The sequence below is a fragment of the Actinomadura sp. 7K507 genome, from assembly GCF_004348425.1.
Taxonomy (GTDB): Bacteria; Actinomycetota; Actinomycetes; order Streptosporangiales; family Streptosporangiaceae; genus Spirillospora.
In genome coordinates this window covers 1-43,263 of sequence record NZ_SMKK01000058.1, presented here as the reverse complement: position 1 = coordinate 43,263, position 43,263 = coordinate 1, and the positions used below count along the sequence as shown (strand labels likewise).

The 43,263-nt window shown below is 73.1% G+C and carries 34 protein-coding genes, 2 rRNA genes and 1 pseudogene; 27 read left to right on the top strand and 10 right to left on the bottom strand.

The genetic code is table 11. From position 1 onward, the window contains the following. From E1285_RS15530 to E1285_RS15515, 4 genes are all read left to right on the top strand, one after another. Positions 1-96: ribosomal RNA gene (locus E1285_RS15530) — 23S ribosomal RNA — on the top strand; the annotation flags it as partial. 159 nt (positions 97-255) lie between these two features. Then, a 5S ribosomal RNA gene (gene rrf / locus E1285_RS15525) occupies positions 256-372 on the top strand. A gap of 892 nt (positions 373-1,264) precedes the next feature. Then, positions 1,265-2,623, top strand: a complete 1,359-nt coding sequence (locus tag E1285_RS47350; RefSeq protein WP_243722799.1) for a hypothetical protein — start codon at positions 1,265-1,267, stop codon at positions 2,621-2,623. A gap of 103 nt (positions 2,624-2,726) precedes the next feature. After that, positions 2,727-3,893 carry an alkaline phosphatase PhoX gene (locus tag E1285_RS15515; protein WP_132152544.1) on the top strand — a complete coding sequence of 389 codons (1,167 nt, stop codon included), beginning with the start codon at positions 2,727-2,729 and terminating at the stop codon, positions 3,891-3,893. A 19-nt stretch (positions 3,894-3,912) separates the two neighbouring features. On the opposite strand, the gene E1285_RS15510 is transcribed toward E1285_RS15515, so the two are convergent. After that, complete coding sequence (locus tag E1285_RS15510; RefSeq protein ID WP_132152542.1) at positions 3,913-4,851, bottom strand: MBL fold metallo-hydrolase; 939 nt, start codon at positions 4,849-4,851, stop codon at positions 3,913-3,915. Positions 4,852-4,858: 7 nt separating this feature from the next. After that, positions 4,859-6,229, bottom strand: coding sequence for a DUF1015 domain-containing protein (locus E1285_RS15505; RefSeq protein WP_132152540.1), 1,371 nt, complete (start codon positions 6,227-6,229; stop codon positions 4,859-4,861). A 62-nt stretch (positions 6,230-6,291) separates the two neighbouring features. Between E1285_RS15505 and E1285_RS15500 the strand changes: the two genes are divergently transcribed. Together E1285_RS15500 and E1285_RS15495 are read left to right on the top strand one after the other, a co-directional pair. After that, positions 6,292-6,735, top strand: a complete 444-nt coding sequence (locus E1285_RS15500) for a tetratricopeptide repeat protein (protein ID WP_132152538.1) — start codon at positions 6,292-6,294, stop codon at positions 6,733-6,735. Between the two features lie 66 nt (positions 6,736-6,801). Further along, entirely contained in the window at positions 6,802-7,803 is a 1,002-nt protein-coding gene (locus E1285_RS15495; RefSeq protein ID WP_132152552.1) for an HAD-IIA family hydrolase, read from the top strand. Positions 7,804-7,813: 10 nt separating this feature from the next. Here the strand turns inward: E1285_RS15495 and E1285_RS15490 are convergent, their stop codons facing one another. After that, on the bottom strand, positions 7,814-8,155 hold the full coding sequence (locus tag E1285_RS15490) for an SCP2 sterol-binding domain-containing protein (RefSeq protein WP_132152536.1): 342 nt from the start codon (positions 8,153-8,155) through the stop codon (positions 7,814-7,816). 114 nt (positions 8,156-8,269) lie between these two features. Between E1285_RS15490 and E1285_RS15485 the strand changes: the two genes are divergently transcribed. The 11 genes and pseudogenes from E1285_RS15485 to E1285_RS15435 all read left to right on the top strand — a co-directional run bounded on the left by E1285_RS15485 (position 8,270) and on the right by E1285_RS15435 (position 22,123). After that, positions 8,270-8,650, top strand: coding sequence for a hypothetical protein (locus E1285_RS15485; protein ID WP_132152534.1), 381 nt, complete (start codon positions 8,270-8,272; stop codon positions 8,648-8,650). 25 nt (positions 8,651-8,675) lie between these two features. Further along, positions 8,676-9,476, top strand: a complete 801-nt coding sequence (locus E1285_RS15480) for a TlyA family RNA methyltransferase (protein WP_132152532.1) — start codon at positions 8,676-8,678, stop codon at positions 9,474-9,476. A 113-nt stretch (positions 9,477-9,589) separates the two neighbouring features. After that, positions 9,590-10,471 (top strand): annotated as a pseudogene (locus E1285_RS15475) (NAD kinase); the annotation flags it as partial. Positions 10,472-10,688: 217 nt separating this feature from the next. Next, positions 10,689-12,395 (top strand): DNA repair protein RecN, encoded by a 1,707-nt coding sequence (recN, locus tag E1285_RS15470; RefSeq protein WP_132152550.1) that lies wholly within the window; start codon positions 10,689-10,691, stop codon positions 12,393-12,395. Positions 12,396-12,498: 103 nt separating this feature from the next. Beyond that, positions 12,499-13,743 (top strand): putative cytokinetic ring protein SteA, encoded by a 1,245-nt coding sequence (gene steA / locus E1285_RS15465; protein WP_132152528.1) that lies wholly within the window; start codon positions 12,499-12,501, stop codon positions 13,741-13,743. Further along, positions 13,740-14,696, top strand: a complete 957-nt coding sequence (locus E1285_RS15460) for a copper transporter (RefSeq protein ID WP_132152526.1) — start codon at positions 13,740-13,742, stop codon at positions 14,694-14,696. The genes steA and E1285_RS15460 overlap by 4 nt, the downstream gene beginning before the upstream one ends. Positions 14,697-14,700: 4 nt before the next feature. Further along, positions 14,701-15,702, top strand: a complete 1,002-nt coding sequence (locus tag E1285_RS15455) for a hypothetical protein (protein WP_132152524.1) — start codon at positions 14,701-14,703, stop codon at positions 15,700-15,702. A gap of 34 nt (positions 15,703-15,736) precedes the next feature. Beyond that, positions 15,737-17,353, top strand: coding sequence for a lipid II flippase MurJ (locus tag E1285_RS15450; protein ID WP_132152522.1), 1,617 nt, complete (start codon positions 15,737-15,739; stop codon positions 17,351-17,353). Continuing rightward, positions 17,346-18,575, top strand: coding sequence for a glycosyltransferase family 4 protein (locus E1285_RS15445; RefSeq protein WP_207946606.1), 1,230 nt, complete (start codon positions 17,346-17,348; stop codon positions 18,573-18,575). The genes E1285_RS15450 and E1285_RS15445 overlap by 8 nt, the downstream gene beginning before the upstream one ends. A gap of 250 nt (positions 18,576-18,825) precedes the next feature. After that, complete coding sequence (locus E1285_RS15440) at positions 18,826-19,851, top strand: TerC family protein (protein WP_132152520.1); 1,026 nt, start codon at positions 18,826-18,828, stop codon at positions 19,849-19,851. 76 nt (positions 19,852-19,927) lie between these two features. After that, a complete protein-coding gene (locus E1285_RS15435) occupies positions 19,928-22,123 on the top strand; it encodes an acyl-CoA dehydrogenase (RefSeq protein WP_132152518.1) in 2,196 nt (731 codons plus the stop codon). A 3-nt stretch (positions 22,124-22,126) separates the two neighbouring features. Here E1285_RS15435 and E1285_RS15430 read toward each other — a convergent pair whose 3' ends face one another. Beyond that, on the bottom strand, positions 22,127-22,468 hold the full coding sequence (locus tag E1285_RS15430) for a hypothetical protein (RefSeq protein WP_132152516.1): 342 nt from the start codon (positions 22,466-22,468) through the stop codon (positions 22,127-22,129). 146 nt (positions 22,469-22,614) lie between these two features. Between E1285_RS15430 and E1285_RS15425 the strand changes: the two genes are divergently transcribed. From E1285_RS15425 to E1285_RS15415, 3 genes are read left to right on the top strand one after another with little or no spacing between them, the layout of a single operon-like run. Continuing rightward, on the top strand, positions 22,615-23,055 hold the full coding sequence (locus E1285_RS15425; RefSeq protein ID WP_132152514.1) for a hypothetical protein: 441 nt from the start codon (positions 22,615-22,617) through the stop codon (positions 23,053-23,055). Then, a complete protein-coding gene (locus E1285_RS15420; RefSeq protein WP_132152512.1) occupies positions 23,052-23,930 on the top strand; it encodes a MoxR family ATPase in 879 nt (292 codons plus the stop codon). The genes E1285_RS15425 and E1285_RS15420 overlap by 4 nt, the downstream gene beginning before the upstream one ends. A 17-nt stretch (positions 23,931-23,947) precedes the next feature. Beyond that, positions 23,948-25,345 carry a VWA domain-containing protein gene (locus tag E1285_RS15415; RefSeq protein ID WP_132152510.1) on the top strand — a complete coding sequence of 466 codons (1,398 nt, stop codon included), beginning with the start codon at positions 23,948-23,950 and terminating at the stop codon, positions 25,343-25,345. Here E1285_RS15415 and E1285_RS15410 read toward each other — a convergent pair. Next, the gene (locus tag E1285_RS15410; protein ID WP_132152508.1) at positions 25,338-26,717 is read right to left on the bottom strand and encodes an MFS transporter; all 1,380 of its coding nucleotides are present in this window, start codon (positions 26,715-26,717) and stop codon (positions 25,338-25,340) included. The genes E1285_RS15415 and E1285_RS15410 overlap by 8 nt on opposite strands. 133 nt (positions 26,718-26,850) lie before the next feature. On the opposite strand from E1285_RS15410, the gene E1285_RS15405 reads away from it, so the two are divergent. Next, entirely contained in the window at positions 26,851-28,443 is a 1,593-nt protein-coding gene (locus tag E1285_RS15405; protein WP_132152506.1) for an adenylate/guanylate cyclase domain-containing protein, read from the top strand. A gap of 34 nt (positions 28,444-28,477) precedes the next feature. Here the strand turns inward: E1285_RS15405 and E1285_RS15400 are convergent, their stop codons facing one another. Both E1285_RS15400 and E1285_RS15395 read right to left on the bottom strand, forming a co-directional pair. Continuing rightward, positions 28,478-29,110, bottom strand: a complete 633-nt coding sequence (locus tag E1285_RS15400; protein ID WP_243722800.1) for an MBL fold metallo-hydrolase — start codon at positions 29,108-29,110, stop codon at positions 28,478-28,480. Next, positions 29,107-30,189 (bottom strand): S-(hydroxymethyl)mycothiol dehydrogenase, encoded by a 1,083-nt coding sequence (locus E1285_RS15395; protein ID WP_132152502.1) that lies wholly within the window; start codon positions 30,187-30,189, stop codon positions 29,107-29,109. Before E1285_RS15395 ends, E1285_RS15400 begins: the two co-directional genes overlap by 4 nt. A 174-nt stretch (positions 30,190-30,363) precedes the next feature. On the opposite strand from E1285_RS15395, the gene E1285_RS15390 reads away from it, so the two are divergent. Continuing rightward, on the top strand, positions 30,364-31,626 hold the full coding sequence (locus tag E1285_RS15390) for a hypothetical protein (RefSeq protein WP_207946605.1): 1,263 nt from the start codon (positions 30,364-30,366) through the stop codon (positions 31,624-31,626). Between the two features lie 30 nt (positions 31,627-31,656). Here E1285_RS15390 and E1285_RS15385 read toward each other — a convergent pair whose 3' ends face one another. Together E1285_RS15385 and E1285_RS15380 are read right to left on the bottom strand one after the other, a co-directional pair. Continuing rightward, positions 31,657-32,190 (bottom strand): GTPase domain-containing protein, encoded by a 534-nt coding sequence (locus E1285_RS15385; RefSeq protein WP_243722798.1) that lies wholly within the window; start codon positions 32,188-32,190, stop codon positions 31,657-31,659. Between the two features lie 141 nt (positions 32,191-32,331). After that, positions 32,332-32,997, bottom strand: coding sequence for an MBL fold metallo-hydrolase (locus tag E1285_RS15380; protein WP_132152498.1), 666 nt, complete (start codon positions 32,995-32,997; stop codon positions 32,332-32,334). A 230-nt stretch (positions 32,998-33,227) separates the two neighbouring features. Between E1285_RS15380 and E1285_RS15375 the strand changes: the two genes are divergently transcribed. The 3 genes from E1285_RS15375 to E1285_RS15365 all read left to right on the top strand — a co-directional run bounded on the left by E1285_RS15375 (position 33,228) and on the right by E1285_RS15365 (position 38,397). After that, complete coding sequence (locus E1285_RS15375) at positions 33,228-33,719, top strand: hypothetical protein (RefSeq protein WP_132152496.1); 492 nt, start codon at positions 33,228-33,230, stop codon at positions 33,717-33,719. Positions 33,720-33,724: 5 nt separating this feature from the next. Continuing rightward, the gene (locus E1285_RS15370; protein ID WP_132152494.1) at positions 33,725-37,570 is read left to right on the top strand and encodes a tetratricopeptide repeat protein; all 3,846 of its coding nucleotides are present in this window, start codon (positions 33,725-33,727) and stop codon (positions 37,568-37,570) included. A gap of 116 nt (positions 37,571-37,686) precedes the next feature. Beyond that, entirely contained in the window at positions 37,687-38,397 is a 711-nt protein-coding gene (locus E1285_RS15365) for a Crp/Fnr family transcriptional regulator (RefSeq protein ID WP_132152492.1), read from the top strand. A gap of 25 nt (positions 38,398-38,422) precedes the next feature. Here the strand turns inward: E1285_RS15365 and E1285_RS15360 are convergent, their stop codons facing one another. Further along, positions 38,423-39,169: a maleylpyruvate isomerase family mycothiol-dependent enzyme gene (locus tag E1285_RS15360; protein WP_132152490.1), complete on the bottom strand. Its 747-nt coding sequence runs from the start codon at positions 39,167-39,169 to the stop codon at positions 38,423-38,425. 72 nt (positions 39,170-39,241) lie between these two features. Here E1285_RS15360 and E1285_RS15355 point away from each other — a divergent pair, with 72 nt between their 5' ends. Then, positions 39,242-40,033: an MBL fold metallo-hydrolase gene (locus tag E1285_RS15355; protein ID WP_132152488.1), complete on the top strand. Its 792-nt coding sequence runs from the start codon at positions 39,242-39,244 to the stop codon at positions 40,031-40,033. A 279-nt stretch (positions 40,034-40,312) separates the two neighbouring features. Beyond that, entirely contained in the window at positions 40,313-43,150 is a 2,838-nt protein-coding gene (gene uvrA / locus E1285_RS15350; protein ID WP_132152486.1) for an excinuclease ABC subunit UvrA, read from the top strand. Positions 43,151-43,263 lie beyond the last annotated feature (113 nt).

The window sequence follows — 43,263 nt, the reverse complement described above, 5'->3', positions numbered from 1 at the left end:
AAGGCCCCCAAGAGACGATTGGGTTGATAGGCCGGGGATGGAAGCGCGGTAACGTGTGGAGTCGACCGGTACTAATAGGCCGAGTGGCTTGAACACACACAACGTTCAATCCAAATCGCTGCATGAGTGTTCGCGTCCCTGTGTGGTTCCCAGAAAACAACTGGGCACCCGCACCTATAGAATTGCCGAGCTTTGGCTGCTCGGACGAGTCTTCCCGCACCCGCCGCTGGTTGGTGGGTGTCTGGGGGTTGGTCGTTCGGTGGTTTTGGCGAGGGGGAAACACCCGGTCCCATCCCGAACCCGGAAGTTAAGCCCTTCAGCGCCGATGGTACTGCACGGGAGACTGTGTGGGAGAGTAGGACACCGCCGGACTTGAATTGGTCGAGGGTCGCCCCGATTTGCGGGGCGGCCCTCGACGCATGTCGTGGTGCTGCAAAGTAGGCTGCGAGTGTCCACGGAACCACCTTCAAGAACAGTGACGGACGTGATGAGCGCGGAAGAGGACGGCCGTAGCGACGACAACCGCGGGCGGCGGGACGGTAACGGGGGGCGGAACACGCCTGCCCGTCGTGGCGGCGGCGCTCGTGGCGGTCCGGGTGGCCCCGGGGACCGTAAGCGGAGCGGCCCGCAAGGCGGAAGCGGTCGTCCCGGAGGCGGCGGTGGCCGTCCTGGAGGCGGAAGCGGTCGTCCTGGAGGCGGCGGCTGGAAGGACAAGGATCGGGATGCGCCCGGTAAGCGCGATGACCGGAAACCCGGGCGTCCCTTCAAACGCTCGGACGATCGGCGCACCGAATCCCGCGAGGGACGCTCGGACGACCGTCGGGAAGGTCGCTTCAGCGGTCCACGTGGTGAGCGGCGGGAAGGCGGATCCGGCGGGCCCCGCGGCGGTCAGGGCGGGGAGCGCCGCGAAGGGCGCAGTCCGGGACCTCGTGGCCCTCGTCCCGCCCAGGGCGGCGGACCGCGTCGTGAAGGACGGCCAGGCGGGCGCCCGGCCGGTAGCGGTCAGGGAGAACGGCGGTCTGACGGAGGTCAGCGCGATCGCCGGCCGTCGGAGCGCGACGCCCGTGGCGGGCGGGACGAGCGCCGTCCCGGCGGCCGCCGTTTCGAGGGCAAGCGCGAAGGACGTCCGGGAGACCGCGAAAGGCCCTTCAAGGGGCGCGGCGGGCCCAAGCGCCCACAGGACGCCGGCGGACGGCCCTCCGGACCGCGTCGCGACCGCCCTGACCGGCGGGCCCGGCCGGAGGAGCGCGAGCGTCCCGCCCCGGTGCACGACGACCCGATCCTGCCCGAAGACGTCACCGGCGAGGAACTGGACGCGGATGCCCGCGCCGAGCTGCGGACGCTGCCGAAGGAACTGGCCGCGAAGGTCGCCCGCCATCTCGTGATGGCCGGGCGGCTCGGCGAGGAGGAGCCCGAGCGGGCCTACAAGCATGCGCGCACCGCGCGGCGGCTCGCGTCGCGGGTGGGTGTCGTCCGTGAGGCGGCCGGGATCGCCGCCTACCACGCGGGCGAATGGGCCGAGGCGCTCGCCGAGCTGCGGGCCGCGCGGCGGCTCAGTGCCGGCGACGTCTCGTACCTGCCGGTGATGGCCGACTGCGAGCGCGGCCTCGGCCGCCCGGAACGCGCCCTGGACCTGATCAAGTCGGCTGAGGCCGCGCAGCTCGCCCCGATGGGACGCGTCGAGCTCCGCATCGTCGAGTCGGGCGTGCGCCGCGACCTGGGGCAGCAGGACGCGGCCGTGGTGACGCTGCAGATCCCCGAGCTTCGCGACAGGCGGCTCCGGCCGTGGTCCATGCGGCTGTTCTACGCCTACGCCGACGCACTGGTGGAGGCGGGCCGGGAGGACGAGGCGTCCGATTGGTTCGCGCGCGCCGCGGCGGCGGACCGGGACGGCGAGACCGACGCCGCCGAACGGTACGCCGAACTCGAGGGCCTGCACATCGTCGATACCGAAGAGGACGAGCTCAACGAGCATGCGCCCGAGGCGGAAGACCTCGAAAGCGCCGCCCTCCCCGAGGCCCTGACGGCCCCGGATCACGAGACCGCCCCGGGAGACGTAGCCGTCCGGACAGGCGAAGCCGTTCGGAAGGGCGAGGTCCCGGGCGACGAAGCCGCTCCAGGGCAGGAAGCCGCTCCAGGGCAGGAAGCCGCCCAGAGCGACGAAGCCGCTCCAGGGCAGGAAGCCGCCCAGAGCGACGAAGCCGCCTCAGGGCAGGGAGCCGCCCAGAGTGACGAGGCCGTCCCTGCGAAGGACGCTCTCCCCGAAACGGGACCCGTCCAGAGTCAGGAGTCCGCCTCGGACACTCGTGCCGTCTCGGACGGGGAAGGCGCCGAGGGCGACGAGGGCGGCCTGGGTGACAGGGCCGTCGCCGGGGAGGAAACTCTCCCGGAGGGAGAGGCCGTCCAGCCTGAGGAGACGGCCTCCGGGGGCAGTGCCGTCACGGAGCAGGAGAGTGCCGAGCCGGGTGAGGCCGGCTCGGAGGCGGGGTCGGCGACGGACATCGTGTTCATGGATGCCGGGTCCGAGGTCGCGGAGGCGGCAGAGGACGAGGCGCCGGAGGTTCCCGCGGTGTTTCTGGAGCCGAAGCCCGTCGACGGGGAGCGGCCGCCTCAGGCCGAATGACGCGGCCTACTTGACTGGCGGGTAGGTTTCGCTCGATATTCACGGGATCGCGCCGTTCGGGGGCGCCGGACATGTCCGGCGATGATCGACTCCTAGGAGTGTCATGCCCCTGAACCGTCGTATGTTCCTGCGTGCCACCGCCGTCGCCGGCGGCACCGCGGCCTTCTCAGGCGCCCTGTGGCAGCAGGCCTTCGCCGCGGGTCCCGCGCAGCCCGGCCCGAGCCCGTACGGCCCGCTGCAGGCCGCGGACGGCAACGGCCTGCAGTTGCCGGAGGGATTCACCAGCCGGATCGTGGCGCGTTCGCTCAGGCGCGTCGAAGGGACGAGGTACACCTGGCACCCGGCGCCCGACGGCGGTGCGTGCTTCCCCGACGGGGACGGCTGGATCTACGCCAGCAACTCGGAGGTCCCGATCGTGGGCGGTGTGTCCGCCCTGCGGTTCGACGCGTCCGGCAGGGTGACGTCCGCCTACCGGACCCTGAACGGCACCACGTTGAACTGTGCCGGTGGGGCGACGCCATGGAACACGTGGCTGTCGTGCGAGGAGCACGACCTGGGCCTCGTGTGGGAGACGGACCCGCGCGGTGAGGACTCGGCCGCGGCACGTCCGGCGATGGGCAGGTTCAAGCACGAGGCCGCGGCGTCCGACCCTGAGCGGAAGGTCATCTACCTCACCGAAGACCAGTCCGACGGCTGTTTCTACCGGTTCCGGCCGCGGACTTGGGGCGACCTGTCGTCCGGGACGCTCGAAGTGCTGGTCGGCTCCGGGACGGGTCCCGTCCAGTGGGCGAAGGTGCCCAATCCGGAGTTCTGGCTTACCGCGACCCGTGAGCAGGTGGCGGAGGCGATGCACTTCGACGGCGGCGAAGGCTGCCACTACACGCGTGGCATCTGCTACTTCACCACCAAGGGCGACGGCCGTGTTTGGGCGTACGACGCGGCGGCCGAGCGTCTGGACATCGTCTACGACGACGACCTCGTCACCGAGGGAGAGGCGCCCCTGCACGGCGTCGACAATCTGACCGCCACGTCGTCCGGGGACCTCTACGTCGCGGAGGACGGCGACAACATGGAGATCAACCTCATCACCCCGGACGGGATCGTCACGCCGTTCCTGCGCCTCCTCGGCCACGACGATTCGGAGATCACCGGCCCGGCCTTCACCCCGGACGGCTCACGCCTCTACTTCTCGTCCCAGCGCGGCAAGAGCGGATTCATCGCCGGGACGGACGGCCACACGTTCGAGGTGACCGGCCCCTTCCGCCGCTGAACCGGCCCGCGGGAGGCCGTCAGGTGTTCTTGTTCAGGGCGTGCATGATGCCGGCGACGTTGCTTTCCGCGCTGTTCAGCACCTCGTACTTGGCGGCGAGATCGGGGTCGGCGTCGTCGGCGGTGATGGCGTAGCGGTCCTTGGTGCGGTCGACGACCATCGCGACGGCGTGGTCGAGGTCGAGGCCCTGGTCGTTGGCGTCGCGGACGGCGTCCACCCAGATCCGCAGCTCCTCCGCCGACCGTTCGAGCGTGTCGCCGACCTCGGTCACGGGGCCGTAGTGCGCGAACAGCAGCCGTTGCGGTCCCAGCGACCGGAACTTGCCGATCGACGCCAGGGCGGTGTCGAGGTCGAAGTCCGGCGGTGGCGTCGCGGGCTTCACGTCCGCGGTCTCGGGGATGTAGATCCCGGCGGCGTCGCCGACGTAGAGGTCGCCGGTCTGGGAGTCCATCAGCCCGACGTGGTGTTTGGCGTGGCCGGGGGAGTAGTGCGACTCCAGCCGCCGCCCGCCGCCGAGGTCGACGACGCCGGTGTCCTCGACGGACCGGATGCGCGCCGCGTCCGTCGGCTTCAGCTCGCCGAAGAGCGTGTCGAGGGCGTCCCCGTACACCATGCGGGCGCTGCGCATGAGGCGGGACGGGTCCGCCAGGTGACGGGCGCCCTTCTCGTGGACGACGACCTCGGCGCGCGGGTACATCCGCGCGATGTCGCCGACACCGCCGGCATGGTCCAGGTGGATGTGGGTCACGACCACGCTCGCCAGGTCGGCCGGGCCGACGCCCATCTGCCGCAGTGCCGCCTGCACGACGGGCGCCGAGCCGGACGTGCCCGGCTCCACCAGGCATGGCCGGTCGGACATGATCAGGTAGCCGGCGGTGATTCCGGAGTATCCGGCCATCCGCGTGTCGATCTCGTAGACGTCCCCGCCGAGCGGCGTGATCGTGTTCGTGATGTCCATACTCCGATCATCGTTCCCGGCGGGCTTCGCGGGCCACCGGGCCGGCTTCGGGGCCGAGGAGGCGCAGGACGAGGCCCGTGCGTGGTTTCGGTCCGAAGGACGTGGATTTGCGAGGGACGCGCTCGCCCTCTCCCGCGACGGCCAGGACGTCGTCGACGTCGAGGGGGTTCAGGATGACGGCGGTACCGCCGGTGCGCCGGGCCCGCGCTATGGCGGCGGACGGGTCGTCGTGCACCACCTCGATCGCGTCCTCGGTCTCGGGGACGTCCCACACGTCCCCGATGAGGAGGTGGTCGAGGACGGCGGTGTCGAGCCGTTGCCAGCGTGCCGAGTGCTCCGACGGCATGGAGCGGCTCAGCGCGTCTGGATCGGGGTTCGTGAGGAGGTGCAGGACGTCGTCTCCACCCAGGAGGAACGCGGGCCGAGGTGCGTCGGCGAGCGCTTCGAGCGCGTCAGCCTCGTCCAGGAAGTCGGTGACACGGAAGACCTTGCGTGCCTGTTCGATCGCGTCGCTTGGACGGAGGTCCGGCAGAACCCGGTGGATCGCGCCCAGGTGCGGCGGATACCGCGTGGAATCGACCAGCAGCGCCAGACCGGAGTCCCAGGGCCCGGAGCCGTCGCCGGCGGCGTGGCGACGCGCCTGAAGGGCGCGATAGGTGGCGTAGCGGTGGTGGCCGTCGGCGATGAGGGCCCGCTTGTCGTGAAGGTCGGCGGCCACGCGCGCATGCGCGGACGGGTCGGTGATGCGCCACAGCCGGTGTGTGAGCCCGTCGTCGGCGCGGAATTCCGTCAGGGGCTCTTCGGCGGCCGCGCCGTCGACGACCCGGGCCGCGTCGCCGCCGCCCCCGTACAGCAGGAAGATCGGTTCCAGGTTGGCGTCGGCGGCCGTCATCAGCGCGAGCCGGTCGCGGACCGGTCCGGGGAAGACGTTCTCGTGCGGCAGCACGACCCCCTCGGACTCCGCGCGCAGCCCCACGGCGCCGATCAGGCCGCGTTGCAGGACCGTGCCGTCCCGGGCCGCCTCGTAGACGTACAGGGCCGGGTCGGGGTCGGTCGCGAGGGCGCCCTCGTCCAGCCAGCGGCGCAGCCGCTCGCCCGCCGTGCCGTAGCTCTCCCCGGCGGCGCGCGGCAGGTTGAGCCGGACGATGTTGTGCCCGCCGCCCGCCAGCAGCCGCATGGCCGCCGCGTCGTCGATCAGGTCGTACGGGGGCATGGTCACCGACGCCAGGTCGCCCGCGACCCCGGGGACGAAGCGGACGCCGCGGAACGGCGCCAGTTCCAGGCCGCGGCCGGTCCGCGGCTCCGCCGTCCCGAAGATCCGGGCGCTGAACTCTTCCGGCGGGAGGCCGGAGGGGAGGTCGTCGTCCACTCTGGGCATGCTAATCACCATCGGGCGAGCCGCGGCGCGGCGGGTACGGTCGATTTCCGAGGGAGGTCCACATGAGTCGACAAGGACCTGGGAGGCCGGAGGATTCCCCGGGGGACGACCCGGGGGAGCATGGAGCCTCGCCGGAGGGCGGGGTCTACGAGTGGTACACGCGCGGCCTGGAGCTGCTCAGGGCGGGCAGTGCCGGCGCCGCGCTGCAGTTGCTGGCCAGGGCCGCCGAAGCCGAGCCGTGGTCGCACAGCATCCGCGAGGCGCTCGCCCGCGCCCAGTTCGGGACGCGGCAGTTCGGCGCGGCGGCCGAGAGCTTCGAGTCGATCGTCGAGGAGGAGCCCGCCGAGGACTACGCGCGGTTCGGTCTCGGGCTGTCCCTCAGCCGCCTGGGCGACTTCGAGGGGGCGGCCCGGCACCTGGCGCTGGCCGCGGCGATGCGCCCGGAGAACGAGGACTACGCGAAGGCGCTGCGCCATGCCAGGGCCACGCTCGCGTTCCGCCGGTGACGCGGGCGGAACCACCGCTTACCCGTCGGTAACAACTCCCCTACGATCACGGTCATGAGGAACACGATGAAGGGCAGCGACCGCCCCCTGAGCGAGGCCTACGACGTCGCCCTGCTCGATCTCGACGGCGTCGTCTACATCGGCCGCAGACCCGTCCCCGCGGCCGCGGAGTCGCTCGCCAAGGCCCGCGCGGCGGGGCAGCGGCTGGCGTTCGTGACCAACAACGCCTCGCGGACGCCGTCGGCCGTCGCGGCGCTGCTCACGGACGTGGGCGTCCCCGCGGACGCGGAGGACGTGGTCACCTCGGCCCAGGCCGCCGCCCGCCTGCTCGCCGAGCGGCTGCCCGCGGGTTCGGAGGTCCTCGTCGTGGGCGGGATGGGCCTGCGCCACGCCATGTACGCGCACGGGCTGCGCCCGGTGTCGACCGCGGCCGGGCGTCCCGCCGCCGTCGCGCAGGGCTACTTCCCCGAGATCGGCTACGGGCTGCTGTCCGAGGGCGCGCAGGCCGTCAGCATGGGCGCGCTGTTCGTCGGGTCGAACGGCGACCTCACGATCCCCGGCGGCGACGGCCCTCCGCACCCCGGGAACGGCTCCCTGCTCCGCGTGATCAGCTCCGCCACCGGCGTCGAGCCGATCGTCACCGGCAAGCCGGAACGGCCGCTGCACCAGGAGTCGGTCCTGCGCACCGGCGCGAGGCGCCCGCTCGTGGTCGGCGACCGCCTGGACACCGACATCGAGGGCGCCCACAACGGGGGCGCCGACAGCCTCCTCGTCTTCACCGGCGTCACCGGCCCCATGCAGGCCCTCACGGCCCCGCCGAACCGGCGCCCCACCTACCTGGCCGGCGACCTGACCGGCCTCCTCGCCGCGCACCCGGAGATCCTCCGCGAGGACGGCGGCCACCGTTGCCGCGGCTGGACGGCCCGCCGCGACGGTGACGCCTTCACGGTCACCGGCTCCGGCGACCCCTACGACGGCCTGCGGGCCCTCGCGTCCGCCGCCTGGGAGAGCGACACACCGGCGGCCGCCGAGTCCCTCACAGGCGCCCTGAAGAGCCTCGCGCTCTGACCCGGAGGAGTCAGAGGAGCTTGCGCAGGCGGAGCAGGTCGAAGATGCTCGCCTCGATCCTGAGGCGGCCCGCCGCCCACGCCTTGGCCGGGCTCAGCTCGTCGTCGGCCAGCGCGATGAGATCGTCGCTGTCCATGGTGAGCCGTACCTGCGCCGCCGCGTGATCGCCGTCGGGCTCGAACGGGTCGAGACCGCCCTGGTGGAGGCGCGTGCGGTAGGCCAGCCCGAGATCCGGGATGCGGCAGCTGATCGTCCGCTCGACCACGTGCTCGGCGAACCGGTCGGCGTCCACCTCCTTCAGGCGCGCCGCGACACGGCCGAGCGCCGCCCGGCAGTCCTCCTCGTTCGCCATGCTCAGGCCGTTCCCCGTTCCTGCGACAACGATGTCGTTCAGGGACGGTAGCGTTCTGGATGAGCAGGAAGCGACTCGTCGCGGGTGCTCAGGGCCGACTGGGAGGTAAACGTGATGTCCGACGAGCCCGCGCAGGTGCCGGAGTCCCCGGCGGAGTCCCCGGCGGAGCCGGTGGAGTTCCCGGTGGAACTCCCCGCCGCGAAGCTGGACCCGGCCCCGGACGAGCCGGAGTTCCCCGCGGTGACGCCGCCCGACCCGACCGGCGACCAGCGCGTGGACGCCGCCGTGGCCCGCCTGGGTGAGCTGGGCGCGCGGCCCGTCCCCGAGCACGTGGAGATCTACGAGGACGTCCACCAGCGGCTCCAGGAGCTGCTCGCGTCGGCCGACTCCACCGACCAGGACGAGCCGCCAGGGCAACCCGAGCAACCCGAGCAAGGTGGGCGACCCGCGCAGCCCCGGCCCGTGTTCCCCGACGCGCTCCGCCCCCGCCCGTGAGCGACCGCCGAGCGGAGACGAGGCGATGAGCAGGCGGCGGCTGGACGCGGAGCTGGTCCGGCGCGGCCTGGCACGGTCGCGCGAACACGCCGGGCAGCTCATCGGCGACGGGCGGGTACGGGTCGGCGGGCAGCCGGCGGCGAAGGCCGCGACGCAGGTCGAGACCGGCGCCGCGATCCTGGTCGCCGAGGACGGCGGCGGCCCCGAGTACGTCTCGCGCGGCGGCCACAAGCTCGCCGGCGCCCTGGACGCGTTCGGCGGCCTGGAGGTGAAGGGCCGCGTGTGCCTGGACGCGGGCGCCTCGACCGGCGGTTTCACCGACGTCCTCCTGCGCGCGGGCGCGGGGCGCGTGTACGCGGTGGACGTCGGGTACGGCCAGATCGCATGGTCGCTGCGGACGGACGAACGGGTCACCGTCATGGAACGGGTGAACATCCGCGAGCTGGAACCGGGGATGCTCGGCGGCCCGCCGCCGGACCTGGTCGTCGGCGACCTGTCGTTCATCTCGCTGAGGCTCGTCCTCGGCCCTGTGCACGCGTGCGCGGCGCCCGGCGCCGACTACGCGATGATGGTGAAGCCCCAGTTCGAGGTCGGCAAGAACCGGGTCGGCGCGGGAGGCGTGGTGCGCGACCCGGGGCTGCGCGCGGACGCGGTCCGCGGCGTGGCGGCCCATGCGGCGACGCTGGGCCTCGGCGTCCTCGGGGTGACGGCGAGCCCGCTGCCGGGCCCGTCGGGGAACGTGGAGTACTTCCTGTGGCTGCGCGCCGGTGCCCCGCCGCTCGACGAGGCGGACCTGGCCGTGGCCATCGCGGAGGGACCGCAATGATCGGCGACGCTCTGCGGGACCGTACAGAAGGCGTCCGATCCGGGAACGTCCCCGACGGGGACGTTCGTCCAGACGTCTGTACGCCGTAGCGCGTCGGGGAGTGGGGCGAGAGCATGAGCAAGAGGTCGGTGCTGGTCGTGGTGCACACCGGGCGGCCCGAGGCGGTCCGCAGCGCCCAGCTGGTCATCGAGCAGCTCAGCGAGGCCGGGATCTGCGTGCGGGTCCTGGACTCCGAGGCCGCGCAGATCGGCAGCGGGGGCGTGGACGTCATGCCCAGCTCCGCGGCGGCGGCCGACGCCGCGGAGGTCGTCATGGTCCTCGGCGGCGACGGGACGCTGCTGCGCGCCGCCGACCTGACCCGCACGTCCGGTACGCCGCTGCTCGGCGTCAACCTCGGCCATGTCGGGTTCCTCGCCGAGGCGGAGCGGGACGACCTCGCCGCCACCGCCGACCGCGTCGTGGCCCGGCAGTACGACGTCGAGGAGCGCATGACGATCGACGTCACCGCCCGCCGCAACGGCACGGTGATGGGCACGACGTGGGCGCTGAACGAGGCGAGCATCGAGAAGGGCGAGCGGGAGCGGATGCTGGAGGTCGTCGCCGAGATCGACGGCCGGCCGCTGTCGAACTGGGGCTGCGACGGCGTGGTGTGCGCCACACCGACCGGGTCGACGGCGTACGCGTTCTCGGCCGGCGGCCCGGTGGTGTGGCCGGAGGTCGAGGCGATGCTGGTCGTGCCGATCAGCGCGCACTCGCTGTTCGCGCGCCCGCTGGTGGTGTCGCCGCGCTCCTCGGTCGCGGTGGAGGTGCTGCCGGGCACCCCCCGCGCCGTCCTGTGGTGCGACGGGCGCCGCACCCTGGACCTGCCGCCCGGCGCGCGGGTGGAGGTCCGGCGCGGGGCCGAGCCGGTACGGCTCGCGCGGTTGCATTCCACCCCGTTCACCGACCGGCTGGTCACGAAGTTCGGGCTTCCCGTGACGGGCTGGCGGGGCCGCGTCCGCCAGCCCGCGCACCCGTCCCCGCCGCTGGCGGATTCGCAGGTCGGGGACGCCCCGGCGGCGGGCGGCATCGTCGGTCGTCCCGGTCCGGGCGTCCCGTCCGGCGGGGGGCCCGCGTCGCCGGACGGGGGAGCGTCCGGCGAGGAGAGGGGATAATCTCCACAGGCGCTGATCCGGGATCTTTTTGCGGAGGGTTGTGACGCTGGTGCGCCCGATGGTCGATGAGGTGCGAATACAGGGCCTCGGAGTGATCGACGAGGCCGTGCTCGATCTGTCCCAGGGCTTCAACGTCGTCACCGGCGAGACCGGGGCGGGCAAGACGATGGTGGTCACCAGCCTCGGGCTGCTGTTCGGCGGGCGCGCGGACCCGCAGCGGGTCCGGCCGGGCGCCGACCGCGCCACCGTGGAGGGACGGATCGTCGTCGATCCGGGCGGCCGCGTGGTGGAGCGCGTCGAGGAGTCCGGCGGCGAACTGGACGACGGCGCGCTGATCGTCACCAGGTCGGTGTCCGCGGAGGGCCGCTCCCGGGCGTTCCTCGGCGGGCGCTCCGTCCCCGTGAACGTGCTGATCAACCTCGCGGACGAGCTGGTCGCCGTGCACGGGCAGTCCGACCAGCAGCGGCTGCTGCAGTCGTCGCGGCAGCGCGGCGCGCTCGACCGGTACGCGGGCGGCGCGCTGACCAAGCCGATGCGCGCCTACACCAAGGCGTACCAGCGGCACCGTCAGGTCACCGCGCTGCTGGACGAGCTGACCACGCGGGCGCGCGAGCGGTCCCAGGAGGCGGACGCGCTCCGCTTCGGCCTGGAGGAGATCGAGAAGGTCGACCCCAAGGACGGCGAGGACGTCGACCTCGCCGCCGAGGAGGAGCGGCTCGGGCACGCCGACGCGCTGCGCGGCGCCGCCGACACCGCGCACGAGGCGCTGCTCGGCGACGCGGCCGCCGCGTTCGAGGCCGCGAACGTGACGAGCCTGCTCGGCCAGGCCCGCAACGCGCTGGACGCCGTCCGCGAGCACGATCCGGAGCTCGCGGCCCTCGCCGACCGGCTCGCCGAGGCCGGCTACCTGGTCTCCGACGTCGGGACCGACCTGGCGTCCTACGCCGAGTCCGTGGACGCCGACCCGGCGCGGCTCGCGGCCGTCCAGGAACGTCGGGCCGACCTGACCGGGCTGACCCGCAAGTACGGCGGCGCGGAGGGGACGGTCACCGAGGTCCTGGAGTGGGCGCGGCGGTCCGCGGCGCGGCTCACCGAGCTGGAGGGCGACGACGACCGCATCGAGGGGCTGCGGGCCGAGCACGCCGAGCTGACCGAGCGGCTCGCCGCCGAGGCGGGGGAGCTGACCGAGGTCCGCACCCGCGCCGCCGAGCGGTTCTCCGGCGCGGTCACCGAGGAGCTGACCGCGCTGGCGATGCCGCACGCCCGCGTCGTGGTGTCGGTCACCGCGACCGGCGACTACGGCCCGCACGGCCTCGACGAGGTCGAGGTGCGGCTCGCGCCGCATCCCGGCGCCAAGCCGCTGCCGCTGCACAAGGGCGCCTCGGGCGGTGAGCTGTCCCGGGTGATGCTGGCGATCGAGGTCGTGTTCGCCGGTGCCGACCCGGTGCCGACGTTCGTGTTCGACGAGGTCGACGCGGGCGTCGGCGGCAAGGCCGCGGTGGAGATCGGGCGCCGGCTGGCGCGGCTGGCCCGCAACGCCCAGGTGATCGTCGTCACACACCTGCCGCAGGTCGCCGCTTTCGCCGACCAGCACCTGGTGGTGGAGAAGTCCGACGACGGCACCGTAACCAGCAGCGGCGTCACCGCGCTGGACCAGGAGGGACGGGTGCGGGAGCTGTCGCGGATGCTCGCCGGTCTGGAGGATTCCGAGCTCGGCCGCGCCCACGCCGAGGAGCTCCTCGCCATGGCCGCGGAGGAGCGGTAGCCGAGACCCGCCCCGCAAAAACTACAGACTGTGCACGAACGGACACGCCTGGACACTCGTCGTTTCCGGCGTCCGCACCGCCGCTCTGGCAGGATGGCAGTTGATGAACGATTCGTCACCGACCACCGAGCGGCGCATCCGGCTGGCGCAGAAGCTGCCGCTGCGCGCGCTCGCGCTCGGCCGCGGCCGGGGCCGCGAGGACGGCCGGCCGGGGGTCAGCGCCACGGTCCGGCTCGACCGCCGCACCAAGGACCTGACCAAGCGCCTCCAGCCGGGCGAGGTCGCGGTGATCGACCATGTCGACCTCGACCGGGTCAGCGCGGAGGCGCTGGTGGCGTGCGAGGTCGGCGCCGTGGTCAACGTCGCCCCGAGCATCTCGGGCCGGTACCCGAACCTCGGCCCGCAGATCCTGCTGGACGCCGGCATCCCGCTGGTGGACGACATCGGTCCGGAGATCTTCGCCAAGCTGCAGGAGGGCGAGCAGGTCCGCGTCGAGGGTCCGGCCGTGCACCGCGGCGAGGACGTCGTCGCCAAGGGCACCGAGCAGACGGCCGATTCGGTGGAGACGGCGCTGACCGAGGCGAAGGCGGGCCTCGCGAGCCAGCTGGAGGCGTTCGTCGCCAACACGATGGAGTACGTCAAGCGCGAGCGCGACCTGCTCATCGACGGGGTCGGCGTCCCCGACGTCACCACGAAGCTCGCCGGGCGGCACGCGCTGATCGTGGTCCGCGGCTACCACTACCGCGAGGACATCGCGACGCTGCGGCCCTACATCCGCGAGTACCGTCCCGTGCTGATCGGGGTGGACGGCGGCGCCGACGCGCTGCTGGAGGCCGGCTACCGCCCCGACATGATCGTCGGGGACATGGACTCGGTGTCCGACGACGCGCTGACCTGCGGCGCGGAGATCGTCGTGCACGCCTACCGGGACGGCCGGGCGCCCGGCCTGAAGAGGGTGCACGAGCTCGGCCAGGAGGCGGTGACGTTCCCCGCCACCGCCACCAGCGAGGACATCGCGATGCTGCTCGCCGACGACAAGGGCGCGACCCTCATCGTCGCCGTCGGCACGCACGCCAACATGGTGGAGTTCCTCGACAAGGGCCGCGCCGGCATGGCCAGCACGTTCCTCACCCGGCTGCGGGTCGGCAGCAAGCTCGTGGACGCCAAGGGCGTCAGCAGGCTCTACCGCAGCCGGATCTCGACCTGGTCGCTGCTGTTCCTCGTCCTCGGCGCGTTCATCGCCATCGTCACCGCCGTCGCCATGTCCCCGGCGGGGGACGTCATCAGTCCCCTGCTGGCCGACCGCTGGCACGCCTTCGTCTTCTGGCTGACCGGACTCTTCACGTGATCGATTTCCGTTACCACCTCGTCTCCATCGTCGCGATCTTCCTGGCGCTGGCGCTCGGCATCGTGCTGGGCTCCACGACGCTGTCGAACTCGGTGAGCGACACCCTGCGGCAGCAGGCCAACCAGGCGGCCAAGACCGCCCAGCAGGCCCGCGACCAGCAGCGGCAGCTCCAGCACCGGGTGAACGGGCAGGAGCAGTTCGCGAACGTGCTGTCACCGCAGATCGTCCAGAACCGGCTCAAGGGCCAGTCCGTGGTGATGGTCGAGACGCCCGGCGCGGGCGAGGACAGCATCGAGCAGCTCAGCGAGCTGGCCAAGAACGCGGGCGCCGCCGTCACCGGCCGCGTCACGATCCAGAAGAAGCTCCTGGACGACGACCAGCAGACCACCGTCGACGAGCTGGCCACGCAGCTGAAGGCCGACGACGTCGAGTTCCCCGACAACGCGAGCGCCTACGCCAAGGCCGGCGCGGTGCTGGCGGGCGCGCTGGTCACCAAGGACGCCGCCAAGTCCGGCCGTGAGGACGCCGCCGGCGGCGCGGTCCTGAACGGCTTCAAGGAGGCCGGATACATCACCTCCAGCGGCAAGCCCGGTCAGCACGCGACGCTCGCCGTGCTGGTCTCGCCCGCCACCCCGTACGCGCACGAGGGCGGCGGCGGCGACAACGACGCCCTGATCTCGCTGGCCTCCGCACTCGACGCCGCCGGGCGCGGTACGGTCGTCGGTGGCCCCTCGACCTCCGCGCAGGAGGGCGGGCTGATCGCGGCGCTTCGTGACTCCGATGCCGAGGAGTCGGTCTCCACCGTCGACGTGGTGGACACACCCTCCGGGCAGGTCGTGACGATCCTGGCGCTGCAGAACGAGATGAGCGGCAAGACCGGGCAGTACGGGACGGGCGCCGGTGCGGGCGGCTACCTGCCCTCGCCCGCGCCGACGGCGGGGAAGAACGGGTGACCTGATGAAGCGACGCATCGCCTCCGGCTCGGCGGCATGGCTCAGGGCGGCGGCCGGCGCGGGGCTGGGCGCCGCGGCCGCGCGCGCCGCCTACGCCGCGCTGACGCGCAATCCCCCCGGGGTGAACGGCCTGCCGGGCGAGGAGGTGTGGGGCCGCACCAACCATCGCGGCGAGCCGGTCACGCTGCTGGAGGGGCCCGCGGTCGTCGCGGGCGCCGCCGCGGGCGGGCTGCTGGCGCCGGGCGTACAGGGCCGGATGCGCGCCGCCGCGCTGCTGGCGGGCGCCGGGTCCGGGCTGCTCGGCGGCTACGACGATCTGGCGGGCTCGGCCTCGTCCCGCGGGTTCAAGGGCCATCTGACCGCGCTGGCCCGCGGGGAGGTCACCAGCGGCGCGGTGAAGATCCTCGGCATCGGCGCGACCGGCCTGGCCGCCGCCGCCGTCGCCGGGTCGCCCGCCCCGTCCAGGACGGGACGCGCGTTCGACGCCCTCGTCAACGGCGCGATCATCGCCGGGTCCGCGAACCTGATGAACCTGTTCGACCTGCGTCCGGGGCGCGCCGTCAAGGTCGGCCTGCTCACCGGCACGCCGCTGGCGCTGGCGGGGCCGTCGTCCGCCGTCGTGGCCGCCCCGCTCGGCGCCGCCGCCGCGCTGCTGCCCGAGGACCTCGCCGAGCGCGCGATGCTCGGCGACACCGGCTCCAACGCGCTCGGCGCGCTGCTCGGCCTGGCCGCCACCCGGCTCGGCCGCGGGCCGCGGCTGGCCGTGCTGGCGGGGCTCGCCGGGCTGAACGCCGCCAGCGAGTTCGTCAGCTTCACCAAGGTCATCGCGGGCAACCCGGCGCTGAACCGGATCGACATGCTCGGCCGCCGGCCCGCCGCCGCGCGGGTATCCGCGCCCGCGTCCCCCCAAGGGGCGGACAAGCCGGACATGGAGGACGCGTTCCGCCCGTCCGTCCCACCGCCGCCCGGACCCGCGGGCAACGGCGTCAACGCCGGGCCCGCCTAGGCGCACCGGACCTCCCCCCGCAGACTCCACGAGCGTGGCACCGTCAACTCTCCGCCGCCTGACCGGCGGCCTCGCCGGCGCAGCCGTCGTCATCGCCGTCATCACGGTCCTGGCGCGGCTGGCCGGATTCGGGCGCACCTACGCGTTCTCGCAGACCGTCACCACGTCGTGCCTCAGCCAGGCGTACTTCACCTCCACGCAGTTCCCCTTCATCGTCTACGAGATCGTCGCGGGCGGCGCGCTGACGGCGATGGTCGTGCCGGTGCTGGCCGGCGCCGCCGAGCGCGGCGACCGGGAGGAGGTCCGCCGGATCGGGTCGGCGCTGCTGACCTGGATCGTCGTGCTGATGGTGCCGCTGTCGGCGCTGATGGCGCTCGGCGCCCGCCCGATCATGGAACTGCTGGTGGGCGGCGACCTGGCGGGCTGCGCGCGCGACGACATCGTGGACGTCGGCTCCTCGATGCTCATGATCATGTCGGTGCAGATGGTGATGTACGGGGTGGCGGTCGTCCTGTACGGGGTGCTGCAGTCGCACCGCAGGTTCGTGGCGCCCGCTCTGGCGCCGCTGATGTCGAGCCTCGTGCTGATCGGCGCCTACGTCGCGTACGCGCCGCTCGGCCGCGGCCATGAGAACGACCTGGCCCACCTGCCCCTGGACGCGGAGCTGACGCTGTCGGTGGGGACCGCGCTCGGCGGCGTCGCGATGGCGGCGACCGCCGGGGTCGCGGCGTGGCGGCTGCGGCTGCGGATGCGCCCGACGCTGCGCTTTCCGGACGGGGTGGCGCGGCGCGTGCGGCGGCTCGCGGCGGCCGGGCTCGCCACGGTCGTCGCGCAGCAGCTGTCGGCGCTGCTGGTCGTGCGGCTCAGCTACGAGGGCACGGGCGGCGCGCTCGCCAACTACCAGTACGCGTGGGCGATCTACCTGCTGCCGTGGGCGATCCTGGCCGTGCCGATCGCCACCAGCGCGTTCCCGGCGCTGTCGGCGCGGATGAGCGCGGGGGAGCACGAACGGTTCGACCGGGTCACCGCGTCCACCACCCGCGCGGTCGTCCTGGTGTCGTGCGCGGGCGCCGCCGTGCTGGCCGCGGTCGCCATGCCGATCGCGGCGGTGTTCAACCCCGGGCTTCCCGGCCAGCAGGAGGTGCTGTCGCGCGCGGTGCTCGCCTTCGCCCCCGGCCTGGTCGGGTACGGGCTCGTCGCGCACCTCTCACGCGTCCTGTTCGCGTGCCACAAGGGGCGGATGGGCGCCGCGGCGGTCGTGGCGGGCTGGCTGGTCGTGATGGCCGCCGACGTCGCGCTCGTGCTGACGGTCGACCGGGAGTGGGTGGTCGCGGCGCTCGGCGCCGGCAACGCGACCGGGATGACCGTGGCCGGTGTGCTGCTGCTGGTCATGCTCGTCCGCGCCAGGGGCGCCGCGTCCATGGCCGGGATACCGCGGGCCCTGGCCGCCGGGCTGGCCGGCGGCGCCGCGGGCGGCGCCGCCGGATACGCGACGGCCGCGCTGCTCGGGACGGGCGGCGAGCTGCGCAGCGCCGGCACCGGGGCGCTGGCGGCGCTGGCCGCCGGCGCGGTGTTCCTCCTCATCGCATTCGTGATCGACGGCCGGGATCTGCGGGCCGTCCTCAGCCGGAAGGTCACCTCCGATGACTGACAAGAAGGATCTGGACGGGCTGCGCGTCGCGCTGGTCCTCGGCACCAGCGCCGGCGGCGTCGGGCGGCACGTCCGCTCCGTGGCCGCCGGCCTGGCCGGCCGCGGCGCCCGCGTCGTGGTGTGCGGGCCGGCGCCGACCGAGGAGCTGTTCGGGTTCGCCGGCGACGGCGTCCGGTTCGCCGAGGTCGACCTCGCCGACCGGCCCCGCCCGGTGAACGACGCCAAGGCCGTCGCGCGGCTCCGCACGCTGCTGCGCGACGCCGGCGTCGTGCACGCCCACGGGCTGCGCGCCGGCGCCCTCGCCGTGGCCGCGTGCGCGCGGGTCGCGCCGGGGCCGCTGCGGTTCGGGCGGGGCCCGGCGCCGCTGGTCGTCACCCTGCACAACGCCGTCATCGCCGGAGGGCGGACGGCCGCGGTCTACGGGACGCTGGAACGCGTCGTGGCGCGCGGCGCGTCCAGCGTCCTCGGCGTCTCACCCGACCTGGAGGAGCGGATGCGCTCCCTGGGCGCCCGGTCGGTCGGGCACGCGATCGTCCCGGCGCCCGCGCCGCAGGCCCCGCCGGGCCCGGCGGTCCGCGCCGACCTGCGCGCCGAGCTGGGCGTGGGGGAGCGGCCGGTGGTCATCACGGTGGGCCGGCTCGCCGACCAGAAGGGCCTGCCGACGCTGTTGGACGCCGCGCGGGACTGGGCCGGGCGCACCCCGCCGCCGCTCGTCGCGATCGTCGGGGACGGCCCGCTGGAGGACGAGCTGCGCGCCCGGATCGACGCCGAGGAACTGCCGGTCCGGCTGCTCGGGCGGCGCTCCGACGTCCCCGGGCTGCTGGCCGCGTCCGACGTGGCGGTCGTGCCCAGCGTGTGGGAGGGGCAGCCGCTGAGCGTCCAGGAGATCCTGCGGGCGGGGCTGCCGCTCGTCGCCACCCGCGTCGGCGGGATCCCCGGCATGGTCGGCGCGGGCGGGCGGACGCCGGACGGCGGCTCCGCCGGCGCCGGGGACGGCGGCGGTCCGCTGCTGCACGGCCCCGAGAGCGAGGCGGCGCTGCTGGTTCCCCCGGGCGACGCCGGAGCGCTGGAACGCGCGGTGAGCCGCGTCCTGGACGACCCCGCGCTCGCCGCGCGGCTGGGGTCGGCGGCCGCGCAGCGGTCGGCCATGCTGCCGGACGAGAGCGACGCCGTCGACCAGCTCGCCGAGCTGTACCGGGAGCTGATGGGCCCCCGCCGCTGACCCGGAGGGCGGGTGACGTGACTTAGACGCCGTCCCCTCGCGGTCCGGTTCGGAAATGCGCCGAAAAAGTTCGGACGCGAGGGAACCGCCCTGGTGGGGCTCGCGTTGAAGGAGGAGTGGAGGGGAGTATCCCCGCGCACGGTTCCCGTCAATACGGTCGGTCCAATGCTGGCCCGGGGCCGCGGTCCTGGTTCGTCGTCCAGGGCGGGAGAGACCTCCAGCGCTCTTTCGTGTCCGCTGGAGGTACACGTTGTCCGTCTCCCCCTTGGTGTGGGCCCTGACCATCGCAGGGATCCTCGCCATCATCGCCACCGACCTCTTCCTGATCCACAGGAACGACACGCGGGAGTTCACCACCCGGCGGGCCGCGTTCTGGTCGACGATCTACATCGGTCTCGCCGTGGCCTTCGGCATCGGCGTCTGGGTCTTCTCCGGCGCCCGGTACGCCGGTGAGTACTTCGGCGGCTTCGTCACCGAGAAGAGCCTCAGCGTCGACAACCTCTTCGTGTTCATGGTGATCCTGACCCGGTTCGCCGTGCCGAAGGTCGCCCAGCACACGGTGCTGATGGCGGGCATCGTCATCGCGCTGGTGCTGCGCGGCATCTTCATCGCGGTCGGCGCCGCGGCGATCTCGACGTTCACGTGGGTCTTCTTCATCTTCGGCGTGTTCCTCCTCTGGACGGCGTACGGGATGGTCCGCAGCGGCGACGACGACGAGGTCAACGAGAACGCCCTCCTGCGGTGGTCCAAGCGTGTGATCCCGACGGCCGAGGAGTACGACGGCAGCAGGTTCATGACGCGGCAGAACGGCGTCCGCATGCTCACCCCGCTGGCCATCGTCATGATCGCCATCGGGTCCACCGACGTGCTGTTCGCGGTGGACTCCATCCCGGCGATCTTCGGGCTGACGACCGAGCCGTACCTGGTCTTCACCGCCAACGCGTTCGCGCTGATGGGGCTCGTCCAGCTGTACTTCCTGCTCGGCGGCCTCACCGACCGGCTCGTCTACCTCTCGCACGGGCTGGCGTTCATCCTCGGCTTCATCGGGGTCAAGCTGATCCTCCACGCGCTGCACGAGTACGGTGCGGCGTGGGCGCCCGAGGTGCCGATCTGGCTGTCCCTGTCGGTGATCGCCGGAACCCTCGTCGCGACCACGGTCGCCAGCCTGGCCGTCGGCCGCAAGCCCGATGACCAGGGATCGGGCGAGCCGCTCAAGGAAGTCGCCGAGGACGGGCCGGTCGGCGAGGCGGACGCCGCGGCGACACGCGAAGGCTGAGTGCCGGGCCACTGCACCACAGCACCGAATCCTGTTCTAGAATCGCTGTCAAAAGCGGCTGAGAGAGGGTTCACGCATGGCCATCGGGCTGACCGAGGAGCACGAGGCGCTCGCCGATTCGGTGCGCGGCTTCGCCGAGCGCAACATTCCGGTGACGGCCCTCCGGGCCGCGCTGGAGGCGGACGAGGAGACCAGGCCCGGGTTCTGGCCGGCCCTGGCCGAGCAGGGCCTGCTCGGCCTGCACCTGGACGAGGAGCACGGCGGCCAGGGCTACGGCCTCCTGGAGCTGGCGGTCGTGCTGGAGGAACTGGGCCGCGCCGCCGCGCCCGGCCCGTTCCTGCCGACCGTGTTCGCGAGCGCCGTCGTCGACGCGTCCAGCAACGCCAAGGTGCGGGCGGAGCTGCTGCCCGGCCTGGCCGACGGGTCCCGGACGGGCGCCGTCGCGCTGGACGGGGAGCTGACCGGCCGCCGCGACGGCGACTCCCTCGTCGTCTCCGGGAAGTCCGCGACGGTCCTCGGCGCCACGCTCGCCGACGTGATCGTCCTGCCGGTCGCCGACGGCTCCGGCGAGCAGTGGGTCGCGGTCGACGCCGCCGACGTCACGATCACCCCGGTCGAGAGCCTGGACAAGGTCCGCCGCGTCGCCTCCGTGGAGGTGACCGGCCTCGCCGTCGCCGCCGACCGCGTCCTGGACGGCCTCACCGCCGGGCGCGTCAAGGACCTCGCCGCGGCGCTCTTCGGCGCCGAGGCGGCCGGCCTCGCCGGCTGGCTGGTGACGACCGCCGCCGAGTACGCCAAGGTCCGCGAGCAGTTCGGCCGCCCGATCGGGCAGTTCCAGGGCGTCAAGCACAAGGCCGCGGGCAGCCTCATCGCGCTGGAGCAGGCCCGCGCCGCCGCCTGGGACGCCTCCCGCGCCCTGGACGAGGGCACGGAGGAGGCAGGGTTCGCCGCCGCGGTCTCGGCCGTCATCGCGCTGGACGCGGGCGTGCAGACCGCCCGCGACGCCATCCAGATCCTCGGCGGCATCGGCTTCACCTGGGAGCACGACGCCCACGTCTACCTGCGCCGCGCCCTGACGCTGCGGTCGCTGCTCGGCCCGGCCAAGGAGTGGGCGGCCAAGGTCGCCGCGCTCGCGCTGGACGGCCGCCGCCGCGAGGTCGTGCTGGAACTGGACGAGGCCGCCCAGCCGCTCCGCGAGCGGATCCGCGCCGAGGTCGCCGAGCTGGCCGCCGTCGAGGACAAGGACGAGCTGCTCGCGAGGCTGGGCGACGAGGGCTGGAGCGTCCCGCACTTCCCGAAGCCGTGGGGCCGCGAGGCCGGGCCGGTCGAGCAGGTCCTCATCCAGCAGGAGCTGAAGGCCGCCAAGGTCAAGACGCCGACCCTGGGCATCGGCGCCTGGCTGGTGCCGTCCCTCGTCCGGTACGCCACCGACGAGCAGAAGGAGAAGTTCCTCCGGCCGACGCTGCGCGGGCAGATCGTGTGGTGCCAGCTGTTCTCCGAGCCGGGCGCCGGCTCCGACCTGGCGTCGCTGTCGATGAAGGCCGAGCGGGTCGAGGGCGGCTGGAAGCTCACCGGCCAGAAGATCTGGACGTCGCTCGCGCACTACGCCCAGTGGGGCTTCTGCATCGCCCGCACCGACCCCGACGCGGCCAAGCACGACGGGATCACCTACTTCCTGGTGGACATGAAGTCCGAGGGCGTGGACGTGCGGCCCCTCAAGGAGCTGACCGGCGAGGCCATCTTCAACGAGGTGTTCCTGGACGGCGTGTTCGTCCCCGACGACCGTGTGGTCGGCGAGGTGGACAAGGGCTGGCAGGTCACGCGCAACACGCTGTCCAACGAGCGGGTGTCGCTGTCGACCGGCGGCGGCCTCGGCATGGGCGTCCCCGAGCTGCTGAAGTTCTTCAAGGGACGGGACCTGGACGCGATCGCGGCCGCCGAGGTCGGCGAGCTCGTCGCGCGGGGCCAGTCGATCGACCTGCTCGGCCTGCGCACCACCCTCAAGCAGCTGAACGGCGTGGAGCCGGGCGCGGAGGCCAGCGTCCGCAAGCTCCTCGGCGTCCAGTTCAACCAGAACGTCGCCGACTACTGCTGGGCGGCGCAGGGCACCGTGGCGGTCACCGAGGTGCCCATGGCCGAGAGCGGCATCGTCGCGCGCGCCATGCTGTTCAGCCGGGCGATGACGATCTACGGCGGCACCACCGAGGTGCAGCTCAACATCATCGGCGAGCGCCTGCTCGGCCTTCCCCGCGACCCCGAACCCGGTAAGTGAGGGCTAGCGAGGACGGAAGGTGTAGGTGACGTTGATGAGCACGATCCCGGCCATGACGACGACCAGCCCCGGGAGGCCGGCGTTGACGACCCCGATCGCGCTCAGCGGGATCGCGGCCAGCAGCGACAGCACCGCCATGGCCAGGCCGTGATAGCGGTCGCCGCGCCCCGGCTCCCGGGCCCGGACGGCCCGGGGCCGGGGCGCGGCGCCGGAGCGCGCTTCGAGGGTCTCCTGGATGCGGTCGACGACCGTCTCGATGAAGGCGTCGTCGTACTCGGGCCCCAGCTCGTGCCGGGCCGCCATCGCCGCCGTGAGGTCGTCGCGGGGAAGTCGTGGGGTCGTCATGGTTCGGTTATAGGCAACGGCGCCCGCCGTCCGCCTCACCCGGCGGGACGAACCGCCGCGTACCCCGCAGGTCTCGGCCGGGACGGGGACGGGGACGGAGGCGCCGGTAAACTGCCGCTCCACCCCAGATCGTCCCGGAGGTCTACGTGAGAGCCAGCGCCCTCGTAGTCAGCGCGGCCGCCGCCGCGCTCGCCCTCACCGGCTGCGGCGGTGGTGAGGGCGACCAGGCGGGCGCGGGCGCCTCGTCGGCTCCGCCCACCACGCTCGCGCCGCTCCCGGTGGTGAAGCCCTCCGACATGAAGCCGCTCGTCGGGCGGTGGGTCGGCGCCGCCGGAGACCACTTCCAGTTCGCGGCGGACGGCAGGGGCGTGTGGATGAGGCAGAAGCAGAAACTCTGGAGCGGGACGGTCGTCCCCGAGGGCGGGGGCAAGTACCGCTTCTCCTGGAAGGGCGGCGACCCGCAGACCGCGTCCTACTGGGGCGTCGCCCTCAACGAGGGCGGGAAATCGCTCGTGTTCGCGGGGACCAACCAGACCTACGAGAAGGCCGCCGCGACCAAGCGCGGCGCACAGAGGGGCAGTGGATGACCGAGACCCTGGACGGGGCCTTCACGTCGCCCGCCGACGTGGACGGCAGGCTGGCGGAGGTCCGCTACCTCGCCGACGAGTCGATCGCCACGACCGTCTACCTCGCGCAGACGCTCGGCAAGCCGCTGCTCGTCGAGGGCCCCGCCGGGGTCGGGAAGACCGAGCTGGCCAAGGCCGTCGCCGCGGCGACCGGCGCCGAGCTCATCCGGCTCCAGTGCTACGAGGGACTGGACGAGGCCCGTGCCCTGTACGAGTTCAACTACAAGAAGCAGCTCCTCGCCATCCAGGCGGCGTCCTCCGACCGGGCCTGGCAGGAGACCCACGACGACATCTTCTCCGAGGAGTTCCTCCTGGAGCGGCCGCTGCTGGCGGCCATCCGGCGCACCGGACCGACCGTCCTGCTGATCGACGAGGCGGACAAGGCCGACGTCGAGGTGGAGGGCATGCTGCTGGAGGTCCTGTCGGACTTCCAGATCACGATCCCCGAGCTGGGCACCGTCGGCGCCGTCCGCCGCCCGTTCGTGCTGATCACCTCCAACGCGGCGCGGGAGCTGTCGGAGGCGCTCAAGCGCCGCTGCCTCTACCTGCACCTCAACTACCCGGCGCCCGAACGGGAACGTGACATCGTCCTCGCGCAGGTGCCCGGGATCGAGGCGGAGCTGGCCGAGCAGCTCGTCCGCACCGTCGGCACGCTGCGCGACCTGGAGATCAAGAAGGCCCCGTCGATCGCCGAGACCGTCGACTGGGCGCGCACCCTGCTCGCCCTCGGCCTGGACGATCTGGACGAGGCCGCCGTCGCGCGCACCCTCGGCGTCGTCCTCAAGCACGTCACCGACCAGGAACGCGCCGCCAAGGAACTCGGCCTGCGGCCCTGACCCCGGGACTCATCGACATGGCCTCTCTCATCGACCGTCACACCGGGTTCGTCGCGGAGCTGCGCCGGGCCGGGCTGCCGGTGTCGGTCGCCGAGGGCCTGGACGCGGTCCGCGCCATGCAGGCCGTCGACCTCCTGGACCGCGAGTCGCTGCGCGCCGCCTACGCGGCGACGCTCGTCAAGCGTCCCCAGCACCGCACCACCTTCGACACGCTCTTCGACCTGTGGTTCCCCGCCGCGGTCGGGGACGGCGCCGGAGCCCGCCCGGACCCGGACCGCCCCGCCCGGACGACGGACGACGACGGGCGTCCCGTGGAGCCCGCGCTCGACCCGCAGGTGCAGGCCCGCCGCGGCGAGCTGGCCGAACTCCTGCTGTCCGGGGACGACGCCGGGCTGCGGCAGTTCGCCCGCATGGCCGTCGCCGAGTACGGCCAGACGCCGGGCCAGGAGTCGTGGTTCTCCTTCGGCGTCCTGCGCGCCATGTCGCCCGACACGCTCATGGCCCGGCTGCTCAACGCCGTCCTGGCCGGGCAGGAACGCGGCGGCATGGCAGAGCGGGTCGCCCGCCGCACGTTCCGCGACCGCATCGCCCGGTTCGAGGACCTGGTCGCCGGCGAGGTGCGGCGCCGCATCGCCGAGGACACCGGCGTCGAGCGCACCGCCCGCATCGCCGTCCGCCCGCCGCTGGAACGGCTCGACTTCGCCGGCGCGAACCGCGCGGAGATGGCCGCGCTGCGCCGCGAGGTGTATCCGCTGGCGCGCAAGCTCGCGGCGCGGCTCGTCCAGAAGCAGCGGCGGGGCAGGCGCGGCCGGCTGGACTTCCGCCGGACGGTCCGCGCGTCGCTCGCCAGCGGCGGGGTGCCGCTCACCACCCACCACCGGCCGCGCCGCCCGCACAAGCCCGAGCTGGTCGTCCTGTGCGACGCCAGCGACTCGGTGTCGGCGTTCGCGCACTTCACGCTGCTGCTGACGTTCGCGCTGCGGGAGCAGTTCAGCAAGGTCCGCGCGTTCGCGTTCATCGACGCCACCGACGAGATCACCCGGTTCTTCGCGCCGGGCGCGGACGTCACGGACGCGATGACCCGCCTGGCCGCCGAGGCCGACCTCGTCTGGATCACCGGCCGCTCCGACTACGGCCACGCCATCAAGGTGTTCGACGACCGGTACCGCGACGCCATCACGCCCAAGACGTCGCTGCTGATCCTCGGCGACGCGCGCTCCAACTACGGCGGGCTGTCGCTGCCGATCCTGCGCTCGATGGCCGGCCGCGCCCGGCACGCGTACTGGCTCAACCCCGAACCGCGCGGCCAGTGGGACACCGGCGACTCCGCGGCGTCCCGCTACGGCGAGCTCGTCCCCATGTACGAGTGCCGCAACCTGACCCAGCTCGCCGCCTTCATCGAGGAACTCACCTGACGCGGATCACGAGCGCGAGGACGGCTCCGGCCGAGGCGATGACGGCGGACACGAACATCGCCACGTTGGTGCCGTGGGCGAGTTCGGCCACGCCGGTGCCCGAACCGGTGGCGATGGCGCCCACGATCGCGACGCCCACCGACGCGCCGACGTAGCGGGCGGTGTTGTTGGCGCCCGTCCCCATGCTCGCGCGGTCGGCGGGGACGCTGTCCACGGCCAGCCTGGCGAGCATCGCGTTGGAGAGGCCGCCGCCCAGCCCGGCCACGATCAGCCCGGGGACGAGCCGTCCCCAGTGGTCCTGCGGGGCCATCCCGAGCATCGCGAACTGCCCGGCGGCGCAGAGCGCGAGCCCGGCGCCGAGCAGCCGCCCGGCGGGGAACCGGGCGGGCAGGCGGCGGGCCTGCAGCGCGGCGAGGAACGACAGCCCCGACCAGAACACCAGGACCAGCGCCGCCACGAGCGGGGATATGTCCATGACCAGGGTCATCATGGTCGGCAGGTAGCTCATGATCCCGATCACGCCGAGCCCGGTGACCATCGCCCCCGAGATCGACAGCAGGAACGCGGGCCGCCGCAGCAGCCCGAGGTCGAGCATGGGCTCCCGGCGCCGCGCTTCGATCACGGCGAACGCCGCGAGCAGCACGGCCGCCGCCGCGAACAGCGCCGGGACCGCCGGGCGCGTCCAGCCCAGCCGGCCCCAGGTGATCGCCGTGACCAGCGCGCCCACGCCCAGGCACATGGTGAGCAGGCCGGGCAGGTCCAGTCCGCGCGGCCGGTCGGCGCGGGACTCCTCCAGCCGGAGGGCCACCGCTCCGAGCAGCGCCGAGGCCAGCGCCGCCGCCCAGTACCAGAGCCGCCAGTCGCCGGCCTCGGCGAGACCGGCGGAGGCGATCGGGCCGAGCGCGATGCCGAGGCCGAGCATCGCCCCCCAGACCCCGGTGGCGTGCGCCCGGCCCGGCCCGGGCGCGAACGAGGCGGCGATGATGCCGAGCCCGGTCGCCAGGAGCGCCGCGCTCGCGGCTCCCTGCACGATCCGCCCGGCGACGAAGACCGCCGCGTTGGGCGCCACGGCGCAGGCGACGCTGGACGCGGCGAGCGTCGCGGCGCCGATCAGGAACACGCGCCGCCGTCCGTGGTCGTCGGCGAGGCTGCCGACGGCGAGCAGCGCCGCCGCGAGACCGAGGCTGATGGAGCTCATCAGCCAGATCTGTGCCGTCGCGTCCGCGTGCAGGCCCCGCGCCGTGTCGGTCAGCGCCGCCATAGGCGCCGTGTAGTTCATGAGCGCCAGCAGCGTCGCGGCGGCGGGGACAGCCAGCGCCGCCGCGGGACCGGGCGTGCGGCGCGGGGCGCGGGAGGCCGCCACGGACGTCATGGGCTCTCCCGGGGGTGCCGATCAGTGGGTTCAGTGAATGAACCCACCGCGCCGCCGGGAACTTCCCGCACTTGCGGCCAGATTCCGGGCGTCGGGCGGTTTAGGTGGATTTGACCGGATAATCTGCACGCTCATGGAGACCGACACGGCGGAGCCTGCGCCACGGCCCAGGCGGATCCTGTTCGGCCCCCTGTGGCGGTTCGTCGACGGCGGCCCGGACGACACCCGGGAACGGATCGCCCGCCGCGCCCGCATCCTGGTGACGATCGCGACCGGGCTCGCCAACCTCGTCGGCGCGCTGGTCGTGCTCGCCTTCGCGGTGCTCATGCCCGACCCGGTCGGCGACGTCTCCCATCGGCTGCAGTTGTTCAACCTGATCGTCTTCATCGCCTACGTCGCCGCCGCGATGCCCGTCGGCCTCGTGCTCGGCGAACGCTTCTTCCGCCGCGTCCACCGCCTGGTCGAACGGCACGAGGAGCCCGACCGGCACGAGCGCTCCCTGCTGCTGTACGGCCCGCTGCGCCTGATGGCCCTGCACCTGAGCCTGTGGGGCATCGGAACGGTCGGCTGGGTGATCATCAACGCGCCGTTCTCCGGGCTGCTCGCCGTCAAGCTCGGCCTCACCAGCCTGCTCGGCGGCCTGACCACCTGCACCGTCGTGTACCTGCTGAGCGAGCGGCTGCTCCGCCGCGCGGTGACCACGGCGCTGCGCAGCGAGATGCCGCGCCGCACCGGCCTGCCGGGCGTCGTCGCGCGCTCGGTCCTCGCCTGGGGGCTCGGCACCGCCGTCCCGATCCTCGGGCTGATCACGCTGGCGGTCGGCTCGTTCCTCATCGCCAGGATCACCGTGCGGGACTTCGCGCTCGCCGTGCTCGCCCTCGGCGGGATCGCGCTCGTCGTCGGGCTCGGCGTCACCTACGGCGCCGCCCGCGCGATCTCCGACCCGGTCGAGTCCGTGCGGCTCGGCCTGGCCAAGGTGGAACGCGGCGACCTGGACGTCGAGGTGCCCGTCTACGACGCCAGCGAGGTCGGCCTGCTGCAGGCCGGGTTCAACCACATGGCCGCCGGGCTGCGCGAGCACGAACGGCTCCAGGACCTGTTCGGCCGGCAGGTCGGCGAGGACGCGGCGCGCGTCGCCGTCGAGCGCGGCGTCGACCTCGGCGGCGAACTCCGCGAGGTCGCGGTGATCTTCGTGGACATCATCGGCTCCACCCGGCTCGCCGCCGGCCACCCCCCCGCCGAGGTCGTCCGGCTGCTCAACGACTTCTTCGCCGTGGTCGTCGAGGTGGTCGGCGCGCACGGCGGCTGGATCAACAAGTTCGAGGGCGACGCCGCGCTCGCGATCTTCGGCGCGCCCCTCGACCTGGACGGCGCCCCCGGCCGCGCCCTCGCCGCGTCCCGCGAGCTGGCCCGCCGCCTGCGCTCCGACATCCCCGGCCTGGAGGCGGCCGTCGGCGTCTCCGCGGGCGAGGCCGTCGCCGGGCACATCGGCGCCGAGGAACGCTTCGAGTACACCGTGATCGGCGACCCGGTGAACGAGGCGGCCCGCCTCACCGACCTCGCCAAGAGCATCCCGGAACGCGTCTACGCGGCGGGCTCCCTCGTCGCCCGCGCCGACCCGGGCGAGGCGGCGCACTGGTCGCTGGGCGAGGAGACCGTCCTGCGCGGCCGCACCCGCGCGACCAGGCTCGCCACGCCCCGCCCGGCCGGACGCGTCCCGTCCTGACGTCAGGGGCTCGGCGGCTCGGTGGGTCGGCGGCTCAGTGGCCGCGGGCGATCCACTCGTCCAGATGCGGCGCCTCGCCGCCGATGGTGGTGGAGTCGCCGTGGCCGGTCCGCACCGCAGTCTCCGCGGGCAGCGTCAGCAGCCGCTCCCGGATCGAGGTGATGATCGTCGGGAAGTCGGAGAACGACCGACCCGTCGCGCCCGGCCCGCCGTTGAACAGCGTGTCGCCGGAGAACACCGTGCCCAGCGCCGGCGCGTGCAGGCACACCGCGCCGGGGCTGTGCCCGGGAGTGTGCAGGACGGTGAGATCGGTCCCCGCGACCGTGATGACCTGCCCGTCGGCCAGATCGCCATCGGGGCTCGTGTCCGGATGCTTCTGCTTCCACAGCATCAGGTCGTCCGGATGCAGCAGGACGGGCGCGCCGGTGCGGGCCTTCAGCGCGGGCGCGGCGTCGATGTGGTCGTCGTGGCCGTGCGTGGACACGATGGCCACCAGCCGCCGGCCGCCGAGCGCCTCCGCGATCGCGCCGGCGTCGTGCGCGGCGTCGATGACGATCGCCTCGCTGTCGTCGCCGACGATCCAGACGTTGTTGTCGACCTCCCACGTGCCGCCGTCCAGCGAGAACGTCCCGGACGTGACGATGTGGCCGATGCTCGCCGCCATCAGAGCATCACCACCGAGCGCAGCACGTCGCCGTGGTGCATCTTCTCGAACGCGGCCTCGACGCCGTCCAGCTCGATCGTCTCGGACACGAACGCGTCCAGGTCAAGGCGCCCCTGCGAATAGAGGTCGATGAGCATCGGGAAGTCCCGTGAGGGCAGGCAGTCGCCGTACCACGACGACTTCAGCGACCCGCCCCGCCCGAACACGTCCAGCAGCGGAAGCTCCAGCTTCATCTCCGGGGTCGGCACCCCGACCAGCACCACCGTCCCGGCGAGATCCCGGGCGTAGAACGCCTGCTCGTAGGTCTCCGGGCGGCCGACCGCTTCGATGACGACGTCCGCGCCGAACCCGCCCGTCAGCTCCCGCACCGCCTCGACGACGTCCCTGTCCCCGCCGTTGACGGTGTGGGTCGCGCCCAGCGCGGACGCCGTGGTCAGCTTCCGCTCGTCCAGATCGACCGCGATGATCGTCGCCGCGCCCGCCAGCCGCGCCCCGAGCACCGACGCCGCGCCGACGCCGCCGCACCCGATCACCGCGACCGAGTCGCCCCGGCCGACCCCGCCGGTGTTGATCGCCGCGCCGATCCCCGCCATCACGCCGCATCCCAGCAGCCCCGCGACCTCGGGCCGCACCGCGTCGACCTTGGTGCACTGCCCCGCGGCCACCAGCGTCTTGTCGGCGAACGCGCCGATGCCCAGCGCGGGCGACAGCTCGGTGCCGTCCTCAAGCGTCATCTTCTGCGCGGCGTTGTGCGTGTCGAAGCAGTACCAGGGCCGTCCGCGCAGGCAGGCCCGGCACTGGCCGCACACCGCCCGCCAGTTCAGGATCACGAAGTCGCCCGGCGCGACCTCCGTCACCCCGTCGCCCACCGTCTCGACCACCCCGGCGGCCTCATGCCCGAGCAGGAACGGGAACTCGTCGTTGATCCCGCCCTCGCGGTAGTGCAGGTCGGTGTGGCAGACCCCGCACGCCTGGACCCGGACGACCGCCTCTCCGGGCCCCGGATCCGGAACGAGGATCGTCTCGATCCGCACCGGCTGCCCCTTGCCCGGTGCGATGACCCCGCGTACCTGCTGCGCCATGCTGCCGCCTCTCATCGTCGATCTTCTTCCGACCCTATTACCTCCCCACCGGCACACCGTCTCGACCGAACGGAAGGCCCCCGCAGGTACCGGGTCCAAGATCACCGATCGGCGTGATGCGCGTCCGGCGGGCCGCGCCGGAGGCTGGAGCCCACCCGAAAGAAGGAGTCCGCCATGAGGCGTCCCACGTCCCGCCTGACCGCCGGCCTCGCGGCCGCCGCCGTCTGCGCCGCGATCACCGCCGGAACCGCGCCGGCCCTCGCGGGCGACGGCACCGGGGACCGGCCCGCCCGCACGCACGACCACATGGCGAGGGGACGCCTGGTCTCCGCCACCCACCTCGGCACCATGACCGCCGGCCAGGTGCGGACGTGGCTGGCGAGCGAGGAGTTCGACGCCGCCTCCGTCCGGTACGGCGTCGACACCTACCGCCTCGTCTACCGGACGATCGACCCGCGCGGCCGCTCGACCACCGCCAGCGGCCTCCTCGTCCTGCCCCGCAACAACGACCGGTGGCTCCGTACCGTCTCGTACACGCACGGCACGACGAGCTACAAGCCCGACGCCCCCTCGATCGCCGACGGCGTCTGGGACCGCGGCCCGGCCGTCACCTACGCCGCCGCGGGCTTCGCCGCCGTCGCCCCCGACTACCTCGGGCTGGGCGAGGGGCCTGGTGTCCACCCGTGGAAGCACGTCCCGTCCGAGACCTCCGCGTCCCTCGACATGCTCCGCGCCGCGCGGCAGTTCGTCCCGTGGAAGGGCCGCTTCCTGGACGGCCAGGTCCTGGCGACCGGGTTCTCCCAGGGCGCGTCATCGGCGCTCGGCCTGGCCCGGGCCCTCCAGGACCGCGCCGACCCGCACTTCCGCATCCGCGCGGTCGCCCCGATCGCCGGCGCCTACGACTTCCGGGGCGCCGAACTGCCCGCCCTGCTGAACGGCGACCTCGACCCGAAGATGTCCGTCGCCTACGCCGCCTACCTGCTCACGTCCTGGAACCGCGTCCACGGCGGCATCTACGAGGACCCCTCGGAAGTGTTCGAGGACGAGTACGCGAGCGACGTCGAGAAGTACTTCGACGGCACGACCCCCGGCCCGGACATGCTGAAGGGGCTTCCGGGAACGCTCGGCGAACTGCTCAAGCCGCGCGGCTTCGAGGTCCTGCGCCACCCGTCCGGCGCCTTCGCCGAGGCCCTGCGCGTCGACGCGGAGGTCTGCACGGCCTGGACCCCGCGCGTCCCCGTCCACCTCTACAAGATCAGCGACGACGAGCAGGCCACGACCCTCAACACCGACCACTGCGCCGCGGCCTTCCGCGCCCGCGGCGTCCACACCCCGGTCATCGACGTGGGCGACAAGCTCTACGGCGGCTCCCGCCACCTGGGCGCCAACCTCGCCGGCACCGCCCAGACCGTCCGCTGGTTCACCGCCCTCAGCTGAACCGAGAGCGTCAAGGCCGCCTGACGCGGGTCAGGTGAAGTGGATCGCCTGGAGCTTGTCCGCGGTGTCGCGGTCAAGGATCGTGACGCCGGTCGCGGGCGGGATGGGGCCGCCGCCGCGGGCGCGGGCGATGAGGGGGCGCCAGCGGCGGCAGTGGCGGGCGAAGGTGATGGGGGTGACGACGCGGCCGCGCGTGAACTGGCCGGCGCGGGCCGTCCTGGGATCGACGTCGATGAGGATCAGGTGCAGGTGATTGCCGCGGTGGCGCGCCATCCACGCGAAGAGGTGCAGGATGTGCGGCCAGGTGCCGCGGGTGTGGGCGACGACGCCGCGGCCGGTGAGGATCGCGCGGCCGATCCGCCACACGTGGGTGGCGTGGACGAGCGGCGTGCGCAGCCGGACCGGGCAGAGCCGCAGGGAGCGCGCCCACCGGTTGCGGGACTGGCCGGAGTCGATGACGAGGACGTCTCCGGCGGGCACCGGCGCCGTCTCGTCACCGTGCAGCCCGTACAGGCGGTTCAGCAGGGTGCTCTTGCCGGCTCCTGGAAGGCCGGCTACGAGCACCAGAGAACCCGCTGGATAACGCAGGGTGGGTCCCGGATCCACTTCCTGGACTTCGTGGATGGTCGTCTCCTGGTCTCGGCCCGAAATGTGGTTGGAGCAACGAACGCCCACAACCGCTTGTTCCGCCGGGAGACCGGAAGATCACCAGCCGCGGTCCCGCCATTCGGGCAGCCCGGGACGTTCGCGTCCCAGCGTCGAATCCTTGCCGTGGCCCGGGTAGAACCAGGTGGCGTCCGGGAGTCGGTCGAAAACGCGTTCCTCGACGTCGGAGAGCAGCTGCTTGAAGCGAGTCGGGTCGCCCCAGGTGTTGCCGACGCCGCCGGGGAACAGGCTGTCGCCGGTGAACAGATGCGGGCGGTCGCTCAGTTCGCCGCCCGCTTCGTACAGTAGCGCGATCGAGCCGGGCGTGTGGCCGCGTAGGTGAATGACGTCCAGGGTCGCGTCCCCCACCCGGACGGTGTCGCCCTGCTCGACGGGCTCGGCGACCGGCTCGGGCAGCGCCTCGGCGTCGCGGGGGTGCGCCGCGACCGGGGCGCCGGTGGCGCGGGCCACCTCGCTCAGCGCCATCCAGTGGTCCTGGTGGCGGTGCGTGGTGACGATGCGGGCCAGGGGGCCGTCGCCGATCAGCTCCAGGAGCCGGGGCGCCTCGTTGGCCGCGTCGATGAGCAGCTGCTCGCCGGTGGCGGTGCAGCGCAGCACGTAGGCGTTGTTGTCGTAGGGCCCGACCGACACCTTCGTGACGGTCAGGCCGGGCAGTTCCCGGACGTCGGGACGACCGCCGGTCTCGACGTTTCCCGTGTAGGTCATGCGTCCTCCCGCCGATGGTGCAAGTAGGTGGTGCACGTAGATGGTGCACCGGGTGGTGCGAAGACTCCATCCTCCATCATCGGCGCCCGGGATCGCCCCCGCCCCGGCCCGTGGCGCGGATGAGTCACCAGACGCAGTCGAACCGTGCGCTCACGGACGGAAATCTCCGTCTTGCCAGCGCACCATGGGAAATGGAAGATCAGGATCGAACCCGTGAGGACGGTGAAGCGTTGATTACCGCATTCCGTCCCGGACCGGACAGGGAGAAGCCCGAGGACCTCCTCGGGCACGCCTGCACGCTGGTCCGGCTGTGCGGCCGGGACTCCGCCATCGCCGCGGTGTTCCTCGCCCTCGTGCTCGTCGGCACCGTGACCCGGCTCGCGGCCGGCATGCCCGGCCTCGCCGCGCTGGCGCTGCTGCCCGTGCTGGCCGGCTCCTTCGCGATCTCGGCCGCCTACGCGGTCCGGTCGCGCCGGACGCTGGTGTCGGTGCTCGCCGAGGTGCGCGGCCGGACCGGCTCGCCGGTCGACCCGGGCGTGCCGTGGACGCCCTTCGGATCGGCGGTCGCGCTGGACGACCGGATCCGCGACGTGGAGCTGCGGCGGCTGCTGTCGGCGGCGCACCGCTGCGGCGAACTCTCCTGGCAGGCCGTCGCGTGGGCGGCGACGACCTCGGTGCTGTTCCTCTTCTGGACGCTGGCGGCGGCGATGACTGGAGGCTGACCGGATTGATCGACGATGCGCCCGACGGCGGGACGACCCCCCACACCCCTCTGGGCGTCCGGCCGGGAAGCTTCTGGGAACGGCTGGAACCCTCCGACCGGCAGGCCCTGCGCGCCATGGGACGGCGCACCGACATCCCGCCGGGCGGGATGCTGTGCCATCAGGGGTCGATCGCGCCGGCGGTGTACGTGGTGTTCAAGGCGTCCCCCCGCGCGGCCAGCAACGCGGTGGCCAAGGAGTTCGTGGACTCCAGCGAGGGCGACGAGTCGATCATCGATCTGTTCGGGGCGGGGGACCTGGTGGGGGTCCTGGGCCCGTGGGGGCATCCGCAGCGCGGCAGCGTCGCCGCGCTGGACCATGTCGCGGCGCTGCGGGTGGACCGCCGCAAGTTCCGCAGCCTGCTGGCGGCCAGCCCGCAGGTCGCCGAGGCGATGATGCACGCGATCTCGCAGACCGTCACGTTCGGCGGCCGCCGGCACGCGGTGCGGGCGGCCGACCATCCGCAGCGGCTCGCCTACCACCTGCTGGAACTGGCCCACCGGTTCGGTGAGCCCGCCCCCGGGCAGGGGACGCGGATCCCGCTGAAGCTCAGCCAGGCGGAGCTGGCGAACTGGGCGGGCATCTCCCGCGAGACCCTGGTGCGGTGGTTCCGGCTGTGGCGGTCCAGGGGCATCCTGGACAGCAGGCCGCGCCCGCTGATCGTGCTGGACACCGAGCGGCTGCGCCGGGCCGCGAGCCCGTGGGGCGACGAGTGGCCGTCCGCCGGCCAGCAGCCGGCGCGGCGGGCCGAAACCGAGGGGGACGCCGGGATCGCGGCGCCCGAGCCGGTGCGGCTCGGCGCGGGCACGCCGCCGCAGGTGCGGCTGCCCGCGGACAACCCCTTCTTCGCCGGCCGCACGATCAGCCTCGGCAAGCTGGACATGCTGGTCGGCCAGTCCGAATGGCCGCGCGCCGTGCTCGTGCAGGGGATGGCGGGCGTCGGCAAGACGACGCTGGCGCTGCACTGGGCGCACCGGGTCGTCGACCGGTTCCCCGACGGCGTCCTGTTCGCCGACCTGCGCGGCACCAGGCGCAGCCCCGTCACGCCGGCGGAGGCGATGGGGCAGGTGCTGCGCGCCGCGGGCGTGCCGGGCGACCAGCTCCCGCGCGCCGAGGCGGAACTCGCCGCGCAGTGCCGGTCGATGCTGGCAGGCCGGCGGATGCTGCTGATCCTCGACAACGCGTCCCGGCCGGAGCAGATCAGGCCGCTGCTGGCCGCGGCGACGTCCGGGCTGGTGATCGTGACGAGCCGGCGGCGGCTGCCCGCGCTGCTGGAGGGCGCCGACATCCGGACGCTGGAACTGCAGGAGATGGCCTCGCAGGAGGCGGTGGACCTCATCTCGAACGTCCTCGGCCCGGGGGACGCCCGCGTCCGCGAGGAGCACCGGGCGGTCGTGCGGCTGGCCCGCGAATGCGGGCATCTGCCGCTGGCGCTCGGCGTGATGGCGGGGCGGCTGGCCGAGAACCCCGGCGAGTCGGTCGCCGCGACCGTCCGGGAACTGGCGGCGCTGGACGCCGAGGACGCGCCGCCGCCGTACGGACCGGGCCTTTCGGGGGCGGGGCTGAGCGAGGGCGCCTCGCACGGCGCGTCCGGGGCGGGGCTGCAGGCCGTCATGAGCCAGACGTTCGACGTCGCCTACCGGAGCCTGCGCCCCGACCAGCGCGAGGCGTTCCGGAGGCTGGGCCTGGTGGTGGGCCCCGATTTCACGCCCGTCGCCCTCGCGGCCTTGCAGGACCGGACGGTGGACGAGGCGCGCGAGTGCCTGGAGGGCCTGCGGCAGGCCTACCTGGTGCAGGACGTCGGACCGGGCCGCTACCGGATGCACGACCTGCTGCGCGACTTCGCCCGGGAGCGGGGGCTGCGGGAGGACTCCGACGGCGAGCAGCTGGCGGCGCAGCGGCGGCTGCTGGCCGGCTATCTCGCCGAGGCGCGCGAGGCCGGGGCGGCGCTGACCGGGCGGCCCCGGCCCACCGTGCACCGCGGCGAGGCGCCGATCCGCCCGGCGACGGCCGCCGAACGCGCGTCCGGGCTCGGCTGGTTCGAGTCCGAGCGGCGCAACCTCGTCGCCGCCGTCCACCAGGCGGCCCGGCTCGGCCTGCACCGGACGTGCTGGGAGCTGGCCGACGCCCTCTTCGACTTCCAGGAGTTCCGGCGCTACAGCGAGGACAACATCGCCGTCCACCAGGCGGCCCTGCACGCGGCCCGCACCGAGGAGGACTGGGCGGTGGCTGCCGTCATGCTGCACAACCTGGCGATGGCGCACTTCGAGCTGGGCGACTCCGTCCAGGCCATCGGGTACGGGGAGGACGCGCGGCGCGGCTTCCGGGCCGTCGACCCGCCCGACCGGTACGGGGAGGCCCTGACCCTGGCGACCCTCGCCGACGTGTACGTGACGCTCGGCCGCTACCTGACGGCGATCGAGCACGCGGAGCGCTCCCTCGACATCCACGGTGAGCGGGACGGTGGCGGTGACGGGGGAGTCGCCAAGGGACACGACACGCTCGCCCGCGCCCACCTGGGGCTCGCCGGCTACGAGAAGGCACTGGAACACGCCGGGAAGGCGCTGGACATACGGCGCCGGATCGATGACCAGCCGGGCGTGGCCGAGACCCTTCTCACCGTCGCCCAGGTGCACCGGCGGCAGGGCAACGTCCACGAGGCGGTGTCGCACGCGCTGGAGGCCCTCTACATCCGGCAGGAGCAGGCCGACATGCACGGGTCCGCGCAGGCGCTGACGGAGCTGGCGCGGATGAACTCCGTGCTCGGCCTGCGCGACATGGCGCAGCAGGACGCCGAGCAGGCACTGCAGACGTACCGTGCCCTGGGTGCGCGCCACGGGGAGGCGCGCGCGCTCAACACGCTCGGCAGGCTGATGTGCGACGCCACGAGGTTCGCCGAGGCGTTCACCTACTGCGGGCAGGCGCTGCGCCTGCACCGCGACACCAGCAACCGGCACGGCGAGGCCGAGGCGCTCGCGCAGATCGGCATCGTCCACTGGCGGCTCGGACGGTACCGGGAGGCGCGCGAGCACCTGCTGCGGGCGCTGGAGATCCGCCGCGAGATCGGCGACCAGCACGGCGAGGCCCACGACCTGGAGCACCTGTCGGTGGTCATGCGCCGCCTCGGCCGCCACCAGGAGGCGTTCGTCCTCGGCCTGGAGGCCCTGGACCTGTGGCACCGGCTCGGCGCGCAGGGCGGGATGGCCGGCACGCTCGGCAGCCTGGCCCGCACCTACTCCCGGCTCGGGCTGCCCGAGGACGCCGAGCGCGCCGCGCGGCACGCGCTGCGGATCCGCGAGTCCGGCGGCGACTGGTACGGCCTCGGCGTCGGGATGGACACCCTCGCCGCCGTGCTGCGCCGCGCCGGCCGGCCGGAGGAGGCCCTCGAACGCGAGCTGGAGGCGCTGCGGTTCCTCGGCGAGGTCGGCGACCGGCACGGCGAGGGCACCGCCCTGGTCCACCTCGCCGCCATCCACCTGGACCTCGGCCGCGCCGACGACGCCCTGGACACCGGGCGCCGCGCCCACGACCTGGCCGCCGAACTCGGCGACACCCGGGCGCAGGCGTACGCGCTGCACAACATGGCCCGCGCCTGCCAGCTGCTCGGCAAGCACGCCCGCGCGGTCGAGCACGTCAACGCCGAGATCGGCATCCGCCGCGACATGGACGACCAGTCGGGCCTGCGGCGCGCGCTGGAGCTGCTGCGCGAGTCCCACCTCGCGCTCGGCGACCAGGCCGCCGCGGCCGACTGCGTCCGGCGCGTCCGCGCCCTGGACAGCTGGCTTGAAACGGATAGATCTCTCGACATGTGACAAAAGACCTAGTCCATCGGCGCAGCGCCGCGTTCACTGGACCCCAGGCACAAGATCAATGAGGCACCGGAGCGAGAATCACCGTGCCCCGGCCCGGGTTCGGCGGAGGAGGCGAGATGGAGACCGCCCGATTCTGGGACGCGCTGCCCGAACGCGCCCGCGAGGCGCTGCGGCGGACCGGCGCACCGGTGGTGATCAGGCAGGGCGCCTTCCTGATGCGCGAGCACACCCGCGCGTCCCAGGTCTTCGTCCTGCGCGCCGGGGCGGTGAAGGTCTGGGTCGACCGGGACGGCGAGACCGCCATCCTCGACATCCTCGGACCGGGCGACCTCGTCGGGGAACTGGAGGCCGTGGACGGCGGCGTCCGGCACGCCAACGTCGAGGCGCTGACCCGCGTGGAGGCGCTCGTGCTGCCCCGGGGACAGTTCCGGAGCGTCCTGGACGACCACCCCGGCTCGGCCTGGGCGGTCGCCGCCGTCCTCGCCGAACGGCTGCGGGACTCGAACGAACTGCGCGTCGCCCACTTCCCCGACGACCCCGAGCGCCGCCTCGCGAGCAGGCTGCTGCGCCTGGTGGCGCGCTTCGGCTCACCCGTCAAGGAGGAACGCGCGGACGGCGTGACCGAGGCGCCGGACGAGGGCGGCGTCCAGGTCCGGATCCCCGTCACCCAGCAGGACCTCGGGCGCTGGGCCGGGATGGGGCGCCGCAAGGTCGCGCAGATCCTCGCCGCCGAACCCGTCCGCGGCGGCCTCACCGTCACCCGCAGCGCGATCGTCGTCCGCTCGGTGGACGCCCTGCACCGCCTGGCCGGCCACGACGCCGACTGACAGCGTGCGCTGAGTCGCGGATCCCTCAGAAGGCCGCGGGCTGGTGCGGCCAGGGCGGCGGCACGGGCAGCCGGCCGTCCGGGCGGACGCTCACGCCGGCGCCGTCCGTGCGCCCGCTGAGCCAGCCGAGCAGCGCCCGCCCCGACCCGGACGCCTCCGGGCCGCCGGGCGCCCAGCCGAGGTCGGCGGACTCCCCGGAGTCGGTCGCGGTGATCCGGAACCCGGCGAGCTCACCGCGGAGCGTCTCCGGGAGCGCGGCCATGTCCGTCAGCGTGCTGGTCAGGGACCACCGGACATAGGACTCGGGCCAGTCGGCCGGGCCGTACCCGGCGGCGAGGTCGGCGTGATGCGCCTCCACCTCGTTCCACCGGCGGTACAGCGTGTACCAGGCCGGGTGCCGCCAGCCCGTCATCGCCATCACGGGAGCGTTCCACGCGCCCTCGGGCAGGTTCCTCGCCTGCTCGACGAACCGCGCCCCGGTCGCGCGGACGTCCTCGGCCAGCTCCTCGCGGCCCCGTCCGGCGCCCTCCTCCAGCGCGGCGTTACGGGCGTCCAGGCTCGGATACTGCGGGATCTCCACCCCCGTCCGCGCCCATTCGAGCAGGTTCCACAGAGAGTCGGCATTCCTGGCGATATGCGTGGCCACGTGCCCGCGGCTCCACCCGGGCAGGGCCGACGGGGCGCGCAGATCGTGGTCGCTGAGCTGCGACAACGTCCCGATGACGCGCTCCACACCGGAATCCAGCTCATCGATCACTTCTCGCCAGTCCATGACGCGCCTCCCTAGACCCACAGCGCCTTCATCCTTCCGCACCACCTCCTCCCATGCCACACTTGAGCGATCATGGAGCTGCCGATCTGCCTGACCTGCGGAGTCCAGTACGCCGAGCCCCGTCCCGACTGCCCGATCTGCGAGGACGAGCGCCAGTACGTCGGCTGGGACGGCCAGAAATGGACGACGCTGGAGGAACTCCAGGCCGGGCACCGGGGACGGGTCGCCGAAGAGGGGCCGGGCGTCGTCGGGATCGGCACCGAGCCGTCCACCGCCATCGGCCAGCGCGCCCTGCTGCTGCGCGCCCCGTCCGGCAACGTCCTCTGGGACATGGTCACCCACATCGACGACGACCTGATCCGCGAGGTCAACGACCTGGGCGGCATCTCCGCGATCGCGATCAGCCACCCGCACTTCTACGGCAGCATGATCGAGTGGGCGCACGCCTTCGACGCCCCGGTCTACATCCACGAGGCCGACCGCCGCTGGGTGGCCCGCCCGGACGACGCGGTGGTCTTCTGGTCCGGCGACACCCACGAACTGGCCGGCGGCCTGACGCTCGTGAACGCGGGCGTGCACTTCGACGGCGGCCAGGTCCTGCACTGGCGGGACGCCGGCGCGGTGTTCTCCGGCGACATCCTGCAAGTCGTCAACGACCGCGACTGGGTCAGCTTCATGTACAGCTACCCGAACCTCATCCCGGAGCGCCCCCGCACGATCCGCCGCGCCCTGCGCCTCCTGGAGCCCTACGACTTCGACCGCGTCTACGGCGCCTGGTGGAAGAAGATCGTCTACACCGACGGCAAGGACGCCGTCCGCCGCTCCGCCGACCGCTACCTCTCCTTCGCCCTGGACGACGAGTAGGCCGCCGGCTCGCCACGTTCGCGGCGGCCTCCTCGGGCGCTGGCGGCCGGGCGTCCGAGGTGCTCGCGGGGGATGTTCTGGTGGCGAGTGGTGTTCGAACACGTGTACGGTGCGGTGGTGCCGTCCGGACCTCTGCGGGACGGGCGGGGAGCGTCATGAAATGCGGCGGCGGCCGTCGCCGTTGTTGACTCGGGGGATTCTGTCGTACCCCTTGGCTAGCCTTGAGAGCGGCCTGTCTCTGTCCATGGCCGCGCCCAGAAGAGGAACCGGAATAACGCCGTGCATGACCGACTCATCGTGCGTGGAGCACGCGAGCACAACCTGAAGGACGTCTCGCTCGACCTCCCGCGGGACTCCCTGATCGTGTTCACCGGCCTGTCGGGTTCCGGGAAGTCCAGCCTGGCGTTCGACACGATCTTCGCGGAGGGGCAGCGGCGGTACGTCGAGTCGCTGTCGGCCTACGCCCGCCAGTTCCTCGGCCAGATGGACAAGCCCGACGTCGACTTCATCGAGGGGCTGTCCCCGGCGGTGTCGATCGACCAGAAGTCGACCAGCAAGAACCCGCGGTCGACGGTCGGGACGATCACCGAGGTGTACGACTACCTGCGGCTGCTGTACGCGCGGATCGGGCACCCGCACTGTCCCGAGTGCGCCCGGCCGATCACCCGGCAGGCGCCGCAGCAGATCGTCGACCGGGTGCTGGAGCTGGAGCAGGGCACCCGGTTCCAGGTGCTCGCGCCGGTGATCCGGGGGCGGAAGGGCGAGTACCTGGAGCTGTTCCGCGAGCTGCAGTCCAAGGGGTACTCCCGGGCGATCGTGGACGGGCGGATGATCCGCCTGGACGAGCCGCCCAAGCTGAAGAAGCAGGAGAAGCACGACATCGCGATCGTGGTCGACCGGCTCTCGGTGAAGGACTCCGCGCGCCAGCGGCTCGCCGACTCGGTGGAGACCGCGCTCGGCCTCGCGGGCGGCACGATCGTCCTCGACTTCGTCGACGTCCCCGAAGGCGACGAGAACCGCACCCGGATGTACTCCGAGCACCTTTACTGCCCCTACGACGACCTGTCGTTCGAGGAGCTGGAGCCCCGGTCGTTCTCCTTCAACTCGCCCTACGGCGCGTGCCCCGACTGCACCGGCCTGGGGACGCGCATGGAGGTCGACCCGGAGCTCATCGTCCCGGACGAGGAGCTGACCCTCGGCGAGGGCGCGATCCAGCCGTGGTCGAGCGGGCACGTGAGCGACTACTTCCTGCGCCTGCTGTCCGCGCTCGGCGACGCGATGGGCTTCGACCTCAACACCCCGTGGGAGAAGCTGCCCGCCAAGGCCCGCAAGGCGGTCCTGAACGGGCACGAGACCCAGGTCCACGTGCGCTACAAGAACCGGTACGGCCGGACGAGGTCGTACTACACCGCGTACGAGGGCGTGATCCCCTACATCCAGCGGCGGCACGCCGAGTCCGAGAGCGACTCCAGCCGGGAGCGGTACGAGGGCTACATGCGGGAGATCCCGTGCCCGACGTGCGACGGCGCCCGGCTCAAGCCGGTCGTGCTCGCCGTCACCATGGGCGGGATGTCGATCGCAGAGGTCGCCGCGAAGCCGATCGGCGAGGCGGCGAAGTTCCTGCTCGCGATGGACCTGGGCGAGCGCGAGCAGCACATCGCCGAGCGCGTCCTCAAGGAGATCAACGCCCGGCTCGGGTTCCTGCTGGACGTCGGCCTCGACTACCTGTCCCTCGACCGGCCGGCGGCGACCCTCGCCGGGGGAGAGGCGCAGCGCATCCGGCTGGCCACGCAGATCGGCTCGGGCCTGGTCGGCGTCCTGTACGTCCTGGACGAGCCGTCCATCGGCCTGCACCAGCGCGACAACCACCGCCTGCTGGAGACGCTGCTGCGGCTGCGCGACATGGGCAACACCCTGATCGTCGTCGAGCACGACGAGGACACCATCGCCGCCGCCGACTGGATCGTCGACATCGGTCCCCGCGCCGGCGAGCACGGCGGTGAGATCGTCGTGTCCGGCACCATCGAGGACCTGAAGAAGTCCGACCGCTCCATAACCGGTGCGTACCTGGACGGGCGCCGCGAGATCGCCGTCCCGGAGATCCGCCGGCCCCGCACGAAGGGCCGCGAGGTCACCGTGAAGGGCGCCCAGCAGAACAACCTCCGCGACGTGGACGTGGCGTTCCCGCTCGGCGTGCTCACCGCCGTGACCGGCGTGTCCGGTTCGGGCAAGTCGACGCTGGTCAACGACATCCTCTACAGCTCGCTGGCCAAGAAGCTGAACGGGGCCAAGCTCGTTCCCGGCAGGCACAGGCGCGTGAACGGCGTCGACCAGCTCGACAAGGTCGTCCACGTCGACCAGTCGCCGATCGGGCGCACGCCCCGGTCCAACCCGGCCACCTACACCGGCGTGTTCGACCACATCCGCAAGCTGTTCGCGCAGACGACGGAGGCGAAGGTCCGCGGCTACCAGCCGGGCCGGTTCTCCTTCAACGTCAAGGGCGGCCGCTGCGAGAACTGCTCCGGCGACGGCACCATCAAGATCGAGATGAACTTCCTGCCGGACGTCTACGTCCCCTGCGAGGTCTGCCACGGCGCCCGCTACAACCGGGAGACCCTGGAGGTCCACTACAAGGGCAAGACGATCTCCGAGGTGCTCGACATGCCGATCGAGCAGGCCACCGAGTTCTTCGAGCCGATCAAGGCGATCCACCGGCATCTGAAGACCCTCAACGACGTCGGCCTGGGCTACGTCCGGCTCGGCCAGCCCGCCCCCACCCTGTCCGGCGGCGAGGCCCAGCGCGTCAAGCTGGCGTCGGAGCTGCAGAAACGCTCCACCGGCCGCACGATCTACGTGCTGGACGAGCCGACCACCGGCCTGCACTTCGACGACATCCGCAGGCTCCTCGGCGTCCTGAACGGCCTGGTCGACAAGGGCAACACGGTGATCATCATCGAGCACAACCTGGACGTCATCAAGACCGCCGACTGGATCATCGACATGGGCCCCGAGGGCGGTTCCCGCGGCGGCACCGTCGTCGCCACCGGCACTCCGGAGGACGTCGCCGGGACGGAAGCCAGCCACACCGGCCAGTTCCTGGCGAAACTTCTCGAATAGGTCCGGCGTGGGCCGGCCGGTCGAGCCGGGGCGGTGCGGGGCGGCGCGGCCCGTCCGGGATCATGGAGTCATGAGTGATGAGATGACGCCCGGGGGTGCGGGGTGTGCCGGGG

Excerpts from the sequence above, each read along its gene's own strand:
- E1285_RS15515 (WP_132152544.1), top strand. The coding sequence starts at position 2,727 with ATGCCCCTGAACCGTCGTATGTTCCTGCGTGCCACCGCCGTCGCCGGC.
- E1285_RS15510 (WP_132152542.1), bottom strand. The coding sequence starts at position 4,851 with ATGGACATCACGAACACGATCACGCCGCTCGGCGGGGACGTCTACGAG.
- E1285_RS15505 (WP_132152540.1), bottom strand. The coding sequence starts at position 6,229 with ATGCCCAGAGTGGACGACGACCTCCCCTCCGGCCTCCCGCCGGAAGAG.
- E1285_RS15500 (WP_132152538.1), top strand. The coding sequence starts at position 6,292 with ATGAGTCGACAAGGACCTGGGAGGCCGGAGGATTCCCCGGGGGACGAC.
- E1285_RS15495 (WP_132152552.1), top strand. The coding sequence starts at position 6,802 with ATGAAGGGCAGCGACCGCCCCCTGAGCGAGGCCTACGACGTCGCCCTG.
- E1285_RS15490 (WP_132152536.1), bottom strand. The coding sequence starts at position 8,155 with ATGGCGAACGAGGAGGACTGCCGGGCGGCGCTCGGCCGTGTCGCGGCG.
- E1285_RS15485 (WP_132152534.1), top strand. The coding sequence starts at position 8,270 with ATGTCCGACGAGCCCGCGCAGGTGCCGGAGTCCCCGGCGGAGTCCCCG.
- E1285_RS15480 (WP_132152532.1), top strand. The coding sequence starts at position 8,676 with ATGAGCAGGCGGCGGCTGGACGCGGAGCTGGTCCGGCGCGGCCTGGCA.
- recN (WP_132152550.1), top strand. The coding sequence starts at position 10,689 with ATGGTCGATGAGGTGCGAATACAGGGCCTCGGAGTGATCGACGAGGCC.
- steA (WP_132152528.1), top strand. The coding sequence starts at position 12,499 with ATGAACGATTCGTCACCGACCACCGAGCGGCGCATCCGGCTGGCGCAG.
- E1285_RS15455 (WP_132152524.1), top strand. The coding sequence starts at position 14,701 with ATGAAGCGACGCATCGCCTCCGGCTCGGCGGCATGGCTCAGGGCGGCG.
- E1285_RS15445 (WP_207946606.1), top strand. The coding sequence starts at position 17,346 with ATGACTGACAAGAAGGATCTGGACGGGCTGCGCGTCGCGCTGGTCCTC.
- E1285_RS15435 (WP_132152518.1), top strand. The coding sequence starts at position 19,928 with ATGGCCATCGGGCTGACCGAGGAGCACGAGGCGCTCGCCGATTCGGTG.
- E1285_RS15430 (WP_132152516.1), bottom strand. The coding sequence starts at position 22,468 with ATGACGACCCCACGACTTCCCCGCGACGACCTCACGGCGGCGATGGCG.
- E1285_RS15420 (WP_132152512.1), top strand. The coding sequence starts at position 23,052 with ATGACCGAGACCCTGGACGGGGCCTTCACGTCGCCCGCCGACGTGGAC.
- E1285_RS15415 (WP_132152510.1), top strand. The coding sequence starts at position 23,948 with ATGGCCTCTCTCATCGACCGTCACACCGGGTTCGTCGCGGAGCTGCGC.
- E1285_RS15410 (WP_132152508.1), bottom strand. The coding sequence starts at position 26,717 with ATGACGTCCGTGGCGGCCTCCCGCGCCCCGCGCCGCACGCCCGGTCCC.
- E1285_RS15405 (WP_132152506.1), top strand. The coding sequence starts at position 26,851 with ATGGAGACCGACACGGCGGAGCCTGCGCCACGGCCCAGGCGGATCCTG.
- E1285_RS15395 (WP_132152502.1), bottom strand. The coding sequence starts at position 30,189 with ATGGCGCAGCAGGTACGCGGGGTCATCGCACCGGGCAAGGGGCAGCCG.
- E1285_RS15390 (WP_207946605.1), top strand. The coding sequence starts at position 30,364 with ATGAGGCGTCCCACGTCCCGCCTGACCGCCGGCCTCGCGGCCGCCGCC.
- E1285_RS15380 (WP_132152498.1), bottom strand. The coding sequence starts at position 32,997 with ATGACCTACACGGGAAACGTCGAGACCGGCGGTCGTCCCGACGTCCGG.
- E1285_RS15365 (WP_132152492.1), top strand. The coding sequence starts at position 37,687 with ATGGAGACCGCCCGATTCTGGGACGCGCTGCCCGAACGCGCCCGCGAG.
- E1285_RS15360 (WP_132152490.1), bottom strand. The coding sequence starts at position 39,169 with ATGGACTGGCGAGAAGTGATCGATGAGCTGGATTCCGGTGTGGAGCGC.
- E1285_RS15355 (WP_132152488.1), top strand. The coding sequence starts at position 39,242 with ATGGAGCTGCCGATCTGCCTGACCTGCGGAGTCCAGTACGCCGAGCCC.